The sequence below is a fragment of the Streptomyces sp. NPDC059828 genome (assembly GCF_042731955.1).
In the GTDB taxonomy this organism is placed as follows: Bacteria; Actinomycetota; Actinomycetes; order Streptomycetales; family Streptomycetaceae; genus Streptomyces.
Genome location: NZ_JBHWIW010000007.1, coordinates 124,859 through 181,036 on the forward strand (window position 1 = coordinate 124,859; position 56,178 = coordinate 181,036).

General features: G+C 69.4%; 47 protein-coding genes (1 of these 47 running past the window's edge). 32 read left to right on the forward strand and 15 right to left on the reverse strand.

The window, feature by feature from the left end; translation table 11 throughout:
- The 8 genes from ACFV6V_RS06760 to ACFV6V_RS06795 form a co-directional block, all read left to right on the forward strand.
- Nucleotides 1–90, forward strand: partial view of an aldehyde dehydrogenase family protein gene (locus ACFV6V_RS06760; RefSeq protein ID WP_385560072.1) — the final stretch only. 1,356 nt of this gene lie to the left of the window's left edge; only the last 90 of its 1,446 coding nucleotides appear in the window; its start codon lies off the left edge, out of view; the stop codon is at nt 88–90.
- A 287-nt stretch (nt 91–377) separates the two neighbouring features.
- Nucleotides 378–2,324, forward strand: a complete 1,947-nt coding sequence (locus ACFV6V_RS06765; protein ID WP_385560074.1) for an acyl-CoA dehydrogenase family protein — start codon at nt 378–380, stop codon at nt 2,322–2,324.
- Nucleotides 2,325–2,430: 106 nt separating this feature from the next.
- Nucleotides 2,431–3,729, forward strand: a complete 1,299-nt coding sequence (gene dxr, locus ACFV6V_RS06770) for a 1-deoxy-D-xylulose-5-phosphate reductoisomerase (protein ID WP_385560077.1) — start codon at nt 2,431–2,433, stop codon at nt 3,727–3,729.
- A complete protein-coding gene (locus ACFV6V_RS06775; protein WP_385560079.1) occupies nt 3,726–5,027 on the forward strand; it encodes a M50 family metallopeptidase in 1,302 nt (433 codons plus the stop codon). The genes dxr and ACFV6V_RS06775 overlap by 4 nt, the downstream gene beginning before the upstream one ends.
- Nucleotides 5,028–5,229: 202 nt before the next feature.
- Nucleotides 5,230–6,384 (forward strand): flavodoxin-dependent (E)-4-hydroxy-3-methylbut-2-enyl-diphosphate synthase, encoded by a 1,155-nt coding sequence (gene ispG / locus ACFV6V_RS06780; protein ID WP_385560082.1) that lies wholly within the window; start codon nt 5,230–5,232, stop codon nt 6,382–6,384.
- 222 nt (nt 6,385–6,606) lie between these two features.
- A complete protein-coding gene (locus ACFV6V_RS06785) occupies nt 6,607–7,455 on the forward strand; it encodes a GNAT family N-acetyltransferase (protein WP_385560085.1) in 849 nt (282 codons plus the stop codon).
- A gap of 39 nt (nt 7,456–7,494) precedes the next feature.
- Entirely contained in the window at nt 7,495–8,037 is a 543-nt protein-coding gene (locus ACFV6V_RS06790) for a GNAT family N-acetyltransferase (protein WP_385560088.1), read from the forward strand.
- A gap of 89 nt (nt 8,038–8,126) precedes the next feature.
- Nucleotides 8,127–9,824: a proline--tRNA ligase gene (locus ACFV6V_RS06795; RefSeq protein ID WP_385560091.1), complete on the forward strand. Its 1,698-nt coding sequence runs from the start codon at nt 8,127–8,129 to the stop codon at nt 9,822–9,824.
- 292 nt (nt 9,825–10,116) lie between these two features.
- Here the strand turns inward: ACFV6V_RS06795 and ACFV6V_RS06800 are convergent, their stop codons facing one another.
- Genes ACFV6V_RS06800 through ACFV6V_RS06810 form a run of 3 tightly spaced genes read right to left on the reverse strand, consistent with a single transcriptional unit; the run spans nt 10,117 to nt 11,956 of the window.
- On the reverse strand, nt 10,117–10,992 hold the full coding sequence (locus ACFV6V_RS06800) for an aminoglycoside phosphotransferase family protein (RefSeq protein ID WP_385560094.1): 876 nt from the start codon (nt 10,990–10,992) through the stop codon (nt 10,117–10,119).
- Nucleotides 10,993–11,009: 17 nt separating this feature from the next.
- Nucleotides 11,010–11,435: a ferritin-like domain-containing protein gene (locus ACFV6V_RS06805; RefSeq protein ID WP_385560096.1), complete on the reverse strand. Its 426-nt coding sequence runs from the start codon at nt 11,433–11,435 to the stop codon at nt 11,010–11,012.
- Nucleotides 11,435–11,956 (reverse strand): hypothetical protein, encoded by a 522-nt coding sequence (locus tag ACFV6V_RS06810; protein ID WP_385560099.1) that lies wholly within the window; start codon nt 11,954–11,956, stop codon nt 11,435–11,437. The genes ACFV6V_RS06805 and ACFV6V_RS06810 overlap by 1 nt, the downstream gene beginning before the upstream one ends.
- Before the next feature lie 175 nt (nt 11,957–12,131).
- Here ACFV6V_RS06810 and rimP point away from each other — a divergent pair, with 175 nt between their 5' ends.
- The 8 genes from rimP to ACFV6V_RS06850 all read left to right on the forward strand — a co-directional run bounded on the left by rimP (nt 12,132) and on the right by ACFV6V_RS06850 (nt 20,228).
- Nucleotides 12,132–12,656 (forward strand): ribosome maturation factor RimP, encoded by a 525-nt coding sequence (gene rimP / locus ACFV6V_RS06815; protein ID WP_385560102.1) that lies wholly within the window; start codon nt 12,132–12,134, stop codon nt 12,654–12,656.
- Between the two features lie 2 nt (nt 12,657–12,658).
- Nucleotides 12,659–13,663 (forward strand): transcription termination factor NusA, encoded by a 1,005-nt coding sequence (gene nusA, locus ACFV6V_RS06820; protein WP_361288851.1) that lies wholly within the window; start codon nt 12,659–12,661, stop codon nt 13,661–13,663.
- A gap of 125 nt (nt 13,664–13,788) precedes the next feature.
- Complete coding sequence (locus tag ACFV6V_RS06825) at nt 13,789–14,079, forward strand: YlxR family protein (RefSeq protein ID WP_385560105.1); 291 nt, start codon at nt 13,789–13,791, stop codon at nt 14,077–14,079.
- A gap of 148 nt (nt 14,080–14,227) precedes the next feature.
- The gene (infB, locus tag ACFV6V_RS06830) at nt 14,228–17,329 is read left to right on the forward strand and encodes a translation initiation factor IF-2 (RefSeq protein ID WP_385560108.1); all 3,102 of its coding nucleotides are present in this window, start codon (nt 14,228–14,230) and stop codon (nt 17,327–17,329) included.
- Nucleotides 17,330–17,484: 155 nt separating this feature from the next.
- Entirely contained in the window at nt 17,485–17,778 is a 294-nt protein-coding gene (locus ACFV6V_RS06835) for a DUF503 domain-containing protein (RefSeq protein WP_385560111.1), read from the forward strand.
- A gap of 27 nt (nt 17,779–17,805) precedes the next feature.
- The gene (gene rbfA, locus ACFV6V_RS06840) at nt 17,806–18,246 is read left to right on the forward strand and encodes a 30S ribosome-binding factor RbfA (protein ID WP_385560114.1); all 441 of its coding nucleotides are present in this window, start codon (nt 17,806–17,808) and stop codon (nt 18,244–18,246) included.
- Entirely contained in the window at nt 18,243–19,145 is a 903-nt protein-coding gene (gene truB / locus ACFV6V_RS06845; RefSeq protein ID WP_385560117.1) for a tRNA pseudouridine(55) synthase TruB, read from the forward strand. Before rbfA ends, truB begins: the two co-directional genes overlap by 4 nt.
- Nucleotides 19,146–19,283: 138 nt before the next feature.
- A complete protein-coding gene (locus ACFV6V_RS06850) occupies nt 19,284–20,228 on the forward strand; it encodes a bifunctional riboflavin kinase/FAD synthetase (RefSeq protein ID WP_385560120.1) in 945 nt (314 codons plus the stop codon).
- Between the two features lie 119 nt (nt 20,229–20,347).
- On the opposite strand, the gene ACFV6V_RS06855 is transcribed toward ACFV6V_RS06850, so the two are convergent.
- The 9 genes from ACFV6V_RS06855 to eccE all read right to left on the reverse strand — a co-directional run bounded on the left by ACFV6V_RS06855 (nt 20,348) and on the right by eccE (nt 32,108).
- On the reverse strand, nt 20,348–21,322 hold the full coding sequence (locus ACFV6V_RS06855) for an oligopeptide/dipeptide ABC transporter ATP-binding protein (protein ID WP_385560123.1): 975 nt from the start codon (nt 21,320–21,322) through the stop codon (nt 20,348–20,350).
- A complete protein-coding gene (locus ACFV6V_RS06860) occupies nt 21,319–22,344 on the reverse strand; it encodes an ABC transporter ATP-binding protein (RefSeq protein ID WP_385560126.1) in 1,026 nt (341 codons plus the stop codon). Before ACFV6V_RS06860 ends, ACFV6V_RS06855 begins: the two co-directional genes overlap by 4 nt.
- Complete coding sequence (locus ACFV6V_RS06865) at nt 22,341–23,228, reverse strand: ABC transporter permease (protein WP_385560128.1); 888 nt, start codon at nt 23,226–23,228, stop codon at nt 22,341–22,343. Before ACFV6V_RS06865 ends, ACFV6V_RS06860 begins: the two co-directional genes overlap by 4 nt.
- Nucleotides 23,225–24,295 (reverse strand): ABC transporter permease, encoded by a 1,071-nt coding sequence (locus tag ACFV6V_RS06870; protein ID WP_385560131.1) that lies wholly within the window; start codon nt 24,293–24,295, stop codon nt 23,225–23,227. Before ACFV6V_RS06870 ends, ACFV6V_RS06865 begins: the two co-directional genes overlap by 4 nt.
- Before the next feature lie 3 nt (nt 24,296–24,298).
- Entirely contained in the window at nt 24,299–26,161 is a 1,863-nt protein-coding gene (locus tag ACFV6V_RS06875; RefSeq protein WP_385560134.1) for an ABC transporter substrate-binding protein, read from the reverse strand.
- A gap of 209 nt (nt 26,162–26,370) precedes the next feature.
- A complete protein-coding gene (locus ACFV6V_RS06880) occupies nt 26,371–29,325 on the reverse strand; it encodes an SCO5717 family growth-regulating ATPase (RefSeq protein WP_385560135.1) in 2,955 nt (984 codons plus the stop codon).
- A gap of 227 nt (nt 29,326–29,552) precedes the next feature.
- Nucleotides 29,553–29,786, reverse strand: coding sequence for a DUF397 domain-containing protein (locus ACFV6V_RS06885; protein ID WP_385560138.1), 234 nt, complete (start codon nt 29,784–29,786; stop codon nt 29,553–29,555).
- A 223-nt stretch (nt 29,787–30,009) separates the two neighbouring features.
- Entirely contained in the window at nt 30,010–30,729 is a 720-nt protein-coding gene (locus tag ACFV6V_RS06890) for a hypothetical protein (protein WP_385560140.1), read from the reverse strand.
- Nucleotides 30,729–32,108 (reverse strand): type VII secretion protein EccE, encoded by a 1,380-nt coding sequence (gene eccE / locus ACFV6V_RS06895; RefSeq protein WP_385560143.1) that lies wholly within the window; start codon nt 32,106–32,108, stop codon nt 30,729–30,731. Before eccE ends, ACFV6V_RS06890 begins: the two co-directional genes overlap by 1 nt.
- A gap of 182 nt (nt 32,109–32,290) precedes the next feature.
- On the opposite strand from eccE, the gene eccB reads away from it, so the two are divergent.
- The 7 genes from eccB to ACFV6V_RS06930 all read left to right on the forward strand — a co-directional run bounded on the left by eccB (nt 32,291) and on the right by ACFV6V_RS06930 (nt 39,595).
- Nucleotides 32,291–33,808: a type VII secretion protein EccB gene (gene eccB, locus ACFV6V_RS06900; protein ID WP_385560146.1), complete on the forward strand. Its 1,518-nt coding sequence runs from the start codon at nt 32,291–32,293 to the stop codon at nt 33,806–33,808.
- Between the two features lie 14 nt (nt 33,809–33,822).
- Entirely contained in the window at nt 33,823–35,040 is a 1,218-nt protein-coding gene (gene mycP / locus ACFV6V_RS06905) for a type VII secretion-associated serine protease mycosin (RefSeq protein ID WP_385560149.1), read from the forward strand.
- A gap of 250 nt (nt 35,041–35,290) precedes the next feature.
- Nucleotides 35,291–35,764 (forward strand): hypothetical protein, encoded by a 474-nt coding sequence (locus ACFV6V_RS06910; protein WP_385560151.1) that lies wholly within the window; start codon nt 35,291–35,293, stop codon nt 35,762–35,764.
- A 6-nt stretch (nt 35,765–35,770) separates the two neighbouring features.
- Nucleotides 35,771–37,465, forward strand: coding sequence for a hypothetical protein (locus ACFV6V_RS06915; RefSeq protein WP_385560154.1), 1,695 nt, complete (start codon nt 35,771–35,773; stop codon nt 37,463–37,465).
- A 24-nt stretch (nt 37,466–37,489) separates the two neighbouring features.
- Complete coding sequence (locus ACFV6V_RS06920) at nt 37,490–38,734, forward strand: S8 family serine peptidase (protein WP_385560156.1); 1,245 nt, start codon at nt 37,490–37,492, stop codon at nt 38,732–38,734.
- A gap of 118 nt (nt 38,735–38,852) precedes the next feature.
- The gene (locus tag ACFV6V_RS06925) at nt 38,853–39,230 is read left to right on the forward strand and encodes a WXG100 family type VII secretion target (RefSeq protein WP_385560159.1); all 378 of its coding nucleotides are present in this window, start codon (nt 38,853–38,855) and stop codon (nt 39,228–39,230) included.
- Between the two features lie 59 nt (nt 39,231–39,289).
- On the forward strand, nt 39,290–39,595 hold the full coding sequence (locus ACFV6V_RS06930; RefSeq protein ID WP_361288785.1) for a WXG100 family type VII secretion target: 306 nt from the start codon (nt 39,290–39,292) through the stop codon (nt 39,593–39,595).
- 237 nt (nt 39,596–39,832) lie between these two features.
- On the opposite strand, the gene eccCa is transcribed toward ACFV6V_RS06930, so the two are convergent.
- Entirely contained in the window at nt 39,833–43,813 is a 3,981-nt protein-coding gene (gene eccCa, locus ACFV6V_RS06935; protein WP_385560162.1) for a type VII secretion protein EccCa, read from the reverse strand.
- Between the two features lie 254 nt (nt 43,814–44,067).
- On the opposite strand from eccCa, the gene eccD reads away from it, so the two are divergent.
- From eccD to ACFV6V_RS06965, 6 genes are all read left to right on the forward strand, one after another.
- A complete protein-coding gene (gene eccD / locus ACFV6V_RS06940; RefSeq protein WP_385560165.1) occupies nt 44,068–45,603 on the forward strand; it encodes a type VII secretion integral membrane protein EccD in 1,536 nt (511 codons plus the stop codon).
- Nucleotides 45,604–45,827: 224 nt separating this feature from the next.
- A complete protein-coding gene (gene rpsO / locus ACFV6V_RS06945; RefSeq protein WP_003958228.1) occupies nt 45,828–46,118 on the forward strand; it encodes a 30S ribosomal protein S15 in 291 nt (96 codons plus the stop codon).
- Nucleotides 46,119–46,432: 314 nt separating this feature from the next.
- The gene (locus ACFV6V_RS06950) at nt 46,433–48,667 is read left to right on the forward strand and encodes a polyribonucleotide nucleotidyltransferase (RefSeq protein WP_385560169.1); all 2,235 of its coding nucleotides are present in this window, start codon (nt 46,433–46,435) and stop codon (nt 48,665–48,667) included.
- Entirely contained in the window at nt 48,664–50,043 is a 1,380-nt protein-coding gene (locus tag ACFV6V_RS06955) for a M16 family metallopeptidase (RefSeq protein ID WP_385560172.1), read from the forward strand. Before ACFV6V_RS06950 ends, ACFV6V_RS06955 begins: the two co-directional genes overlap by 4 nt.
- Before the next feature lie 46 nt (nt 50,044–50,089).
- Nucleotides 50,090–50,869, forward strand: coding sequence for a 4-hydroxy-tetrahydrodipicolinate reductase (dapB, locus tag ACFV6V_RS06960; RefSeq protein WP_385560175.1), 780 nt, complete (start codon nt 50,090–50,092; stop codon nt 50,867–50,869).
- Between the two features lie 10 nt (nt 50,870–50,879).
- Nucleotides 50,880–51,332 carry a hypothetical protein gene (locus tag ACFV6V_RS06965; protein ID WP_385560178.1) on the forward strand — a complete coding sequence of 151 codons (453 nt, stop codon included), beginning with the start codon at nt 50,880–50,882 and terminating at the stop codon, nt 51,330–51,332.
- Nucleotides 51,333–51,390: 58 nt separating this feature from the next.
- Here the strand turns inward: ACFV6V_RS06965 and ACFV6V_RS06970 are convergent, their stop codons facing one another.
- A complete protein-coding gene (locus tag ACFV6V_RS06970) occupies nt 51,391–51,981 on the reverse strand; it encodes a hypothetical protein (RefSeq protein ID WP_385560181.1) in 591 nt (196 codons plus the stop codon).
- Nucleotides 51,982–52,191: 210 nt separating this feature from the next.
- Here ACFV6V_RS06970 and thyX point away from each other — a divergent pair, with 210 nt between their 5' ends.
- From thyX to ACFV6V_RS06985, 3 genes are all read left to right on the forward strand, one after another.
- The gene (thyX, locus tag ACFV6V_RS06975) at nt 52,192–52,929 is read left to right on the forward strand and encodes an FAD-dependent thymidylate synthase (protein WP_385560183.1); all 738 of its coding nucleotides are present in this window, start codon (nt 52,192–52,194) and stop codon (nt 52,927–52,929) included.
- A 190-nt stretch (nt 52,930–53,119) separates the two neighbouring features.
- A complete protein-coding gene (dapA, locus tag ACFV6V_RS06980) occupies nt 53,120–54,019 on the forward strand; it encodes a 4-hydroxy-tetrahydrodipicolinate synthase (RefSeq protein ID WP_385560186.1) in 900 nt (299 codons plus the stop codon).
- Nucleotides 54,020–54,146: 127 nt separating this feature from the next.
- A complete protein-coding gene (locus tag ACFV6V_RS06985) occupies nt 54,147–55,832 on the forward strand; it encodes a ribonuclease J (protein WP_385560188.1) in 1,686 nt (561 codons plus the stop codon).
- A 144-nt stretch (nt 55,833–55,976) separates the two neighbouring features.
- Here the strand turns inward: ACFV6V_RS06985 and ACFV6V_RS06990 are convergent.
- The coding region (locus ACFV6V_RS06990; protein ID WP_385560190.1) for a hypothetical protein at nt 55,977–56,178 on the reverse strand (202 nt) is incomplete at its 5' end.

Genomic DNA, 56,178 nt, shown 5'->3' on the forward strand with positions numbered 1-56,178 from the left:
CAGTCCGGCGTGGGCCGTGAGGGCCTCAGGTACGCGATGGACGACTACACCTATGAGCGGGTGCTCGTCCTCACCGGACTGGCCCTGTAGACCGCGGACCGGTCCTTAAGGTCAGGCCTTGAAGGACCGGCACACGTCCCCGGTCCCACAGGGCCGGGCCTGAACCGGACGGCCGGAGCCCATGTGCGGGGGCTCCGGCCGTCTTCGTTCGCCCGCCTGTACCCCGCCTCACGCCCGGATGGTCATGATTGCGTCTGATACACCCGGGTGCCCCGCAGGACTGGTGAGGTGCTCCCGGATCGGGTAGATACGGACGAGTAGCACCGTGTGGTAGCTCCGCACGGCCGCCCCCGACGAAGCGGCGAGGTGAGTCCCTCATGTCCGCCCCATCCACACCGAAAACCGCACCCAAGGTCTCCGAACGCGAAGCCCGGCAAGTCGCCGAGGCCGCACGCGAGCAGGGCTGGCGCAAACCCAGCTTCGCCAAGGAACTCTTCCTGGGCCGCTTCCGGCTCGATCTGATCCATCCCCACCCGATGCCCTCGCCCGAGGATGTCCAGCGCGGCGAGCAGTTCCTCGCCAAGTTGCGCGACTTCTGCGAGACGCGGATCGACAGCGCCCTGATCGAGCGTGAGGCGCGGATCCCCGACGAGGTCGTCGCCGGGCTCAAGGAACTCGGCGCACTCGGCATGAAGATCGACCCCAAGTACGGCGGTCTCGGGCTCACCCAGGTGTACTACAACAAAGCCCTCGCCCTGGTCGGCTCCGCCAGCCCCGCCGTCGGTGCGCTGCTCTCCGCGCACCAGTCCATCGGCGTACCGCAGCCGTTGAAACTCTTCGGCACACAGGAGCAGAGGGACGCCTTCCTGCCACGCTGCGCCCGCACGGACATCAGCGCCTTCCTGCTCACCGAGCCGGACGTGGGCTCCGATCCGGCGCGACTGGCGACCACGGCCGTACCCGAAGGCGACGAGTACGTTCTCGACGGCGTCAAGCTCTGGACCACCAACGGCGTGGTCGCCGACCTCCTCGTCGTGATGGCCCGGGTGCCGAAGTCCGAAGGCCACAAGGGCGGTATCACCGCCTTCGTCGTCGAGGCGACCTCTCCCGGCATCACGGTCGAGAACCGCAACGCCTTCATGGGTCTGCGCGGAATCGAGAACGGCGTCACCCGCTTCCACCAGGTCCGGGTGCCGGCCGCGAACCGTATCGGACCCGAGGGCTCTGGGCTCAAGATCGCGCTGACCACGCTCAACACCGGGCGTCTCTCACTGCCCGCGATGTGCGTGGGATCAGGCAAGTGGTGCCTGAAGATCGCCCGCGAATGGTCCTCCGTGCGCGAGCAGTGGGGCAAGCCACTCGCCAAGCACGAGGCCGTCGGCTCGAAGATCTCCTTCATCGCGGCCACCACGTTCGCCCTGGAGGCGATAGTGGACCTGTCGTCCCAGATGGCCGACGAGGACCGCAACGACATCCGGATCGAGGCCGCGCTCGCCAAGTTGTACGGCTCCGAGATGTCCTGGCTGATGGCGGACGAGCTGATCCAGATCCGCGGCGGACGCGGCTTCGAGACGGCGGAGTCCCTCGCCGCGCGCGGCGAAAGGGCGGTGCCTGCCGAGCAGATGCTGCGCGACCTGCGGATCAACCGGATCTTCGAAGGCTCGACCGAGATCATGCATCTGCTGATCGCCCGCGAGGCGGTCGACGCGCACCTCTCGGTGGCCGGGGACATCATCGACCCGGACAAGTCCCTTGGCGACAAGGCGAAGGCAGGCGCCCAGGCGACCGCCTTCTACGCCCGCTGGCTGCCCAAGCTCGTCGCCGGCCCGGGGCAACTCCCGGGTTCTTACGCCGAGTTCAAGCGCGCCGGTCACGCAGATCTGTCCGCCCATCTGCGCTATGTGGAGCGCTCGGCGCGCAAGCTCGCCCGCTCGACGTTCTACGGGATGTCCCGCTGGCAGGGCAGGATGGAGACCAAGCAGGGCTTCCTCGGGCGGGTCGTCGACATCGGAGCCGAGCTCTTCGCCATGAGCGCGGCCTGCGTGCGCGCCGAGAACCTGCGGCTGACCGGCTCGCACGGCCGGGAGGCGTACCAGCTGGCCGACGCGTTCTGCCGGCAGTCCCGGATCCGTGTCGAAGAGCTGTTCGGCAGGCTGTGGACCAACACGGACGACCTCGACCGGAAAATGGTCAACGGAGTGCTGGCCGGCAACTACACCTGGCTGGAGGAAGGGGTCATCGACCCGAGTGGCGACGGGCCGTGGATCGCCGATGCCAGCCCCGGCCCGGCGCGCCGGGAGAACGTCCACCGCCCGATCCGCTGACCGGACGCTCCGCGTGGTACCCGCGCCCGCCTCCCGCAGAGCGGAAGGCGGGCGCGGACCCTTGTGGAGGGCACCCTTGTCCTGGCCCGCGCCCGGTGCGGCCACAATGGGGGGCATGACCGACAGCCCATCCCCCCTCGCCGACCCGCATATCGTCTTCGACCCGGCCGCGGGCCGGCGGGACATCGTCGTACTCGGCTCCACCGGCTCCATCGGCACCCAGGCCATCGACCTGGTCCTGCGCAACCCCGACCGGTTCCGCGTCACGGCCCTCTCGGCAGCCGGCGGCCGGGTCGAGCTGCTGGCCGAGCAGGCACACCGGCTGCGGGTGCGTACGGTCGCTGTCGCACGCGAGGACGCCGTCCCGGCCCTCGAGGAGGTGCTGCGCGAGCGGTACGGGGCGGGCGCGCCGCTCCCCGAGATCGTCGCCGGACCCGGTGCGGCCACGGAGCTGGCCGCATCCGACTGCCACACCGTGCTCAACGGCATCACCGGCTCCATCGGCCTCGCACCCACCCTTGCCGCCCTGGAAGCGGGCCGTACCCTCGCCCTCGCCAACAAGGAGTCGCTGATCGTCGGCGGCCCCCTGGTGAGGGCGCTGGCCAAGCCCGGTCAGATCATCCCCGTGGACTCCGAGCACGCCGCGCTCTTCCAGGCGCTGGCCGCCGGCACCCGTGCCGACGTCAGCAAGCTCGTCGTCACCGCGTCCGGCGGCCCGTTCCGCGGCCGTACCAAGGCCGAGCTGGCGGACGTCACCCCGCAGGACGCCCTCGCGCACCCCACCTGGGCCATGGGCCCGGTGATCACGGTCAACAGCGCGACCCTCGTCAACAAGGGGCTCGAGGTCATCGAGGCACACCTGCTCTACGACATTCCGTTCGACCGCATTGAGGTGGTCGTGCACCCGCAGTCGTATGTCCATTCGATGGTGGAATTCACAGACGGCTCGACCCTGGCCCAAGCCACCCCTCCGGATATGCGCGGACCGATCGCGATCGGTCTCGGCTGGCCGGAGCGGGTGCCCGACGCCGCGCCCGCATTCGACTGGAGCAAGGCCTCCAGCTGGGAGTTCTTCCCGCTGGACACCGAGGCCTTCCCCTCCGTGGGGCTCGCCCGGCATGTCGGGGAACTGGGCGGCACGGCCCCGGCGGTGTTCAATGCCGCGAACGAGGAATGCGTGGACGCGTTTCTCGCGGGACGGCTGCCGTTCAACGGAATCATGGATACGGTCACGGCAGTCGTCAGCGAACACGGGACCCCGGCCGGGGGAACCTCGCTGACGGTGCCGGACGTCCTGGAAGCGGAGACCTGGGCGCGTGCCCGGGCCCGGGAACTGGCTGCGCAGGCCGGACAGACGACTAAGGCAGCGATGACAGCGAAGGCGACAGCGGAGGCTCGCGCATGACGATTCTGTTGACGGTCCTCGGGATAGCGCTGTTCGCGGTCGGGCTGCTCATCTCCATCGCCTGGCACGAGCTCGGCCATCTCTCGACCGCCAAGATGTTCGGCATCCGCGTGCCCCAGTACATGGTCGGCTTCGGCCCCACGATCTGGTCGCGGCACAAGGGCGAGACGGAGTACGGCATCAAGGCCATCCCGGCCGGCGGCTACATCCGCATGATCGGTATGTTCCCGCCGGGCCCGGACGGCCGTATCGAGGCCCGCTCCACCTCGCCCTGGCGCGGAATGATCGAGGACGCCCGCACCGCCGCCTTCGAGGAGCTGAAGCCAGGCGACGAGGACCGGCTCTTCTACACCCGCAAGCCGTGGAAGCGCGTCATCGTGATGTTCGCGGGCCCGTTCATGAACCTGGTGCTCGCCGTGGCGATCTTCCTGGGTGTCTCGATGTCGTTCGGCTTCCAGACCCAGACCACCACGGTCGCCGGGGTCCAGCAGTGCGTCATCCCGCAGAGCGAGGACCGTGACGCCTGCAAGAAGACCGACCCGCAGTCGCCCGGTGCCGCGGCCGGTCTGCTGAAGGGCGACCAGATCACGGCCTTCAACGGCACCCCGGTGAAGGACTGGGCCGACCTGTCCAACCGCATCCGCAACACCATCGGTCCCGCCACCATCACCGTGGACCGCGGCGGTCAGGAGAAGGTCCTCAAGGCCACCCTGCGCGAGAACCTGGTGGCGAAGAAGGACGCCGAGGGCCAGGTCGTGCCGGACGAGTACGTCCGCGCCGGATATCTGGGCTTCGCCGCGAAGACCGAGATCACGCCGCAGACCTTCGGGCAGTCCGTGGACCGGATGGGCGACATGATGGAGAACGGCTTCGAGTCGATCCTCTCGCTCCCCACCAAGGTCCCGGATCTGTGGAACGCGGCCTTCGGTGACGGCGAGCGCAAGGACGACTCGCCGGTCGGAGTGGTCGGCGCGGCCCGCATCAGCGGCGAGGTGCTGAACCTGGACGCACCCACGCCGAACATCATCGCCACGTTCCTGATGCTGCTCGCGGGCTTCAACCTGTCGCTGTTCCTGTTCAACATGCTGCCGCTGCTTCCGCTGGACGGCGGCCATATCGCGGGCGCCCTGTGGGAGTCCGTACGACGGCAGATCGCACGACTCTTCCGACGTCCGGACCCCGGTCCCTTCGATGTCGCGAAACTCATGCCGGTCGCCTATGTGGTGGCAGGGATCTTCATCTGTTTCACCTTGCTCGTGCTGGTCGCCGACATCGTCAACCCGGTGAAGATCTCTTAGCAGAGCCGACCGTTCAGGGCCTGTTCGGAGCGGCTCAGGGCCGTTGGGAGCGGCCGGGCATACCGCATGCCCGGCCGCTCACTCGTGGGAAGCCATGCGCGGCGCGATGTGCCTGGCCCGAGGGCCGTGGCGTAACCTCAAAGGCCGGAGCCCGCTGACACCGACTCGGGACCTCGATCCACACCTTGGGGTTGCACAGCAGATGACCGCGATTTCTCTCGGAATGCCGTCCGTTCCGACCAAGCTCGCCGACCGGAGGGTCAGCCGCAAGATCCAGGTCGGCTCAGTGGCCGTCGGCGGAGACGCTCCCGTCTCCGTGCAGTCGATGACGACCACGCGGACCTCCGACATCGGTGCCACGCTCCAGCAGATCGCCGAGCTCACCGCCTCCGGGTGCCAGATCGTGCGAGTCGCCTGCCCCACCCAGGACGACGCCGACGCACTCGCGACCATCGCCAAGAAGTCGCAGATCCCCGTGATCGCCGACATCCACTTCCAGCCGAAGTACGTCTTCGCGGCCATCGACGCCGGCTGCGCGGCGGTCCGGGTCAACCCGGGCAACATCAAGCAGTTCGACGACAAGGTCAAGGAGATCGCCACGGCGGCCAAGGACGCCGGCACTCCGATCCGTATCGGTGTGAACGCGGGCTCCCTGGACCGCCGGCTGCTCCAGAAGTACGGCAAGGCCACCCCCGAGGCGCTCGTCGAGTCGGCGCTGTGGGAGGCGTCGCTCTTCCAGGAGCACGACTTCCACGACATCAAGATCTCGGTCAAGCACAACGACCCGGTCGTCATGGTCAACGCCTACCGGCAGCTGGCCGCCCAGTGCGACTTCCCGCTGCACCTCGGCGTCACCGAGGCCGGTCCCGCCTTCCAGGGCACCATCAAGTCGGCCGTCGCCTTCGGCGCCCTGCTCAGCGAGGGCATCGGCGACACCATCCGGGTCTCGCTCTCGGCCCCTCCGGCCGAGGAGGTCAAGGTCGGCATCCAGATCCTGGAATCGCTGAACCTGCGCCAGCGCCGGCTCGAGATCGTGTCCTGCCCGTCCTGCGGCCGCGCCCAGGTCGACGTCTACAAGCTCGCCGACGAGGTGTCCGCCGGGCTCGAAGGCATGGAGGTGCCGCTTCGCGTCGCCGTCATGGGCTGTGTCGTCAACGGCCCCGGCGAGGCCCGCGAGGCCGACCTCGGCGTCGCGTCCGGCAACGGCAAGGGCCAGATCTTCGTGAAGGGCGAGGTCATCAAGACCGTGCCCGAGTCGAAGATCGTCGAGACCCTCATCGAAGAGGCCCTGAAGATCGCCGAGCAGATGGAGAAGGACGGCGTCCTCTCGGGCGAGCCCGAGGTCTCGGTGAGCTGACCCACCGACGCACTCTGAGTGGGACCGGGCCCCGAGCAGGGGCCCGGTCCTTTCGTATACGGTCCCGGACCTGCGTGGGGCCTGCTCCCATGGGGTGCCGTACAGCAACTCCAGGTACAGTGCGGAGACCGGCTGACCAGGCCGTTAACCTGTGCCCGAACCGGCACGCGGCGATGCGGGCAGGATGAAACGTTGCCCCGAAGGAGTGTTGGAGCGGCCCTCGTGTTGACGCAGACCACCACCCGGGTGCTCGAACCCGACGATCTCGGCGCCGCGCTCTCCGTACTGGAGAGCGAGCCCGTCCACAACGCCTTCGTCACCTCCCGCGTCCAGGTCGCGGGCCTCGACCCCTGGCGCCTCGGCGGCGAGATGTGGGGCTGGTACGAGGAGGGGCGGCTGCGCTCGCTCTGCTACTCCGGCGCCAACCTCGTGCCCATCTGCGCCACCCCGGAAGCCGTGCGCGCCTTCGCCGAGCGGGCCCGCAGGGCGGGGCGCCGCTGCTCCTCCATCGTCGGCCCCGCCGAGGCCACCGCCCATCTCTGGCAGCTACTCGAACCCAGCTGGGGCCCGGCCCGTGAGGTCCGCTCCCACCAGCCGCTGATGATCACCGAGTCCATGCCGGACGGCATCGCCCCCGACCCGTACGTCCGCCGCATCCGCAAGGACGAGATGGAGGTGATCATGCCGGCCTGCGTGGCCATGTTCACCGAGGAGGTCGGGGTCTCCCCACTCGCGGGGGACGGCGGACTGATCTACCAGGCACGGGTGGCCGAGCTCGTCGGCTCGGGGCGTTCCTTCGCCCGGATCGACAGTGCCGGCAAGGTCGTCTTCAAGGCCGAGATCGGCGCCGCGACCCCCCAGGCCTGCCAGATCCAGGGCGTCTGGGTCGCCCCCGAATACCGCGGCCGCAAGCTCTCCGAGACCGGTATGGCGGCGGTTCTGCGCTTCGCCCTCCAGGACGTCGCCCCGGTCGTCAGCCTGTATGTCAACGACTTCAACACCGCCGCCCGGGCGACCTATCGCCGCGTCGGCTTCCGCGAGGTGGGCGCCTTCATGAGCGTGCTGTTCTGAACTGTTCCGGGCAGATCGCGGACAAGTAGGGTGCCCGGCATGGAACACGATGCCGTCGTCGGCCCCCTCGATCTCGCTGCCCGAGTGGACGACGCGCTCGCCGTGCAGGCCCTTGCCTTCGGGCTCAGCGAGGACGAGATCGCCATCCGCCGCCACATCGTGATGCGGCATCTGCTCTACCCCGGCGCGCGGGCCTTCGGCGCCACCACCCCCGACGGACGGCTGGTCGGCTTCGTCTACGGCATGCCCAACGACCGCACGCACTGGTGGTCCACGGTCGTCGAGCCGTATCTGCGCAGGGGCGGCCACGACCAGTGGCTCGACGACTCGTTCGTGATCACCGAACTCCATGTGCACCCCGCCCACCAGGGGCGGGGTATCGGCCGCACCCTGATCACCACCATCACGGACACCGCCACACAGCCCCGTTCGATCCTCTCCGCGATCGACACCGAGAGCCCGGCGCGCATGCTGTACCGGACCCTGGGCTACCAGGACCTGGCACGCCAGGTGCTCTTCCCCAGCGCGCCCAAGCCGTACGCCGTGATGGGGGCTCCGCTGCCGCTCAAGCGCGGAAGGTGACGTCCCGGGCGGGAACTGATTTCCGCCGTCCGGGACCACCCGGCTAACCTCCTGCACACCACCCTTTCTTGTACGCAGGAGATAAACCCATGGCAGCCCAGGTCCAGCGCATGTCCCGTCTGATGGTCAAGACACTGCGCGACGACCCGGCCGACGCGGAGACCCTCAGCCACAAACTCCTCGTCCGCGCGGGCTACGTCCGCCGCAACGCCGCCGGCATCTGGAGCTGGCTGCCGCTGGGCATGCGTGTGCTGGAGAACGTCGCCCGCGTGGTGCGCGAGGAGATGGACGCGATCGGCGCGCAGGAGGTGCTGCTGCCCGCGCTGCTGCCCAAGGAGCCCTACCAGGCGACCGGACGCTGGGACGAGTACGGCGCCGAGCTCTTCCGCCTCCAGGACCGCAAGGGCGCGGACTATCTGCTCGGTCCCACGCACGAGGAGATCTTCACTCAGCTGGTGAAGGACCAGTGCACCTCGTACAAGGACCTTCCGGTCATCCTGTACCAGATCCAGACGAAGTACCGCGACGAGGCCCGTCCGCGTTCGGGCATCCTGCGCGGCCGTGAGTTCCAGATGAAGGACTCGTACTCCTTCGACACCACCGACGAGGGTCTGGCGGAGTCCTACCGGCTGCACCGCGAGGCCTACATCAAGATCTTCCAGCGCCTCGGTCTGGAGCACCGCATCGTCTCCGCCGTCTCGGGAGCGATGGGCGGCTCGGCGTCCGAGGAGTTCCTGGCCCCGGCGGCCGCGGGCGAGGACACCTTCGTGTACTGCCCCTCCTGCGACTACGCGGCCAACACCGAGGCCGTCACCTTCAAGGCCCCGGTCGTCGAGGCGGCCGAGCACGGACCGGTCGAGGAACTCGACACCCCCGACACCCCGACCATCGAGACCCTCGCCGAGCACCTCGGCGTCCCGGCCTCCGCCACGCTGAAGAACCTCCTGGTCAAGGTGGACGGCGAGATCGTCGCCGTCGGCGTGCCCGGCGACCGCGAGGTCGACCTCGGCAAGCTCGGCGACCACCTCGCCCCGGCCGAGGTCGAGCTGGTCACCGCCGAGGACTTCGAGGGCCGGCCCGACCTGGTGCGCGGCTATGTAGGACCCCAGGGCCTGGACAAGGTCCGCTACATCGCCGACCCGCGCATCGCCTCCGGCACCGCGTGGATCACCGGTGCGAACAAGCCCGACACGCATGCCAGGAACGTCGTCTGCGGCCGGGACTTCGAGGTCGACGACTACCTCGACGTCGTCGTGGTCGAGGACGGCGACCCCTGCCCCTCCTGCGGTACCGGCCTCAAGCTCGACCGCGCGATCGAGATCGGCCACATCTTCCAGCTCGGCCGCAAGTACGCGGACGCCTTCCAGCTCGACGTGCTGGGCCAGAACGGCAAGCCGGTCCGCGTGACCATGGGCTCGTACGGCATCGGCGTGTCCCGCGCGGTCGCGGCCCTGGCCGAGCAGCACGCCGACGAGCAGGGCCTGTGCTGGCCGCGCGAGATCGCCCCGGCGGACGTGCACGTCGTGGCCGCGGGCAAGGCGCTCCAGACCGAGCTGGCACTCGACATCGCCGAGAAGCTGGGCGCGGCAGGCGCGCGGGTCCTCGTGGACGACCGTGCCGGGGTGTCCCCGGGCGTGAAGTTCACCGACGCGGAGCTGATCGGCGTGCCGACGATCCTGGTGGCGGGGCGCAGGTCCGCGGAAGGCGTCGTCGAGCTGAAGGACCGCCGCACGGGCGAGCGCGAGGAGCTCCCGGTGGACGAGGCGATCGCGCGCGTGCTCGGCTAGGCCGTGTTGGAGAACTGGCGAGCCCCGCCCGAAGGGGCGGGGCTCGCGGCGTCCGGTGCGTGCCATCGCAAGGCGGTGGGGGTTCCCCCGCCGGAGGCAGGGGGAGGTCGTCCTCGTACCGCGTACTTGGACGGTTCGACAACGCAGCGAGTGCGCGTGCCAGGCGTCGCGAGCCAGGCGGGAGTTCTCACACACGGCCTTAGGCGCTGCGCGGGCGGTGCGGGGCGGGCCCCCTGGGCATGCCCCGCACCATGAGGGCGGGCAGGCTCGCGAGGCGCCCGGACAGGGCCTGCTAGAGCCACCCCGCGAATTCCAGGGACACCTCCGCCTCGCCTGCCCGGCCCGCCACCAGCGCTCGGGTCCCCGACTCCACCGCGCGGAACAACGTCCAGCCGCGCAGCCGGTCGGGGTCCACGTCCAGGGAGTCCGCGAGCCGGTTGACGCGGCGACGGGCCGCGGAGGGGCCCGAGGAGGAGGCTACGAGGTCCTCCACACGGTCACGGACCAGCCGTGCCAGGTCGTAGGCGGGTTCGCCGACGACCGGCTCGGGGCCGACCGCAAGCCATGGTGACCGGTCACCGCCGAGCACCTTGCTCTGCCGGAAGTTGCCGTGCAGCAGCCGCACTTCGGGGGAGGCGCTCGCGACCAGTTCCTCCCGGGCACCCAGCGCCGCGGCCATCAGCGCGGGCGGCGCCGTGGCGACGCGTTCCGACAGCGCCGCCGCCTGCCGGGCCGTACGCTCCGTCACCGTCTCGAAGGCATGGCCTTCCGGCGGCGCCGTCCACAGCCGACGCACCGTACCCGCCGCTTCCAGCAGGGCCTTGGCCCCGGGGAGCGAGCGCACCGAAAGCTCCGGGTGCAGCCGCTCGAGCACCAGCGCCCCCTCGGACGCCTCCAGCAGCCGAACCGCCCCGAAGCCGTTCCAGTGCTCCAGGGCCGCGCGCTCGTGTGCGTATCCGGCCGAGGGCGGGACCAGCTTCAGCGCGGCCGGTGAGCCGTCCTGGCGCCGCACGAGGGCCACCAGGCTGCTCCGCCCGCCGGGTACCGCCACCCTCTCGATGTCCAGTCGGTGGCGGGAGACCGCCTCCTCGAGGAGCTTCGGCAGCTCTCGCAGCCACTCGCTGTCGCCGAGCGCCCGCACCAGACGCTGGGGCGGTTCGAAACCCATGCGTGCGTTGTTCTCCTTCACTGCCTCGTCGCCCGCTCGGCGAGCCCAGGAAAGGCTACGCCGGTACCGCGCCAGCGGACCGCCCGCACTGCCGCCTCACGCAGCGCGCCCGCCGCTTCCTGGCGCAGCGCTCCCTCCGCCGCCCTGACCAGATCCGAGTAGACGCCCGCGATCCGGTCCTCCAGCACCGCGGCGAGACGTACGGCCGCAGCCGCGTCCGGCACCGGGAACGGCAGCGCGTAGGCGGCGTCCGCCACGACGGGCTTCGCACCCAAGTCCCGTACGGTCCGCTCCATGGCGTCGCGCCGGGCCCGGTGGGCGGAATACGCCTCCGTCGCTTCGGCCTGCCGGTCCTTGCCCACCCGGCCGCCGACGACCCCGTACCCGTACACGGCGGCGTGCTCGGCGGCGAGCGCCGCCTGCACCGCGTCGAGGGTGCTCATCAGCGGGCTCCCTTGGTCAGCAGATAGGCGTGCACCGCTCCGGCCGCGGCGACGGAGGCCAGCAGCCGTGCGTACTCGGGGGAAGCGCCGGCCAGCGCGGCGGTGTGCGCGTCGGCGGTGCTCCGTTCGACGGCGGCCAGCTCCCGCAGCGCGGCGTCCGGATCCGAACCGGCCTGCGACGGTGCCGGTGAGGGGCCTCCACGACCCGTCGTACGGGGCGAAGGCGCCGCTGGGTCGGGTGCCGGTGCCAGCGCTTTCGCATGCAGGGCCACTGCCGCCCGTAGCGGTGCGAGCCGTGCCGCGAGCTCCGGATGGGCGATCAGCGCCGCGTCGTACCGCCCCAGCAGCGCACCGCTGCGTGCCGCGCTGCGCTGCCGCAGGACGGTCTCGGCCGGGACGCCGTCCGGTGCGGTACGAGGCCGTGCCCCAACGGCCGCCGACGTGCAGCCCGTCAGCGCGGCAGCCGTCGCCGCACCCGTGGCCATGAGCGCCTGTCTGCGCGTCGTACCGGTGCGCTCCACGCGTCTCTCCTCGGGGCCCGGGCCCGTACCAGCCGGGCCCTTGATGTGATCACCGCAGGCGAGCGTACCTGCGGGTCAGTCGCGGGTGGACGGCAACACCCCTCGCGACCGGATACCCTTTGTGCTGACACACGACGAAACCCACAACAGCACACGCGGCCGAGGAGTCACCCGGATGAGCACCACCCAGAGCGAGAGGCTGCGCGGACTGCTCGAACCGCTCGTCAGCGCCGCGGATCTGGATCTGGAAGAGATCGAAGTGTCCCGGGCCGGCCGCCGCCGTGTGCTTCGGGTCGTCGTGGATTCCGAGGACGGCGTCGATCTCGACGCCTGCGCCGAGCTGAGTCGTGTGATCTCCGAGCAGCTCGACGAGACCGATGCCATGGGTGACGGCGAGTACCAGCTCGAGGTGACCTCGCCCGGTGCCGAGCGTCCGCTGAGGGAGCACCGCCACTATGTGCGCGCCAAGGGCAGGCTTGCCCGGTTCCAGCTGACCGCCCCGGACGGCAGTCCCGCGGGTGAACTGGTCGCGCGCATCCTCGACGTGGACGACGAGGGCCTCGATCTGGAGGTGCCGGGTGTGAAGGGCCGTAAGCCCACCGCGCGCCGGATCGCCTTCGCCGAGATCGCCAAGGCCCGGGTGGAGATCGAATTCAGCCGCAAGGACAGCAACGGCATTCAGAAAGAGGAGGAGGCGTAGCCGTGGACATCGACGTGAAGCTCCTGAAGGGCTTGGCACAGGAGAAGGAGATCGCGTTCGACCTGCTGGTCGAGGCGATCGAGTCCGCCCTCCTCATCGCCTATCACCGCACCCCGGACAGCCGCCGCCACGCCCGCGTCGTGCTCAACCGTGACAACGGGCATGTGACCGTGTGGGCGAAGGAGGACCCGTCCGAGCTCGACGAGGGCCAGGAGCCCCGCGAGTTCGACGACACCCCGCACGACTTCGGCCGGATCGCCGCCTCGACGGCCCGTCAGGTCATCCAGCAGCGGCTGCGGGACGCGGAGAACGACGTGACCTTCGGCGAGTACGCCCGCCGTGAGGGCGATGTCGTCGCCGGCCAGGTGCAGCAGGGCAAGGACCCCAAGAACGTGCTCGTCCGGCTGGACGACAAGCTGGAGGCCATCCTGCCGGTGCAGGAGCAGGTCCCGGGCGAGGAGTACACCCACGGCCTGCGTCTGCGCACGTACGTCGTGCGGGTGGCCAAGGGCGTGCGCGGTCCGTCCGTCACCCTCTCGAGGACCCACCCCAATCTGGTGAAGAAGCTCTTCGCCCTGGAGGTGCCCGAGATCGCCGACGGTTCGGTCGAGATCGCCGCCATCGCCCGCGAGGCGGGGCACCGCACCAAGATCGCCGTACGGTCCACCCGTAGCGGGCTCAACGCCAAGGGCGCCTGCATCGGTCCGATGGGTGGCCGCGTGCGCAACGTCATGGCCGAGCTGCACGGCGAGAAGATCGATATCGTTGACTGGTCGGACGATCCCGGCGAGATGGTGGCCAACGCACTGTCTCCGGCCCGGGTCTCCAAGGTCGAGATCGTGGACCTCGGCGCCCGCTCCGCACGGGTGACGGTGCCCGATTACCAGCTGTCACTGGCGATCGGCAAGGAGGGCCAGAACGCCCGCCTCGCCGCGCGTCTCACCGGTTGGCGTATCGACATCCGTCCGGATACGGAGCAGCCGTCGCCCGAGCCTGAGCAGAGCTGATCCAAGCGGAATATCTCACGGTGCGTAGTCGTTGACGCACGGTGAAGCGCAGCGAGTTTTGAGCCATCAACTGTTCGACTCTTACCTCAAAGGGGTGAGGTCGGTACGGGGAGGTAGACTTAGACGTGTCTGGCCGGACGCAAGCCCGAGCATGCCCTGAGCGCACCTGTGTGGGGTGCCGGGAGCGAGCGGCCAAGAGCGATCTGCTGCGCATCGTGGCGGTCGAGGGTGCTTGCGTCCCCGATCATCGCGGTACGCTGCCCGGCCGGGGTGCGTATGTGCACCCCGCCTCGGTCTGTCTCGACCTGGCGGTCCGCCGCCGGGCGTTCCCGAGGGCCCTCAAAGCCCAGGGGCCGCTCGAAACCTCGGACGTACGCCAGGCTGTCGAGAGGACAGCGGCACAGGCAGCACCGTAAGAAGAAGTACCGCACGGATCCCCATGCGGTCAGGTACCTCGCGAGTTGGAAGTAGGTCGAGATTGCGATGAGCACTCGATGAGTACGCGATGAGTACGCCCATGAAGTAGCAACGGTCCGGCGGTAACCCGGACCTAAAAGGAGCGAAGTGGCTAAGGTCCGGGTATACGAACTCGCCAAGGAGTTCGGCGTAGAGAGCAAGGTCGTCATGGCCAAGCTCCAAGAACTCGGTGAATTCGTCCGTTCGGCGTCCTCGACGATCGAGGCACCGGTTGTACGTAAATTGACTGACGCTTTCCAGCAGGGCTCCGGGGCTTCCCCCGCGAAGCGCGCTGCCGGAAAGCCCGCAGCACCGCGCAAGGCGACCCCTGCGAAGCCCGCCCCCGAGGCGGAAGGCCGCGCAGGCGGCGCCCCCGCGCCGACCCCGGCGCAGGCGGCGCGTCCCGCTGCCCCCAAGCCCGGCGCCCCGGCCCCCAAGCCGGTCGCCGCCGAGGCTTCCAAGAGCGTTCCCGCCGCCGCCCCGGCGCCGGGCCCGCGGCCGACCCCCGGCCCCAAGCCCCCGGCCGCGCCGAAGCCGGCTCCGGCCGCCCCGGCCACGCCTGAGTTCACCGCGCCTCCGGCCGCTCCGGCTGCCGGTCCCCGGCCCGGTGCCGCTCCCGGCCCGCGTCCGGGCAGCCGTCCGGGTCAGGGTGCCCAGGGCGGTGCCCGTCCCGGTGCTCCGCGCCCCGGTGGCGAGCGTCAGGCCCCGCGTCCCGGTGCCCGCCCCGCGGGCCCGCGTCCGGGTAACAACCCCTTCACCTCTGGTGGCTCCACCGGTATGGCGCGCCCGCAGGCGCCCCGTCCGGGCGGCGCCCCGCGTCCCGGTGCTCAGGGTGGCCCCGGTGGCCCGCGTCCGCAGGCTTCCGGCCAGGGCGGTCCCCGTCCGCAGGCGGGTCCCGGCGGCGCCCGACCCACTCCGGGCGGTATGCCCCGTCCCCAGGCGCCGCGTCCCGCGGGTCCTGGTGGCCCCGGTGGTAACCGCCCGAACCCGGGCATGATGCCGCAGCGTCCCGCTGCCGGCCCGCGCCCCGGTCCCGGTGGTGGCGGCGGCGGTCGTGGTCCCGGCGGCGGCGGTGGTCGTCCCGGCGGCGCCGGTCGTCCCGGTGGCGGCGGTTTCGCCGGCCGTCCGGCCGGTCCCGGTGGCGGCGGTCGTCCCGGTGGCGGCGGCGGTGGCGGCTTCGGCGGCCCGCGTCCCGGCGGTGGCGGCGGTGGCGGCTTCGGCGGTGGCGGCGGTGGCCGTCCCGGCTTCGGTGGACGTCCGGGTGGTCCGGGCGGGCGTGGTGGCACGCAGGGCGCCTTCGGCCGTCCTGGCGGTCCGGCACGTCGTGGCCGTAAGTCGAAGCGGCAGAGGCGTCAGGAGTACGAGGCCATGCAGGCCCCGTCGGTCGGCGGCGTGATGCTGCCCCGTGGCGGCGGCGAGACTGTCCGTCTGTCGCGCGGTGCCTCCCTCACCGACTTCGCGGAGAAGATCAACGCCAACCCGGCGTCGCTCGTCGCCGTGATGATGAACCTCGGCGAGATGGTCACGGCGACGCAGTCCGTCTCCGACGAGACGCTGCACCTCCTTGCCGGCGAGATGAACTACACGGTTCAGATCGTCAGCCCGGAGGAGGAGGACCGCGAGCTTCTCGAGTCCTTCGACATCGAGTTCGGCGAGGACGAGGGCGGCGAGGAGTTCCTGGTCGCGCGTCCGCCGGTGGTGACCGTCATGGGTCACGTCGACCACGGTAAGACCAGGCTGCTGGACGCGATCCGCAAGACCAACGTCGTCGCGGGCGAGGCCGGCGGTATCACCCAGCACATCGGTGCGTACCAGGTCTCCACCGAGGTCAACGACGAAGAGCGTCGCATCACCTTCATCGACACCCCGGGTCACGAGGCGTTCACCGCCATGCGTGCCCGTGGTGCCAAGTCCACCGACATCGCGATCCTCGTGGTCGCGGCCAACGACGGTGTCATGCCGCAGACGGTCGAGGCGCTCAACCACGCCAAGGCCGCGGATGTCCCGATCGTCGTCGCGGTCAACAAGATCGACGTCGAGGGCGCGGACCCGACGAAGGTGCGCGGTCAGCTGACCGAGTACGGCCTGGTGGCCGAGGAGTACGGCGGCGACACCATGTTCGTCGACATCTCCGCCAAGCAGGGTCTGAACATCGAGAACCTGCTGGAGGCCGTGGTCCTGACGGCGGACGCCGCCCTGGACCTCCGCGCCAACCCGGAGCAGGACGCGCAGGGCATCGCGATCGAGTCCCACCTCGACCGCGGCCGCGGTGCCGTCTCGACCGTCCTCGTCCAGCGAGGCACCCTGCGCATCGGCGACACCATGGTCGTCGGCGACGCGTACGGTCGTGTCCGCGCGATGCTCGACGACAAGGGCAACAACGTCGAGGAGGCCACTCCGTCGACTCCGGTCCTGGTCCTGGGTCTCACCAACGTCCCGGGCGCCGGCGACAACTTCCTGGTTGTCGACGAGGACCGTACGGCCCGCCAGATCGCCGAGAAGCGTGCCGCCCGTGAGCGCAACGCCGCGTTCGCCAAGCGCACCCGCCGGGTGTCCCTCGAGGACCTCGACAAGGTGCTCAAGGCGGGCGAGGTCCAGCAGCTCAACCTCATCATCAAGGGCGACGCGTCCGGTTCGGTCGAGGCCCTCGAGTCCTCGCTGCTCCAGCTGGACGTCGGCGAAGAGGTCGACATCCGCGTGCTGCACCGCGGTGTCGGTGCGGTCACCGAGTCGGACATCGACCTGGCGACCGGCTCCGACGCCATCGTGATCGGCTTCAACGTGCGCGCCGCCGGGCGTGCCACGCAGATGGCCGAGCGCGAGGGTGTGGACGTCCGCTACTACTCGGTCATCTACCAGGCGATCGAGGAGATCGAGGCGGCCCTCAAGGGCATGCTCAAGCCGGAGTACGAAGAGGTCGAGCTGGGTACGGCGGAGATCCGCGAGGTCTTCCGCTCGTCCAAGCTGGGCAACATCGCGGGTGTCCTCATCCGTTCCGGCGAGGTCAAGCGCAACACCAAGGCGCGCCTCGTCCGCGATGGCAAGGTCATCGCGGAGAACCTCAACATCGAGGGTCTGCGTCGCTTCAAGGACGACGTCACCGAGATCCGCGAAGGCTACGAGGGTGGTATCAACCTCGGAAACTTCAACGACATCAAGGTCGACGACGTCATCGCGACGTACGAGATGCGCGAGAAGCCTCGCGGCTGACAGCGCGGCTGACGCAGGACAGCCGGTTCGGGGCCGGTCGGCGGGACATAATCCCGTCGATCGGCCCCGGCCGTTGCGTGTACGGTTCTTGATGTCCCTGCCAAGAGCGGGCAGGGCACTTTCCGAACCCGTACCGGCGGGACATCCGGACATGCATGTACGTGGGGACGCTGTCCTTCGATCTGCTCCTCGGCGACGTTCGTTCGTTGAAGGAGAAACGCTCCGTCGTCCGCCCGATCGTGGCCGAACTCCAGCGCAAATACGCGGTGAGTGCGGCTGAGGTGGGTGGGCAGAACCTCCATCGCAGGGCCGAGATCGGCCTCGCGGTGGTCTCGGGCGACCCGGGGCACATCAGCGACGTACTGGACCGGTGCGAGCGACTGGTCGCCGCCCGGCCCGAGGTCGAGCTGCTGTCGGTACGACGACGGCTGCACGGCGACGATGATTGAAAGCAAGCAGGAAGAGGAGAAGGACCGGTGGCCGACAACGCGCGGGCCCGCAAGCTGGCCGATCGCATCCAGGTCGTGGTCGCGGAGACCCTGGACCGGCGAATCAAGGATCCGCGGCTGGGCTTTGTCACGATCACGGACGCCCGGGTCACCGGCGACCTGCGGGAGGCCACGGTCTTCTACACGGTCTACGGGGACGACGAGGAGCGAGCCGCGTCCGCCGCGGCGCTGGAGTCCGCCAAGGGCGTCCTCCGCTCGGAGGTCGGCAAGCAGACCGGGGTCCGCTACACGCCGAGCCTGACCTTCGTGCCGGACGCCCTCCCCGACACCGCGCGCACGATCGACGATCTGCTCGACCGGGCGCGCGCCATGGACGCGGAGGTCCGCGAGGCCTCCACGGGCAAGAACTACGCAGGCGACGCGGACCCGTACCGCAAGCCGGAGGACGAGGACGAAGCCTCCGAATGAGCCGGCACAGCACCGCGCCCGACGGACTTGTCATCGTCGACAAGCCGTCGGGCTTCACTTCGCACGACGTCGTCGCCAAGATGCGCGGCATCGCCCGCACCCGCCGGGTCGGGCACGCCGGCACCCTCGACCCGATGGCCACCGGGGTGCTTGTCCTCGGTGTCGAGAAGGCCACCAAGCTCCTGGGACACCTCGCACTGACCGAGAAGGAGTACCTCGGCACCATCCGGCTGGGCCAGACCACCGTCACGGACGACGCCGAAGGCGAGATCACCGCGTCCACGGACGCCTCCCAGGTGACCCGGGAGGGCATCGACGCAGGCGTCGCCGCACTGAGCGGCGACATCATGCAGGTCCCGTCCAAGGTCAGCGCCATCAAGATCGACGGCAAGCGGTCCTACGCACGGGTACGCGGCGGCGAGGAGTTCGACATCCCGGCCCGTCCGGTGACCGTCTCCCAGTTCACGGTGTACGACGTCCGCGAGGCCGTGGCCGACGACGGGACCCCCGTCGTCGACCTGGTCGTCTCCGTCGTCTGCTCCTCCGGTACGTACATCCGGGCTCTCGCCCGTGACCTGGGCGCCGGGCTCGGCGTGGGCGGCCATCTGACGGCGCTGCGCCGCACCCGCGTCGGCCCGTACAAGCTGGACGCGGCGAAGACCCTGGACCAGCTCCAGGAGGAACTGACGGTCATGCCGATCAGCCAGGCAGCGGCGGCGGCGTTCCCCCGCTGGGACGTGGACGAGAAGCGGGCCCGGCTGCTGGTCAACGGCGTTCGGCTGGAGATGCCGGACTACGACACGACGGGTCCGGTGGCGGTCTTCGGCCCTGAGGACCGGTTCCTCGCCCTGGTCGAGCAGCAGCAGGGCAAGGCGAAGAGCCTCGCGGTCTTCGGCTGAGGCGCCGTGGGGCGGGCAGGTCCGCCCCACGACGGCCTTCAGCCAGGTGCCGATGCCGACCCGCGACCGCGGGCATGGCAGTCTTAGAGCTGCGCAATCGGCAAACACGTACACAAGTTCGGGCGAGGAGCGGTCACAGTGCAGCGCTGGCGTGGCTTGGAGGACATCCCCCAGGACTGGGGACGCAGCGTCGTCACCATCGGCTCCTACGACGGGGTACACCGCGGTCACCAGCTGATCATCGGGCGGGCCGTGCAGCGTGCCCGTGAGCTCGGCGTGCGAACGGTCGTCGTGACCTTCGACCCCCACCCGAGCGAGGTCGTCCGCCCGGGCAGCCACCCGCCCCTGCTCGCCCCGCACCACCGGCGCGCGGAGCTGATGGCGGAACTCGGGGTCGACGCGGTCCTCATCCTCCCCTTCACCGCCGAGTTCTCCCAGCTCTCGCCCGCCGACTTCATCGTGAAGGTCCTCGTCGACAAGCTGCACGCGCGCGCCGTGATCGAGGGCCCCAACTTCCGCTTCGGCCACAAGGCGGCCGGTAACGTCGCCTTCCTGTCCGAGCTGGGGACCACCTACGACTACGAGGTCGAGGTGGTCGACCTGTTCGTGAGCGGAGCGGCGGGCGGCGGCGAGCCCTTCTCCTCCACCCTCACCCGGCGACTGGTCGCCGAAGGCGACGTCCAGGGCGCCGCGGAGATCCTGGGCCGCCCGCACCGCGTCGAGGGAATCGTCGTCCGCGGCGCCCAGCGCGGCCGGGAACTCGGCTACCCGACGGCGAACGTCGAGACCCTTCCGCACACCGCCATCCCCGCGGACGGCGTCTACGCGGGCTGGCTCACCGCGAACGGCGAGCGCATGCCGGCGGCGATCTCCGTCGGCACGAACCCCCAGTTCGACGGCACCGAGCGGACCGTCGAGGCATACGCGATCGACCGCGTCGGCCTCGATCTGTACGGGCTGCACGTGGCGGTGGACTTCCTCGCCTATGTGCGGGGCCAGGAGAGGTTCGCGTCGATCGAGGCGCTGCTGGACGCGATCGCGGCGGACGTCAAGCGTTCACGGGAGCTGACGGCTGCGGCCTAGTGCGGTGACCGGACGGCGACTTCACGGTGCCGGGCAAGCCCGCGGAGCATGAGCCGTCCGGCGTGTGAGGCCGAACCCTCCGGCTCACCGCACCGGCTGCCGGGGGACCCGCCCGGAACCTACTCCGCGCCGCTGTGCGCGAAATGACAGGCCACGCCCGCGCCCCGTAGCACCGCCAGGTCCTCCGTGTGGCAGCGGGTGGCGACGCCCGACGCCTCCGCCTCGCCGGAGGCCAGCACCGGGCAGCGGGCGTGGAAGCGGCAGCCCGGAGGGATGCGGGCCGGGTCGGGGGGCTCGCCGGTCAGGACGACCGGAGGGTCCGCGGACTCGGGGAGGACCGAGAGCAGAGCCTGTGTGTACGGATGGCGGGGTGCCGTCAGTACGTCCTCGACCGGGCCCGCCTCCACGATCCGGCCCAGGTACATCACGGCGACCCGGTCGGCGATGTTCCAGGCCAGGCCCAGATCGTGGGTCACCACCAGTGCCGAAAGGCCCAGCTCGTCCCGTAGCCGCAGCAGCAGCGCGAGGATCTCTCCGCGCACGGAGGCGTCCAGCGAGGCCACGGGCTCGTCCGCCACGATCAGCTCCGGACGCAGTACGAGCGCGCCGGCGATCACGACGCGCTGGCGCTGGCCGCCCGACAGCTCGTGCGGGTAGCGCAGGAAGAAGCGCTCAGGCGGTCTGAGGCCCGCCCGCGCGAGGGCCTCGGCCACGGCCTCCCGCTCGTCGCCCGGAACGCGATGGATCCTCAGCCCCTCGGCCACCGCCTCGTACACGGTGTGCCGCGGGTTCAGGGAGCCGCTCGGGTCCTGGAGCACCAGCTGGACCCGCTTGCGGTACGCCTTCAGCGACCGGGCGCCGTAATGCAGCGGCGCCCCCTCGAACATCACCCGCCCGGCCGTCGGCTCGACGAGGCCCAGCAGTGCGCGCGCCAGCGAGGTCTTTCCGCAGCCGGACTCGCCGACGAGCGCGACGATCTCCCCGGTGCCGATGTCCAGGTCCACCCCGTCGACCGCCCGTACGGAGGCTGTTCCGTGGCGTGCCGGGAACGCCACCCCCAGTCCGGCGGCCGACACCAGGGGATTCGTGTTCATGCGCCCGCCTCCGTCCCGGCCCGTACGCACGCGACTCGCCGCCCCGACCCCGTGTCCCGCAGCACCATGTCCTCGTGCGCGCACACCTCCAGGGCCACCGGGCAGCGCGGATGGAACGCGCAGCCGCCAGGTAGCGCCGACGGATCCGGGGGATCGCCGGGCAGCCCTTTCGGCGCCCGACGGGAGGCCGCGTCACCGATGCGGGGGAACGCCGACGCCAGCGCCCGCCCGTAAGGGTGATGGGCGGCGTCATACACATCCCGCGCCGGCCCCTCCTCCACCACCCGCCCCGCGTACATCACCGCGAGCCGGTCACAGGTGTCCGCCAGCACCGCCAAGTCGTGGCTGATCATCAGCAGTCCGATGTCCTGCGAGGCGACCAGTTCCTCGATCAGACGCAGGATCTGGGCCTGGATCATGACGTCCAGCGCCGTGGTCGGTTCGTCGGCGACGATCAGCCGAGGCTCGCAGGCGAGCGCCATCGCGATCATCACCCGCTGCCGCTGGCCGCCCGAGAGCTCGTGCGGATACGCCTGCGCGCGGGACGCCGGCAGCCCCACCTGCTCCAGCAGGGCGCCGGCCTGATTCCGCGCCGCACCCGTGGTGGACCTCCCGTGCACCAGCAGTGGCTCCGCGATCTGCTCGCCGATCCGGTGCACCGCGTTGAGCGAGTGCATCGCGCCCTGGAAGACGATCGAAGCGCCCGCCCAGCGCACCGCGCGCAGCCGCCCCCACCGCATCGTGAGCACGTCCTCGCCGTCCAGCAGGATCTCGCCCGACACCCGGGCCGAGGCCGGGAGCAGCCGCAGCAGGGCAAGCGCCAGCGTCGACTTGCCGCAGCCGGACTCGCCCGCGACACCGAGCTTGCCGCCCGCGGGGACGGCCAGATCCACACCCCGTACGGCTGGGACGGCTGACGCCCCGGAGCCGTACGTCACATGGAGGCCCCTGACCTCCAGAAGGCTCCGCGAGGGCTGCTCCGGCTGCTCCGGCAGCGCCGACGGCATCGGCTGTGTGGTCATCGGGCCACCCCCAGCTTCGGGTTGAGCACGGACTCGACGGCCCGCCCGCACAGCGTGAACGCCAACGCGACCAGGGCGATCGCGAGCCCGGGCGGCGCCAGGTACCACCAGTGCCCGGACGACACCGCGCCCGCTTCCCGCGCGTCCTGGAGCATGCCGCCCCAGGACACCACCGCCGGATCGCCCAGCCCCAGGAAGGCGAGTGTCGCCTCGGTCAGGATCGCGCTGGAGATACCGAGCGTCGTCTGCGCCAGCACCAGCGGCATCACGTTCGGAATCACATGGCGGGCCATGATGTGCCCGTGGCCGCCGCCGAGCGCGGTCGCCCGCTCGATGTACGGGCGTGACTCCACCGCGATCGTCTGCGCCCGCACCAGCCGCGCCGTGGTGGGCCAGGAGGTGACGCCGATCGCCAGGACCACGGTCCAGACGCTGCGCGACAGCACCGTCGCGAGCACGATGGCCAGCACCAGCGTCGGCATCACCAGGAACCAGTCGGTGATCCGCATGACGACCGTGGACAGCCAGCCGCCGTAGTGCCCGGCAACCACCCCGACGAGCGTACCGATGGCCACCGACAGCGCGGCGGCCAGCAGCCCGACCGTGAGCGAGATGCGCGCCCCCCAGACCAGCAGCCCCAGCAGCGAGCGTCCGAACTGGTCGGTGCCGAGGGGGAAAGCGGCGCTCGGCGACTCCAGCGCGCTGCCGGGCGCGTCCGTCACGTTCTGCACTCCGTCGCCGACGAGCAGCGGCGCGGCCAGCGCGACCGCGACGAGGAGTGCGAGCCCGGCCAGGCCCGCCACCCCTGCCCGGTGCACGCGGTACTGACGCCAGAAGCGGGCCACCGATTCCCTGCGGCGCGTCCATACGAGTGACCCGCTCATCGGCCCACCCTCGGATCGAGCAGCGGATACACCAGATCGGCGAGCAGATTCATCAGGATCATCGCCCCTGCGAACACCATGAACAGCCCCTGGACGAGCGGTAGGTCGGGCACGCTCAGCGCCTGGTAGAACAGCCCGCCGAGCCCCGGCCACGAGAACACCGTCTCCACCAGGATCGAACCGGCGGCCACATGCCCGAGGTTGATGAACACCATGGTCACGGTCGGCAGCAGGGCGTTCGGCACGGCGTGCCGGCGCCGTACGTCGTCGTCCCGCAACCCCTTCGCACGGGCCGTCGTCAGATAGTCGCCGCCCATCTCGTCGAGCAGCGAGGAACGCATCACCAGCAGCGTCTGCGCGTATCCCACCGCCACCAGCGTCAGCACCGGCAGCACCATGTGATGGGCCACGTCGAGGGCATGGGCGAGGCCGGTCTCGCCGCCGGACTCCATACCGCCGGTCGGGAACAGCCCCGGCACCGGACCGGCCCCCACGGCGAACACGATGATCAGCAGCAGTCCCAGCCAGAACGACGGCACCGACCACAGGGCCAGTGCCACCCCCGTGTGGACCCGGTCCCCGAGCCCGCCGTGCCGCCAGGCCGCGCGGGTGCCCAGCCACAGCCCGAGTGCCGAGTAGACGACCACCGCGACACCCGTGAGCAGCAGCGTCGCCGGGAGCTTCTGCGCGATCAGCTCGCTCACGGGCGCGTGGAACTGGTACGACGTGCCGAGATCACCGGTCAGCGCCCCAGCGCAGTAGTCGGTGAACTGCCGCCACAGGGGAAGGTCGAGCCCGAACTGCCGACGCAGGGTCGCCAGCTGCTCCGCCGTCGTCGGCATCCCGTGGGTCATCGCCTTGACCGGGTCGCCGGGGATGATCCGGAAGAGGAAGAAGCCGGTGACAAGCACGGCGAACAGCGACACCGCCGCACCGCCCAGCCTGCCCGCCACGTACCGCACATAGGAACCCGCGTCTGTGACCCGCACGGCACGGGAGCGCGGCGGCTTGGACGCGCCCGCCGCGGGGGCGGCACTCGTGGCCGTGGTGCCTGCGACGCCGCTCATCGGCTATTCACGGTCGTCCGCGGTGGCTCGCCGCCGCCAGGCGGTGAGCACGGCGACGGCGATGACCACGACGGCGGCCATGGCGATGCCGATGGTGAGCGGCGTCCGGGACGCAGCGGCCCCGGAACCGCCGTGTGCCGCGGCCGCGGCCGGCTTGGCGGACCACCAGCTCCAGTAGCCGTCCTGGCCGTAGATGTTGCCGCCGTTCTCCGGCATGGTCGTGATGGACTTGATCTGGTCGGTGCGATACGCCTCGACGGCGTTCGGATACGCCATGACATTCATGTACCCGATGTCGTACAGCCGGGCCTGCATTTGCCTGACCAGCTCGGCGCGCCTGGCGGGGTCGTACTCCGCGGCCTGCTGCTCGTAGAGCTCGTCGTACGTCTTGTCGCAGATGAAGTTGTCCGTGGCACCCGTGTCCTTCGGCGTGGCGGGCAGCGCGGAGCAGGTGTGGATGGAGAGCACGAAGTCCGGGTCCGGGTTCACCGACCACCCGTCGAACGCCAGATCGTAGTCACCTTTGACCCAGGGGTCGGAGACGTTGTCGAGGCAGTCCACCTTCAGGGTGATGCCGAGTTCGCCCCACCACTCCTGGAGGTATTTGCCGATCGCCTTGTCGTTCGGGTCCGTGGCGTGGCACAGGAGCCGGAAGTCGAGCGCCCTGCCGTCCTCGCCGACGCGCTTGCCGCTGCTGTTCCTGCGGTAGCCGGCCCGGTCGAGCAGCCGTGCCGCCTCGGCGGGGTCGTAGTCGATCCGCCGGCCGGGGGAGGGTTTCCAGAAGTACGAGGTGAAGCGGGGCGGGATGTAGCCCTCACCCTCCACCGCATGGCCCTGGAAGACCTTGTCGACGATGGTCTTGCGGTCGACGGCGTGGAAGAGGGCCTTGCGCACGGCCGGATCGAGCAGCGCGGGATGGCCGCTGCCGAATCTGCCGCCGTCCTGGGACCGCGCCCCGGGGTTGGTCGCCAGGGCGAAGAAGCGCCGGCCGGGAGCGTCATTGACCTTGATGTTCCCGGCGGAGCCCAGCGAGGCTGCCTGAGCAGGCGTCAGCCCGGAGACGAACGACACCTCGCCCTTGCGCAGCGCGGCGACGGCGGCGTCCCCGTCCTTGTAGTACTTGAACACCAGCTCGTCGAACACCGGTACGCCGCGCCAGAAGCCCGGGTTGGGCTTCAGCTTGACGTACTGGTCCACCTTGAAGTCGGTCAGGATGTACGGGCCGTTGCCCACGACCGGGAACTGCTTGTCGTTGTTGAACTTCGAGAAGTCCCCGACCTTCTCCCAGATGTGCTTGGGCACGATCGGGACGTCGAGCGCCGCCATGGTGGCCTGCGGCTTCTTCAGCTCTATGACCAGCGTCTCCGGATCCGGGGCCGTGACCTTCTTGAAGTTGGCGGTGAAGCTGCCGTTCGCGGTGGCCGCGTTCTCGTCCGACAGCATCCTGTTGAACGTCCACGCGGCGTCCATGGCAGTGGCGGGTCTGCCGTCGGACCACACGGAGTTCTTGCGGATCTTGTACGTCCACGTGAGCTTGTCCGGGGATGCCGTCCACTCCGTGGCGAATCCGGGGATCGGGCGAGCGTCCTTGACGTCGTAGTTCGTCAGATACTCGTACATCAGCCGGTGCAGGCTGGTGGAGATGAGCCGCTGAGCCAGGAACGGGCTGAGCGAGTCCACGCTCTGCGAAACGGCGACGGTGAGGACGTACTTTCCGCCGTTTCGCCCATCGTCCCCGCTGCCGTCGGCGGCCTGTACGGGTGGTGGCGCGGCGACCGCGGCGGACGCGGCGACGAGGGCGGAGGCGAGGAGCACACGGACGAACGGCTGTCGGTGTGCGCTGGGTACGGGGGCGTTGGTGACCATGAGACGTTGACCTCGCGATCGTTGCTCGCTCGGAGAAGGCGCGTGGATCTTGTGGACACCCACTGGTGAAGCGAGATCTATCAGCGCGGTCTGGACGTGTCAACGATGCCCGACGGGGCGTCAAACCCCTTGTGGGCTGCGGGAATGCCAACGGGCCCGCACCGAGGGTGATCGGTGCGGGCCCGTTATTGGTCTGAACCCCTGTCGCCTTACTGCTGAGAGGGTGGCGGCGCCTGCGGAGGCTGCTGCGGGTGCTGCTGTGGGTAGCCGTAACCGGGCGGCGGCACGGGGCCGTGGGGGCCGGACTGATCCGGCCGGCCCGGCTGATTCGGGTATCCCGGCTGTCCGGGGTACGCCGTCTGCCCCGGTTGGCCTGGCTGCTGCGACTGCCCTGGAGGGGGGCAGGCCGGACCGGGCACGGACTGCGCCGGGGACGGCGACGACTGTTGCCAGGGCTGCTGCGCACCCGGCTGCGGAGCGTACGGCTGCTGTACGCCGTACGGGGGCTGCGCGCCGTAGGGCGGCTGAGGCTGCTGCGGGGTCGGGGCGTAGGGCTGACCGGGCATCGGCTGGCCCTGCGCGGGCTGACCGGCCATCGGCTGGCCGGGCATGTGCTGACCCGGCATGGGCGGCGCCATGTGCGGCGGCTGCTGGCCCTGGCCGTCCGCGGTCCACAGCCCCTGCACCTGCTGTGCCCGTACGAAGTCCTCCGCGACCATCGCCGACAGGTTGAAGTACGCCTCGCGGGTCTTCGGACGCATCATGTCCAGATCGACCTCGGCGCCCGCCGCGAGATGCTCGTCGAACGGAACGACCACAACACCGCGGCAGCGCGTCTCGAAGTGCTGCACGATGTCCTCGACCTTGATGGTCTTTCCGGTCTCCCGGACCCCCGAGATCACCGTGATCGAGCGCTGGACCAGGTCCGCGTAGCCGTGCGCCGAGAGCCAGTCGAGGGTGGTGCTCGCACTGCTCGCCCCGTCGACGGACGGGGTGGAGATGATGATCAGCTGGTCGGCCAGATCCAGTACCCCGCGCATGGCGCTGTAGAGCAGACCGGTGCCCGAGTCGGTGAGGATGATCGGATACTGCCTGCCCAGCACATCGATCGCGCGCCGGTAGTCCTCGTCGTTGAACGCCGTCGAGACGGCCGGGTCCACGTCATTGGCGACGATCTCCAGCCCGGAGGACGCCTGAGAGGTGAAGCGGCGGATGTCCATGTAGGAGTTGAGATACGGGATCGCCTGGACCAGGTCCCGGATGGTCGCGCCGGTCTCCCGGCGCACCCGGCGGCCGAGCGTGCCCGCGTCCGGGTTGGCGTCGATCGCCAGGATCTTGTCCTGGCGCTCGGAGGCCAGGGTGGAGCCGAGCGCGGTGGTGGTCGTGGTCTTTCCCACGCCACCCTTGAGGCTGATCACCGCGATCCGATAGCAGGAGAGCACCGGCGTGCGGATCAGCTCCAGTTTGCGCTGGCGCTCAGCCTCCTCCCGCTTGCCACCGAGCTTGAAACGGGACGCCGCACCGGGATTCCGGCTCGACTTGGCCTTCTGCTTGGTGTTGCGCAGCAGCCGGTCGGACGAAAGCTCCACGGCCGCGGTGTACCCCAGCGGGGCACCTGGCACGGAACGCTCCCGCTGGTCGTGCGCCACGGGCGTGGGCCACCCGGTGCCCGTCCGGGGATCGACGGGCCCGGCGGGCTGCTGATGTCCCGGCCCCTGCTGCGCGGGAACACCGGGGTACGGATGCTGCGGATTCGTCCCGGGCGCGGCGGACGGCATTGGAGAGCCCGGCTGTGCGGTGTAAGGCGGCTGGGGTACGTGTGCGCCCTGCGGCGACTGTGCCTGAGATGCGTGCGGCGCCTGAGGCGACTGGGGTGCCTGAGCCGGTGGAGCCTGCGGCTGCGGAGCCGCCGAGGGAGCCGGCTGGCCCGGAGCGGCGTGCGGCTGCGCCTGCGGGCCGGGCGGCGGAAAGCCGTATCCGCTCTGCTGAGGGGGGACGCCGGGAGCGACGGGCGCGGCCGCCGGTCCGGGAGCGCCGGGCTGGGGGAAGCCGTATCCGCCGTGCTGCGAGGGGAAGCCCGGGGCGGCGTGCGCCGGGGGAGCGGGATGGCCCTGCTGCGGGAAGCCGTAACCCTGCTGCTGCGCGGGCGGCTGGGAACTGTCGGCGCTCTGAGGCGCGGAGCCGGTGTGCCCGGCGGGCCACGGCGACGCGGCCCCAGGGGCGGCGGGCTGGAACGCGGGCGGCAGGGGCGGCAGCCCGGTCGTCTGCGGGACCGGCGGGGGAGTCCAGGGCTGGGCCGCTGCCGGGGCAGGCGTGGCGTCCTGTGGGGTGCTGCCTTGCGCGGCGGGATCCCGCGGGGCCGGCGCCTGTGGAGCCGCGTCCTGCGGGACGGCGTCCGAAGGGGCGTTCGCGGGCGCGGAGTCGTCGGCGGGCTCGGCTGCCGTGTCGGCGTGCGCGGCTCCGGAGGCGGGCTCCGCCCTCACGTCCTCCGTCGTGGCAGGCGTCCCGTCGGCCGGGGCGGGTTCGGCCTCCTCGCGCTGCACGGTGCTCTGCCCGACGGAAGGCTCGTCCACGGACACGCCCCCGGCCGCGGCGCCGACGGAGTCTTCCGCCGCGGCCACGTCATCACCCGAGTCACCCGGCGTCCGGGCCCCGGCGTCCCCGGCCTCCCTGGGAGCCTGCCTGACCTCGGCGTCGGCCGCGGCGCCGGGAGCGGGGGCGGGCTCTCCCGATTCGGCCGGCTTCGCGGCGTCCCGCTCGGCGATCTCCCGCCTCAGGGCGGCCGGCGAGAACCGCATCGTGGCCCCGCTCTCCAGGTCCCCGCCGCCGAACTGCTGCGCGGCCGGAGCCGCCGCCGGGGGCGGGACGGGCGTGGGGGACGGGGGCTGCGCGGGCGTCCAGCTGGGTTCGAAGCCGCTGCCCTGGGGCAGCCCGGGCACTGCCCCCGGTGCTCCGGACGGCGGCGGCGTCACCTGCTGCCCGTCCGCTCCCGTACCGGCGGCTGCGCCCGTAGCGCCCGGAGCCGCGGGGTCGTTCTGCGTGTACCAGGCGGGAGGGGTGTAGTCGATGGTGAACTCACCCGTCACGTCTGCGGGCTCCGCGTCGGACTGATCGTCGGCGGGTGTGTTCCAGCCCCCGTGGATCTCGTCCCGATCGCCGTTCACTTTGCCTCCTGTGGTCGAGCACCCTTGTGCCGTGGTGGGTGGGGGCGGCCGCAACCGTCGTTCGTTCCGCCGCTCGCTCTCCCCGTACTGACGCCGCGCACCGTCCGCAGGTTCTGACCGCGTCACTCCCACCACCCTAGCCACCGGTGCCGACAGCCGGATCGAGGGGGAGGCTCCGGTTGCGAGCCCGCCCCTCCGCGACGATCAGCGGCGATCCGGTACGACCGTCACCGGAGGTCGAACTCCCCGTCCCGGGCACCGAGTACGAACGCCCGCCACTCCGCCTCGGTGTACCGGAGCACCGTGTCAGGGTCGACCGATGACCGCATCGCCACAGCACCGCCAGGAAGATGGGCGATCTCCACCCGCTCCTCATCCGGGCTGGTACCCGGCGCACCGTGCCACTCGACCCCGGAGATGTCGAGGGCGTACAGCTCATCCTTCTCTTGTGCGCTCCCCATGAGCCGCACTTCCTTTCGGTGAAGCCGAGTCGGACGTGCCCGGGCAGGCCGGCTGTGACTCATCCTCGAGGGGTACATCGCAGTGGGATGTTGCCCGGATCACACCGGGCATTGTATCCAGCGGCGTTGACGGCCACCGGCGCTTCGGGACGCGGGCAACGGCGCTGTGAACGCTGCTCCGTCCGGCCGTACGGCCGTCCCGTGCCAGTGCCCCGGCAGGACCTCAGTCCATCCGGCGAGGCATACCGAGCAGCCCGGTCTCCGCGTCCGTCGCGCCGGTCATCACCCAGTGCCGCTCACGCCCCGAGACCCAGAGCGTCACACCGTCGGGAAGCGTCGGAAGCGCGTCGCTCTCGGGCCGGGACAACCCGAGGATCCGGCCGATCTGCTCGGCTTCCTGCGGCGAGACACGCTGCACCCCCACCAGCGTCGCATCGCGCAGCAGCCGCGGCGCGACCGGACTCAGATAGGGCAGCAGTGTCAGCACCGACTGCCAGGGTGAGGACACCACACGCCCCCGCGGCGGCCGCATGCCGCAGTCCCGGACCACGACCACCGGGCTGCCGACTGTGGCGCCCATCGGCGGCACCCGCCCCACATCGTGAAGCGTGATGCACTCCAGACCCGCCCCCGCCGCTTGCGCCAGCGTGGTCCAGGCCTGGGCGCGTCCGGTCTCCACCGCCACCCGGGCGCCCGTGCCCGCAGCGCGCAGCGCCAGCACCTGTGCGGTCCAGAGCCCGCCGATCAGCAGCACGTCGTACGGTGTCGAGCGGTGAAAGCCCACCATCTGAGGACGGCCCTCCGCGTCGTCGCCGATGACGACGCCGTCGTCCCCGACCGGCAGGGAGAGCGTCCCCAGGGTGTGCGCCGGCACGGTGTGTCCGGCGTGGCGCGGACCGAACAGGCCTCGCAGGCCTCGCGGCGAACCAGTCATCAGACCCATCAGCGGGTACCTCCCAGAGGCATCGTCGCCAGCGCACCGGGCAGTTGTTCGCGGTCCAGCCGTCGCAACCCGACCTTCGCCGACCTGGCGGCCTGCTCCAATGCCCTTCGCACACCCACCAGTTCGGTGTCCGAGCCGCCGGTGATCCGGACATGGCCGCCCACCGTCGTCGCTCCCTTCTGCGCACCCCGCCGCAGGGTGATGCTGAAGGTGGTCGCGTACGCCGGGCTCGAGGTGAGGGTCGACACCAGCATGGGCAGGGGCTGCGCCCCGCGCCCCAACGCGGGCCAGCGGTCCACGGCATAGGTCGTGTGCCAGCGGTCGTCGCAACGCCAGACCCGCGAGGTCTCGGCCGTGCGCCGCTGGGGCGCCGCCCCGGGCCGTCCGGCGAGCGCGGCTGCGCTCGGGCTCGCGCAGGACGCGGTGGCCATCGCGGAGTTGAGCTCCTCCTGGTCCAGGACCGTGGCCCGGAAGCCGGCCCCGGTCAGACGGCTCGCGACATGGTCCGCGACGCGGACGAGACAGCGCTGAGCGCCCTCCATCCCGCCGCCGCGGGCCTCGACCGCCTCGCGGCAGAGCTCCGGATCCAGTTTCACCGCCACCCAGGTGAGCCTCAACGCGGGTGCGCCGGTGCGCTCCTGGAGCGGCGCGTACGAGAGCCGTGCCACCGCCTGCTGCGGCAGATGGTGCGCAGGAGCCGAACGCACCTGCTGCACCAGCTGGACCGACTCCACCGCGATGTCGTCGACCTGGAGCGCCCCGCCCAGGAGCGACAGCGGCAACGCCCGTGCACCAAGCGCGGGACGCAGCCCGGAGCCGCTCGCCTCGACCCGTACGACCGCCGTGAGGAACGAACCGTCGCCGAGCATCCCGACGGTGCGCCGGTCGCGGTCCACATAAGTGAAGGGCCTGATGCGGGGGATCGCCTCGGCGACAGGTGCCAGTGAGATGTCGAGATCGCCTGGCGCAGGCATGGCTGCCCGTCGGCGTGCACGCAGGCCCAGCACCGTGGTGAGCCAGTCCTGTACGGCGTGACCGCGGCGGCGCAGCACCGCGAGGAGCACCAGCAGCGCGGCAATGACCACGGCGGGTACCAGCCAGAGGCCGTCGAGCGCCACGCCCACCACGACCAGCGCGAGCGCCAGTTCGACGAGCACCAGCTGCCAGAGTGTGAACGGACCGACCCGGGTGGTGCGTGACAGGGGCCGCAGGGTGGTCGAGGCAGGCGTTGCCTGGGACCGGCCGTTCGCCGGTGCGCCGCCTGATGGTGTGCCGCCCGACGGCTGGCTGCCCGAGCGTGCGTTGCTGCGTTGCCGTGGGGAATTTTCGGAAGTGCGTCCGGAAGTCCGCCCTCCGCGCGAGCGTGTCGCCGTACCCATCGCCGCGTTGTCCCCCTCGTGTCCGTATGCGCCGTATTACCACGGGCGTTGACCGGTCGATCACCCTACCGGAGCAGTGAGCACTAGGCGCCACCCGGCATAGTAGGGGGCGGCACGGCGGTCGGCCCCATGACCTGGGTCAGGGAGAACCGGCCGCCCAGCGGGGAGAGGGCAGCGGACAGATGGCATCACGTCGGGACGAACTCAACGCATACACCTTCGCGAAGCGGAGACTGATCGCGCAGTTCGTGCAGCCGAACACAACCGGCTCGGAAGAGGGGGCACCCCGGCCGCTTCGCGCGGTGGTTCCGGGAGCCATCGTCGCCGTCGTGGTCCTCGCTGTCTTCGGCGCGTGGGGCATGTTCAAGCCCGTGGCACCACGGGACTGGGACCGGCCCGGTGAGAACGTCATCATCGCCAGCAAGTCGACCACCCGCTATGTCGTGCTGAAGACCGGCAACAAGACGCAGCTCCACCCGGTGCTCAACATGTCGTCGGCGAAACTGCTCCTCAACGCCGACAAGGGCAAGGTCCTCAACGTCGACGAGTCGGTGCTCGACAACGGCAAGATCCCGCACGGTGCCACCCTCGGCATCCCCTACGCCCCCGACCGGCTCCCCGACGAGAAGGACGCCGGGGTCGCCAAGCGCTGGGCCGTCTGCGAACGTCCTGGCGCGGGAGGCAGGGCAATCCAGAAGGCCACCTTCGTCCTCGCCGAGCGTGAGGAGAAGAAGACCGAGGGAGCGAACCGGCTGCGTGGCGGTGAGCTGATGTACGTGGAGGCGGAGGGGATCCGCTACGTGGTCGATGACGAAGGCACCGCGTATCCCGTCGAGAAGGACGAGTTGCTGCTGCGCCAGATCGTGGGCCGTGGCCAGGTGGCCCAGCGCGTGTCCCGCGCGTGGCTGGACACCCTTCACAAGGGCGACACGATCTCGTTCCCCAAGATCCCCAACCCGGGCAGGGCCGCAGGCGTGCCCGGAAAGCTGCCGGATGACGTGAACAAGGTGGGCATGGTCCTCACGGCCACCGACGGCACCAGGAACCAGCACTACGTCGTCCTGCCCGGCCGGGTCGCCCCCGTCACCGACTTCACCGCGAAGCTGCTGCTCAACAGCCTGGATCTGGTCGACCTGGACCAGGACGGGCGAGCGCAGGCAGTCAGCGCCGCCACCTTCGAGCCGGGCGAGCCGTTCGGCCAGGACAAGGACTGGCCGGAGCGCGCCCCCGTGACGGTCAACTCTGCGAGCACCGACGAGGGAAGCCGCAACACCGTGTGCAACGTCCTGCGCGAGGTGGACGACGACGGCTCCACCACCCTCAGCACCTGGGCCGGCACCGACTTCCCCGCGACCCTGCCCACCGGGTCGAGCAGCGGCTATGTCACTCCGGGGTCCGGGCAGTTGTTCCGCCAGTTCAAGGGGTCCAGGACCGATACGGGCTTCCTCTTCCTGGTCACCGACACCGGACTGCGCTACGCCATGCAGTCCAACGGCGACAGCGCGACGGACGAATCCGGCATCGGCTCCTCCGGTTCGAAGAAGGAGAAGCAGGCCCGGATGCAGGAGGCCCAGCAGGCCCAGAACAGGCTCGGGTACAAGGGCGTCGACCCCGTACCGGTGCCCGCGGTCTGGTCGACCCTCCTGCCCACGGGCCCCCGTCTGTCCACCAGCGCGGCGACCCAGCCGCAGGGCTCGTGAGGACCGGGCCTGACATGACCTCCATGCACCGCCGCATACCGGCTGCCGCAGCGGCCCTCACACTCGTCTTCCTCAGTGTGCCGGCCGCCCCCGCGGTGGCGGATTCCACAGAGTGCACCTTCCCCAGCAAGAAGTACGAGGGCCGCCCCTGGGCGCTGCAACGCGTGCTGCTGGACGAGTTGTGGAAGCAGTCCACTGGCAAGAAGGTCCGGGTTGCCGTCATCGACACGGGCGTGGACATCAAGAATCCGCAGCTCACCCGTGCCGTGGACGTCAAGAGCGGCAAGAACTTCCTGCCCAAGAAGGACAAGAAGGGCCAGAAGATCGAGCGCGGCAACGAGAGCGGTACCTCGGACACCGTCGGCCACGGCACCAAGATCGCGGGCATCATCGCCGCTCGGTCCGCCGAGGGCACCGGATTCGTGGGCCTCGCACCCGATGCCACGATCATCCCGATCAAGCAGAACGACGCCGAGGGCCACGGCACGGCCGAGACCCTGGTCGATGCCATCAACCACGCGGTGGCCGAGAAGGCCGATGTCATCAACATCTCTCAGGACACGGCCAATGCCGTAAGCCCCACTCCCCGGTTGCAGGCGGCCGTCGACAACGCCCTCTCCAAGGAGATCGTCGTCGTAGCCTCCGCGGGCAACGACGGCCTGGGCGGCAACGTCAAGAAGACCTTCCCGGCCTCGTACCCAGGCGTCCTGGCCGTTGCCGCGTCCGACCGCAACAACGAACGCGCGGCGTTCTCCCAGTCCGGCGACTTCGTCGGCATCGCGGCTCCAGGCGTGGACATGATCTCCACCGTCCCCGGTGGCGGTCACTGCGCCGACAACGGCACCAGCTTCTCCGCCCCCTATGTGGCGGCTGTCGCAGCACTCATCAAGAGCAAGCACGGCAACTGGACCCAGGAACAGATCGTCGCCCAGATCCAGCAGACCGCGGAACGCTCCATCGCGGGCCAAGACCGGCTCGTGGGCTGGGGAGTCGTCGACCCGGTGCGGGCTCTGACCGAAGACGACAAACCCATCGAGAAGCCCGTCGCCCATGAGGGCGTGACCCGCGCAGAAGCCCCCACCCCGGCCACGTTCCACCTCGGCGAAACCGCCGAGGAACGCAACGCCCGCCTCGCGACCTACGCCGTGATCGGCGGCGCGGTCCTGGTCGCCGCGATCGTCGGCGGCGCGGTGACGGTACGCGACGCACGACGGCGGGCGCGGAACCCCTGAGCGAGGAGCGAAAGTTGAGTACGCGTACGGATACGGTCGCGGGTGGGAACCGCATAGGTTCCATAGATCGTCGACCAGTTGTGCCACCGGGTGTCAGGCCTGAAGTCGGGTGACCGTTAAGACACTTGGGACTGTCAGACTCTGTGGCTACAGTGTCTGTAGAGCACAAGTGAATGACCGGTCACCACAATCCACGATCGCAACGTTGTGAATTTTCTGTGATGACTGTAAACGGGGAGGATCAGTCGTAATGCTGCCAGCGGAGGACGGCGGCTGGAGTGGCAGCTCCAGTGGCACGGGCGACCTTGTACGCGGTGTCGGCGCATTGAGGACATTCCAGAAGCGTGTGAACGAACTTCTCAGCGATCTCGAGGGCGGCGCCGGCGGCAGCAAGTCGGTCGCCCAGCAGCAGATCTCGCGCGCGTCCTTCAGTGGCGCCAACATGAACTTCGCGGAGGCGGACGGTCTTTTCGGCCAGTACAACCGGGTCCACACCACGCTCGTCAATCTCTCGAAGTCGCTCGGTGACCAGATCGAGCTGCTGAGTATTGCGGTGCATGCGACGGATGTCGGCTTCGACAACGTCGAAGAGGACATGCGGTACCGCTTCCACCAGATCCAGACGCGTCTGGAAGAAGAGCGCCAGGCGCGGGAGAAGGCGCACGGCGCAAAGCCCGCGGGCGAGACGCACGACAACAAGCACGGCCAGAAGGATCTGGGGTGATCTCGGATGACTGACAGCAAAAAGCCGGAGTTGACCCCGCAACAGCAGTCGGCTGCGGCGGCCAAGCAGCAAACCACTGACTCGGCGCAGATCGAGACGGCGTATTCCGCCACCGACTTCTTTGTGCGCGGCCCGGGGGCACTGGGCATGCTCGGCTTCGGCTCGGGCGTCAGTCTGGGCAAGACGAGCTTTGAGGGCGTCCGACTCAACGACATGCTCGATCTTCTCGACAACTCCAATCCGTCGGACCTGGAGAACGCGGGCACCGCCCTCGTCGGCGCGAAGACCGCGCTCAACAAGGCGGCCGAGGAGCTCGCCCAGTACATCCAGGACACGGAGTGGAAGGGCGAATCGGGCACTGAGTTCACTCGGTACGGCAAAGAGCTCGTCTCGTACACGTTCGGCCTTGGCACCTTCGCCAACGCCGTCGGCGAACAGATGAAGGTCGCCAGCGAGGGCCTCACCTCCGTACGCAACTCGAAGCCCCCGCGCGACGGCCGGTTGGTCCAGAAGCAGGTGGAGGACTTCGCACTGCCGGAGCGCCGGGACGACAACCCCGAGTACGCCCAGGCGGTGAAGGCGGAGGGTCACCGCCAAGAGGCGATCAACCAGATGAACCGGCTGGCTTCGTTCTACACGGTGTCGGAGCACTACCTGGCTGGGCAGGAGCCGCCGAGGTTTCCGAAGGCGCTGGAAGCGGATGTGCCGAGGCCGACATCGCGACTCGAGGACCCCTCTGAGGGCGAGTCGGGCTCTGGTGTGGTGACCCCCCAAGCTGGGGAAGCAACTGTTTCGCAGCCGAGGCACCACGTCGATTCGGGTGATGCGAGCGACACGTCCCGTGTGGAAGCACTTCCCTCGGCCCCTCCCGTTCCGGGCCGTGACACGGCAGTGGAGATCGACAGTGTCAAGGCGCCGCCTGCGCCTCCCACAGCGCCCACACCTGTACCGACAGCCCCGCTGGCCCCTGGTCCCTCCGGCCCCACGCCCCCCTCGGTTCCGCCAGTGACGGTTCTTTCGAACCCCGTGCGCAAAGAATCGCCATGGTCACCGGGTGCCAAGGGCGTTCCCAGGACCACCAGCGGCCCAACGATGACTGGACGCGCCACCGGAGCGGGGCGCTCTTCAGGCGACCACGCTGCGACCGGCAGACAGGGCCCGGTAGGTCGGCCGTCGGGCCCCACGACGGGGAGAGTTGGAAGCCCGACCACTCAGGGACCTGCGGTTGGTCGGCCGGGCGGGCCAGGGCAGTCGGCTGCCGGACGCATGCCTCCGAATGCGACGAGTGGTCCGCGTGCAGGACGTGCGGACGGCATCGTCGGAGGTACTCCACAGCGTCCCACGACAGGCTCCGCTGGTTCGCGCATCCCGCGCGGAACCGTGATCGGTGCCGAGGGGCGCGCTCCGGGACGCGCGTCTGCGGCGAGTCCCAGTCGATCAGGAGTCGTCGGCGCGAACACGGGGAGCACCTCTCAACGTTCTGTTGGGAAGGGCACGCCGAGCGTCAACGGGGTGGTCGGTAACCCTCGCAGCGGATCTCAGGCTGCGACGCGGCCCACTTCCGGGGGCAGCGGTGGCCAGCGGAAATCCCGCAAGCAAAAGCAGGAGCGTGACGGTTCCACGCGTCCCGACTACCTGACAGAGGACGAGCAGACGTGGACGGCGCAACGGCGTGGTGCTGTACCGCCAGTGATCGACTAGGCAGACGGAAGGTCGGAAGTCGGAATGACAGCGGGAACAAGCCAGTTGTGGAGGCGGACCGCTCGGTGGGGTCTCGCATACGCGCTGGCCTGGACGCTTGCCGTGCCCATCGGAGTCGCAGTTGCTCCAGAGGCTGTCGCGGCGGACGTACGGTCCAAGCAGTGGTACCTGGACGCCATGCACGCCGAGGAGATCTGGAAGAAGACCACCGGCGAGGGCATCAAGGTGGCGGTGATCGACTCCGGTGTCAATCCGTCTACACAGTCACTCAAGGGGCAAATCCTCAAGGGATTTGACGCCTCGGGAATGGCGGGGGACGAGACTGACGACTATGAGGGACATGGGACAACCATGGCGGAACTGATTGCGGGGACTGGAAAGGGAGGCGGTCTGCGCGGTCTAGCACCCGGCGTTAAGATCATCCCAATGCGTATCTCTGATACGGAGCGTCAGAACAAAGGCCCGGTGAATGCATCCGACGCCCCGGATGCCATCCGTGCTGCGGCGGACAGCGATGCGCAGATTATTAGCATGTCGTTCGGTAGTGAGTTCTCCAGTCCGAAGGAGCGGCAAGCAGTCAAGTATGCTCAAAGCAAAGGAAAACTGTTCTTTGCTGCCGCTGGCAACTCGGGCCACAAGGATAATAAGCCAAACTATCCCGCAAACTATGATGAGGTCGTAGCTGTTTCCTCGACCGACAGCTCAGGGACAGTTAGCGATCACTCCCAGCACGGCGACAACGTGGATATCGCCGCCCCCGGCAGTGACATCCCATCCTGGTGCGACACCAGCTTCACCCGCTATTGCGATAGTGGAGGTACCAGCGCCGCTACCGCCCTCGCCTCCGCCTCTGCCGCGCTGATCTGGTCCCTTCACCCCGACTGGACAGCCAACCAAGTGCTCCGCGTCATGTTCGAGAGCGCAGCCCGAGACGATAACTGGAAGCCCGGCACGGTCAGCACCTACCTGGGCCATGGAATCGTCCGTCCCAATGCCCACATCAGTCGTGGCATCGGCAAGCCCGGCGCAGCCGATATCAGTCCTCTGACCAACAAGACGACAAACGGTAGCGGCCCGTCCGGTTCACCTGCCCCATCCGCATCAGCGGCGCCGCAAGCTCCCAAGCCCGGCTCCGACGCAGTCGCGGCAGGCTCAAGCGGTAAGACCGAGGACGACGGTCAACTGCTCATGGTGCTCGGCGGAGCCGCAGCCGTCGTGGTCCTCGCCGGTGTCGTGTTCGCCGTGCTCCGCCGGCGACGGAGCGCCTGACGGCCCTCACGCTCTACCAGCACCCCGCCAAGCCACATCAGAAGACCATCACTGCGTGCGCGCGTGCAGCACAGGCACGAGCGTGACCGAGTGAGAACTGAAGAAACGGAGAGGGAAGATGTCAGGAATCCAGAAGGTCGGCGATCAGAGTCTCAAGGGTTTCCAAGACGAAATCAGCATGCAGTTCGAGGGCATCAAGGGGCAGCTGAAGAACCTCCAGGGAGTCATCGACAGCCTCGAAGGCCACTGGAAGGGCATCGGTGCAGGTGCCTTCAACAAGAAGCAGGACGAGATCAACCAGGCCATGGTGCGCATCGCGAAGCTGCTCCTGAACTTCCAGGAAGCGATTCAGCTCACGCGTACGACCGCCACCGCCACTGACCACGACATCGAGCAGGCACTTACGGGTGTGGATGTCACCGCCGGATTCAGCGGGGATGCGGGCGCGACCGCAAGGGCGACCAATCTCAACCCTTCCAACATCGCCTCCCTCTGAACACCGTCGAAGTTCAGTAGTTCCCCAGCATCCATACAGCAACGCTCCTTGGAGGACCTGTGTCACAGCACCCCAACGACCGCATGGTCGTCACGTACCACTCCCTGGATCAGGCAGCCGCAGCCATTGACAAGCAGGCGGGTGACCTGAACACGGCTCTGGAGGCCCTCCAGACGAAGCTCAAGGGCATCTCCGACGACTTCGAGGGTGAGGCCAAGACCGCGGCGGACGGTGCTCACAAGAAGTGGGACACCGAGGCCAAGAGCATTCACGAGTCCCTGAAGGGAATCGCCAGGGCGGTTCGCGACGCGGCTCCGGCGTACCAGGCCGGCGACCACAAGGCGCGCAGCTACTACGACTTCTAGAAGCTGAGCGATACGACGCCATAAGGGTGGGCACGCGCGGGAGGTGCCCACCCTTTGGCGTGTGGTCAGGGCAACGGAGATCGCGGCTACTGAGCCCGGGCCGCTGCGCGCACGCCGGCGGGAGTGCACAAGAGGCACGGCCCTTCTGAGAAGGGCCGTGCCTCTTGCTGTGGCCGGACTGCTCTCAGCCGGCACCGCTCGGTGCGGAGTGGACGTCCGAGACCCCGCCAGGGGCGGTCACCCGTCCCCGTGCAGCTCCGGCATCAGCCCCGTCTGGACGAGAGGGTTCCCCCGCTGCCGTGACACGAAAATGCCCCGGCCCGCAGGCATCGGGCGCATGCGGACGCCGCCGAGGACGTCGCCTTCCTGCGGGTCGCCGGAGAGCAGCACACCTTGGGCGCCGAGTTCCATCATGCGCTGCATGAAGGATTCGTAGGTCGCCCGGCTCGCACCGGCCGCGCTGCGGGCGATGATGAAACGGACGCCCACGTCACGGGAGAAGGGAAGCAGTTCCGTCAGCTTGGACAGCGGGTTGCCGCTTGACGTGGACACCAGGTCGTAGTCGTCGACCACGACGTACACCGTGGGTCCGCTCCACCAGCTGCGGTCGCGCAGCTGCTGAGACGTGACGTCGGCGGACGGCGTACGGCGCTGCATGAGCTCGTGGAGCGCGTCCACGTGGTGGTCCATGTTGTTGGACATCGGGACGTACTCGGCCAGGTGCGAGGCGGGAGTGACGTCCATCAGGGCGCGACGGTTGTCGATGACGAAGAACTTGCAGTCGTTCGCGTCGTAGCGCTCCGTCAGCTGCTTGATGAGTAGCCGCAGAAGGTTCGACTTGCCGGACTCACTGTCGCCGAACACCAGGAAGAACGGGTCGCGCTCGAAGTTGACGAACACCGGTTCCAGGTTGTTCTCGTCGATGGCGAAGGCGATGCCCCTGTTCGGTTCCGCGTACCCCGTGGGGAGGTTGCCGGCCGGAAGCTCGCGCGGGAGCAGCCGTACCTGTGGTGCGCCCGGAGCCGTCCAGTGGCGGGCGACCTCCTGGGCCATCGCGGCGGTCGCCTCCGACAGGTCGCTGTCGGAGTTGATGCCGTCGATCCGCGGCACCGCGGCCATGAAGTGCAGCTTCTCCTGAGTGAGACCGCGGCCGGGCACACCGGTCGGGACATTCACGGCGGCCTTGCGGTCGAGCTCCGAGTCCATGGTGTCGCCGAGCCGCAGCTCCAGGCGGTTCATCAGATGGTCCTTGAGGTTGGCCCGGACCTCCATCGAACGCGACGCGGTGAGGACCACATGGATGCCGAAGCCGAGCCCGCGGGCCGCGATGTCGACCACGGCCGGCTCCAGGCCCTCGTAGTCGGTGCGGAAGTTGCCCCAGCCGTCGATGATCAGGAACACATCACCCCACGGCTGGTCCGTCACGGAGATGTCGCCGCGGGCGCGCAGGCGCCGGTACGTACCGATGGAGTCGATTCCGGCACTGCGGAAGTACTCCTCGCGCCGCGTCATGATCCCGTACACCTCGGCGACCGTGCGCCGCACCTTCTCGGGGTCCAGACGCGAGGCGACCCCGCCGACGTGCGGCAGCCCGGCGACCGACGACAGACCGCCACCACCGAAGTCGAGGCCGTAGAACTGCACCTCGTGCGGGGTGTGGGTGAGCGCGAAGCCGGTGATGAGGGACCGCAGCAGCGTCGACTTCCCGGACTGCGGGCCACCGACGATCTGCATATGGCCCGCTGCTCCGGAGAAGTCCCGGTAGAGGGTGTCACGGCGCTGCTCGTACGGCTTGTCGACCACGCCCAGCGGTACGACGAGCTGTCCCGCGCCGTCGAAGCCGGGCTGTGTCAGCCCGCGGCCCTGTACGGCTGTGAGCCCTGGCAGCAGTTCGTCCAGCGTCGGCGGGTTGTCCAGCGGGGGCAGCCACACCTGGTGGGCCTCCACGCCGCGGCCCTCGAGCCTCCGCACGATCACATCGAGCACCGAGTCGGCGAGAGCGTCGTCCTCCGCTGTCCGCGCCTCCGGTACGGAAGCGCGGACGGACGGCGCGAGGTAGCGGACCGGCACCGGCAGGGCCGTGAACTGCACGGGCTGGCGGTCCACGGGCAGCGGACCACCGGGTACCGCGGCCTGGCTGCCGTTCGCGTGGTACACCCCGGAGACGTACGCGGCCTTGAACCGCACCATCTCGTCCGTGCCGAACTTCAGATAGCCGGAGCCGGGCACGTTGGGCAGATGGTAGGCGTCGGGAACGCCGATCGCGGCGCGCGACTCCGCCGCGGAGAACGTACGCAGACCGACCCGGTACGACAGATACGTCTCCAGGCCGCGCAGCCGGCCCTCCTCAAGGCGCTGTGAGGCCAGCAGCAGATGCACGCCGAGCGACCGTCCGATACGGCCGATCTGGACGAACATCTCGATGAAGTCGGGTTTGGCGGTGAGAAGTTCACTGAACTCGTCGATGACGAGCACAAGCGACGGAATGGGACGCAGCGGCGCGCCGGCCGCGCGTGCCTTCTCGTAGTCGTGGATGTTGGCGTAGTTGCCCGCGTCGCGCAGCAGTTCCTGCCTGCGGTTCAGCTCACCACGGATCGAGTCGCCCATGCGGTCGACCAGCGTCAGATCGTCCGCCAGGTTGGTGATCACCGCGGCGACATGCGGCATCTGGGACATGCCCGCGAAGGTGGCGCCACCCTTGAAGTCCGCGAGGACGAAGTTGAGCGTCTCCGACGAATGTGTCACGGCGAGACCGAGCACGAGCGTACGGAGCAGCTCGGACTTGCCCGAACCGGTCGCGCCCACGCACAGGCCGTGCGGGCCCATGCCCTCCTGCGCCGCCTCCTTGAGGTCCAGCATGACCGGAGTGCCGTCCTCGCCCACGCCGATCGGCACCCGCAGCCGCTCCGCCTGCGCGCGAGGCCGCCAGGTGCGGCTCACGTCGACGGAGGCGGCGTCGCCGAGATTCAGCAGATCGGTGAAGTCGAGGTTCGCGAGCAGCGGTTCGTCGTCGTCACCGCCGCTGGCCATCCGCAGCGGGGCGAGCTGCCGGGCGAGCGCCTCGGCGGCCGGGAGGCCGAGCGAGTCCGGCGCACCGTCGTAGACCACGCCGTGTCCCGACTCCAGGCGCAGGGAGTCCGGGTGCACGACGATGGAGAGTCCGCCGCGCGGGGCTGCCAGGTCGCCGGGCACGACCTCGATGAGTGTCACCCCCTGAAGGCCTTCGGCTGCTGCCAGAGCCGACATCGGGGGCACGGACCGGCCGTCGAGCACGACGACGATGTGCGGCTGGTCGAGCAGCGGCTGGCCGCCACCCTGGAACCGGGGGCGGCCTTCCAGCCGGGAAGCGAGCAGGTCCTGTAGTTCCCCTGCGTCCGTGGCGATGAGGCGCCGGCTGCCCGCGCCGTCGCCGGCACCCGGTGCCTGGACGTGCGGCAGCCACTTCGCCCACTCCCAGTGCGGGGCCGACTCGGTGCCTGCGGCGATCGCGATGACCAGGTCCTCGGGGGAGTGCAGGGCGGCAAGCGAGCCGACCATCGCGCGCACGGCGGAGCGCACGGACTCCGGCTCTCCGCTCACGGACAGGTGGTAGAAGGCCCGCAGGGACACCGCCATCGGCAGTCCGTCGAGTACACCGTGGGTGCTGAGGAACTTCTGCACCGCACCTGCCGTGAGCGGCTCCAGCTCCTCGACGGGGCCCGTGTCGGGCGCCACGAGCGGTGTGGCCAGCTGCTGGCTGCCCAGACCGATGCGCACCTGGGCGAAGTCGTCGTCACCGATTCGGCGCTCCCACACCCGGCTGCCCTCGGCGACCAGGGCCCACAACTGCTCGGGGGACGGATACAGATAGAACTGCGCATCGCGCTGCAAGCGTGCCGTCTTCAGCACGGAACGCCTGGTCTGCGTCAGGTACTTGAGGTAGTCCCGGCGCATGTCGGCGAGTTCGCCCTGGGTACCGCGCCGGTATCGCACCAGCATGGCGATGGCCATGGCGACCGTCGACGCGATCATCACCATACCCATGATCCGCATGATGGGGCTCGGCGTCATGAAGAAGAAGACGACCGAACCGCCCATGCCGAGCATCGGCAGCAGCTGCATCATGGCGCCCTCCTGCTGACCCCTCGGCAGCTCGGGCGGTGATTGCAGTTGCACCTGCTCGCCGGGCACTTCGGGTGGCAGGCCCCGTGGTGGGCGTTTGACGACGATTTGACTCACAGCTCACCAATTCCCTTGCCGGATGGCGGAGTTCCTATCAGCGCCCCCGTGGCGACGGAATCCATCCGCGGGGAGGGATCCTACTTGTGCGGGGGTGACGGGGTGGGGGGTAGGGTTGCGCAACGTGTTTGCGCACGCATGAAATACCGCTCAAATACCGTTCAGATAACGCGGAAACCGAGTCAACCGAGTCATTCGGAACGCATAACCGACCGAGGTCCATGCGATTCACGAGGGGGAAGCAGCAAGTGAGTATGACGGCCCCAGCGGCGGCTACCGGAAGCGGTCACCAGGGTCCCGCTCCTTCATCAGGTTCCTCGGGCCCTTCCGGTCCCTCCGCTTCATCCGGTGGCGGCACCGGCTTCTGCCGGGTCACGGTCGTCGCACCGGACGGTCGCGTCGATGTCGCGCTGCCCGAGGACATCGCCATCGCCGACCTCTACCCGGAGATCCTCCGGCTGTCCGGGCAGAGCCCCGCGGCGGGCGCACCGGTCGGCTACCACCTCGTCCGCCGCGACGGCAGTGTGCTCGACAGCGCGCGTTCCCTCATGGCCCAGCGCATCCTCGACGGCGAACTGCTGTCGATGCGGCCGTTCGCCGAGTCGCTGCCGCCGGCGGTGTTCGACGACGTCTCGGAGGCCGTCGCCTCGGCGGTCGCCCGCGACCGCACGCTGTGGACCGACGGCCTGATGCGCGGGGCCGGGCTCTTCGGCGGCTCGGTGCTGCTGGTGCTGCTCGGGTTCGTCCTGTGGACGGCGGACCCGCGCCACGACATGCACGGCCTGCCGGGCATCCTGGCGGCCATCGCGGGCGTCCTGCTGCTCGCGCTCGCCTGCGTACGGGCACGGGTGTACGACGACCGCGGCTCGGCCGTGGCCCTGGGCCTCGGCGCGATGGCGAATGCCGCGGTGGCCGGTGCGGGACTCCTGCCGGTGGCCGCGGGCCAGGGCATCGGACGCCTGCAGTTCCTGCTGGCCTGCGCCGCCGTGCTGGTCGTCGCGGTGATCCTGATGATGGTCGCCCCCGGCGGTGACGGCCCGTTCGTCGCGTTCGCCTTCGCCGCAGCCATCGGTGTGCTCGTCACGTTCGCGGCGATCCTGACCGGGATGGAGCCGTCCGAGACCGCCGCGGTGTGCTCGCCGCTCGCCGTCGGAGCACTGGCCTTCCTGCCCGGCCTCTCCACACGCTTCGCCAGGCTTCCTGTCGGATTCGAGCCGCCGCGCAGTGCGGCCGGAGGCTACGGGGCGGAGCCCGCCCCGCAGGGCCCGGTCGACGCGGAGCGGATCGCCGCCCAGGCGCGCCGCGGCCATGAGCTGCTCGTGGGGCTGGTCGGCGGCTGCGCGCTGCTGGCCGTCGGGTCGGCCGCGGTGCTCGGGTTCTCCGACAACCTGTGGGGCCAGTTGCTGGCTCTTGCCACCGGTATCGCCATGCTGATGCGCGCCCACCTCTTCCGCTACACCGCCCAGGTCGGCTGCGCCCTCGCGGCGGGCCTCGGCGCTCTGGCCCTACTCGGCATCGGGCTGTGCCTGAATCCGCCCGGCGAACTGATCCACGCCGCTCTGAAGGGGGACGGCGCCGGACTGGACATCCGTACGATCTGGCTGTCCGCCGCGGTCGCCGCCGTAGCCGCGCTGATCACCGCCATCGGGCTGATCGTCCCGAGCAAGGGTGTCACCCCGTTCTGGGGGCGCTTCCTGGAGATCGCGGAGACGTTCGTCCTGCTGACGCTGGTGCCCCTGTGCCTCGCGGTGTTCGACGTCTATCACTCGATCCGGGCGCTGACCTCCTGAGGGACCCGGGCGGACGTCGACGGACCAGCGGGAGGCCTTTCCGCTGACCGGGTGCCCCGAGCTGGTACCCTGTGTGACGGCCGTTTGTGTACGCGCCCTCAGCCTCGGTTTCACGCAGCTGGGAGCAGCGCCCATCGTGCCTTCGCCTCCGAGTCACGGAAGCTCCCCTGAGAACAAGACCAGGGGCACTCGCAGGCGCGCGAACACCAAAAGAGGAGTACCGAGTGTCTCTCGACGCCGCTACCAAGAAGCAGATCATGGCCGAGTTCGGCACCAAGGAGGGCGACACCGGCTCCCCCGAGGTCCAGGTCGCGATGCTGTCCCGCCGTATCTCGGACCTGACCGAGCACCTCAAGACCCACAAGCACGACCACCACTCCCGCCGTGGTCTGCTGATCCTGGTCGGCCAGCGCCGCCGCCTGCTGCAGTACCTGGCCAAGAAGGACATCCAGCGCTTCCGTGCGCTGGTCGACCGCCTCGGCATCCGCCGCGGTGCGGCCGGCGGCGCGAAGTAAGACGCCGTGAAGGGAGCGGTTCCCACATTCAGGGGGCCGCTCCTTTTGCTGTACATGCGGTCCTGCGGTTCACCTCAGTAACCTGGTGACAGCGCAGTACCGAAAAGCGGCACACAGCCGCACGCACCACGCACCACAGACAACGCAATACCGAACGAGGAGGAGTGCCCCTCCGCCGCCGGTCCTCGGTAGTGGCCCCCGGAACCATTGCCCGGGTGCTTCGATCGAAGACCGGCCCGCATACAAGGCGCGCTTCTCCGACCACCGTCCCCATGCCGCACGGGCAGGGGGACGCAGACGAGGAGATATCGCTAGTGGAGAACGAGACCCACTACGCCGAAGCCGTGATCGACAACGGTTCCTTCGGCACCCGCACCATCCGCTTCGAGACGGGCCGCCTGGCCAAGCAGGCCGCCGGTTCCGCCGTGGCGTACCTGGACGACGACACCATGGTGCTGTCGGCCACCACCGCGTCCAAGAACCCCAAGGACCAGCTCGACTTCTTCCCCCTGACGGTCGACGTCGAGGAGCGGATGTACGCCGCGGGCAAGATCCCCGGTTCGTTCTTCCGCCGGGAAGGCCGCCCGTCCGAGGACGCGGTCCTGACCTGCCGCCTGATCGACCGGCCGCTGCGCCCCTCCTTCAAGAAGGGCCTGCGCAACGAGATCCAGATCGTCGAGACGATCATGGCGCTCAACCCCGACCACCTGTACGACGTGGTCGCGATCAACGCCGCCTCCTGCTCCACGCAGCTGGCCGGCCTGCCCTTCTCCGGCCCGATCGGCGGCACCCGTGTCGCGCTGATCAACGGCCAGTGGGTGGCGTTCCCGACCCACACCGAGCTCGAGGACGCCGTCTTCGACATGGTGGTCGCGGGCCGCGTCCTGGAGGACGGCGACGTCGCGATCATGATGGTCGAGGCCGAGGCCACCACGAAGACCATCGAGCTGGTCAAGGGCGGTGCCGAGGCGCCGACCGAGGAGGTCGTCGCCGCCGGTCTCGAGGCCGCGAAGCCCTTCATCAAGGTGCTCTGCAAGGCCCAGTCGGACCTCGCCGCGAAGGCTGCCAAGCCGACCGGTGAGTTCCCCGTCTTCCTCGAGTACCAGGACGACGTCCTCGAGGCCCTCTCGGCCGCCGTCAAGGGTGAGCTCAGCCAGGCGCTGACCATCCCCGGCAAGCAGGAGCGCGAGGCCGAGCTGGACCGCGTCAAGGGTCTGGCCGCCGAGAAGCTGCTCCCGCAGTTCGAGGGCCGTGAGAAGGAGATCTCCGCCGCGTACCGCTCGCTCACCAAGAGCCTGGTCCGCGAGCGTGTGATCAAGGAGAAGAAGCGCATCGACGGCCGTGGCGTCACGGACATCCGTACGCTCGCCGCCGAGGTCGAGGCCATCCCGCGCGTGCACGGCTCGGCCCTGTTCGAGCGTGGCGAGACCCAGATCCTGGGCGTCACCACCCTCAACATGCTGCGCATGGAGCAGCAGCTGGACACCCTTTCCCCGGTGACCCGCAAGCGCTACATGCACAACTACAACTTCCCGCCGTACTCCGTCGGTGAGACCGGCCGTGTCGGTTCGCCGAAGCGCCGCGAGATCGGCCACGGCGCCCTGGCAGAGCGCGCCATCGTGCCGGTGCTGCCGACGCGCGAGGACTTCCCGTACGCGATCCGCCAGGTGTCCGAGGCCCTCGGCTCCAACGGCTCGACGTCCATGGGCTCCGTCTGCGCCTCCACCATGTCGCTGCTGAACGCCGGTGTGCCCCTGCGGGCCCCCGTCGCCGGTATCGCCATGGGACTGATCTCCCAGGAGATCGACGGCCAGACCCACTACGTCACCCTCACCGACATCCTCGGTGCGGAGGACGCCTTCGGTGACATGGACTTCAAGGTCGCCGGTACGAAGGAGTTCGTCACCGCCCTCCAGCTCGACACCAAGCTGGACGGCATCCCGGCCTCCGTCCTGGCCGCGGCCCTCAAGCAGGCCCGCGACGCCCGCCTCCACATCCTCGACGTGATGATGGAAGCGATCGACACCCCGGACGAGATGTCCCCGAACGCCCCGCGGATCATCACCGTCAAGATCCCCGTGGACAAGATCGGCGAGGTCATCGGCCCCAAGGGCAAGATGATCAACCAGATCCAGGAGGACACCGGCGCCGAGATCACGATCGAGGACGACGGCACCATCTACATCGGTGCCGCCGACGGCCCGGCGGCCGAGGCCGCCCGTGCCACGATCAACGGCATCGCCAACCCGACCATGCCGGAGGTCGGTGAGCGCTACCTGGGCACCGTCGTGAAGACCACCACCTTCGGTGCGTTCGTCTCCCTGCTCCCGGGCAAGGACGGCCTGCTGCACATCTCGCAGATCCGCAAGCTCGCCGGTGGCAAGCGCGTGGAGAACGTCGAAGACGTGGTCGCGGTCGGCCAGAAGATCCAGGTCGAGATCGCCGAGATCGACCAGCGCGGCAAGCTCTCCCTGATCCCCGTGGTCGAGGGCGAGGCCGAGTCCGACAGCGACTCCGCCGAGGGCGAGAAGGACGACGCCGCCAAGTGACGTCACCTAGTTCCAGGACGACGGCCCGCACCTCTTCGGAGGCGCGGGCCGTCGCCCGTACCCAAACGCTTCTCAAGGGCGAGCACGGCATCGGCACCGTCCGCCGGACCGTGCTGCCCGGTGGGCTGCGCATCGTCACCGAGACGCTCCCTTCCGTGCGCTCCGCCACCTTCGGGATCTGGGCGCACGTCGGCTCCCGCGACGAGACCCCGTCGCTGGGCGGCGCCACCCACTACCTGGAGCACCTCCTCTTCAAGGGCACCGCGCGCCGGTCCGCCCTCGACATCTCCGCCGCGATCGACGCGGTCGGCGGTGAGATGAACGCCTTCACGGCGAAGGAGTACACCTGCTACTACGCGCGGGTGCTCGACACCGACCTGCCGCTGGCGATCGACGTCGTCTGCGACATGCTCACCGGCTCCCTGATCCTCGAAGAGGACGTCGACGCCGAGCGCGGTGTCATCCTCGAGGAGATCGCGATGACCGAGGACGACCCGGGTGACGTCGTCCACGACCTCTTCGCGCGCACCATGTTCGGCGACAGCCCGCTGGGGCGCCCGGTCCTGGGCACGGTCGACACGATCAACGCACTCAACCGGTCGCAGATCGCCCGCTTCTACAAGAAGCACTACGACCCCACGCACCTGGTCGTCGCCGCCGCCGGCAACGTCGACCACGGCACGGTCGTCCGGCAAGTCCGCAAGGCCTTCGACCGCGCCGGGGCGCTGGCCAGGACGGACGCCCAGCCGATCACCCCGCGCGACGGCCACCGCACGCTCAGGACCGCGGGCCGGATAGATGTGCTCGGGCGCAAGACCGAGCAGGCTCACGTCGTCCTCGGTATGCCGGGCCTCGCCCGCACCGACGACCGCCGATGGGCCCTCGGCGTACTGAACACGGCACTCGGCGGCGGCATGTCCTCGCGCCTCTTCCAGGAGGTACGGGAGAAGCGGGGCCTCGCCTACAGCGTGTACTCGTACACCTCGGGCTTCGCCGACTGCGGACTCTTCGGCGTGTACGCGGGCTGCCGGCCCAGCCAGGTCCACGACGTGCTGAAGATCTGCCGTGACGAGCTCGACCGGGTCGCCGCCGAAGGACTGTCCGACGACGAGATCACCCGGGCCATCGGCCAGCTCTCCGGCTCCACGGTGCTCGGGCTCGAGGACACCGGTGCGCTGATGAACCGCATCGGCAAGAGCGAGCTGTGCTGGGGCACTCAGATGTCGGTCGACGACATGCTGGCGAACATAGCCGCGGTCACACCCGACGATGTCCGGGCGGTCGCGCGCGATCTTCTCGGGCAGCGTCCCTCGCTGGCGGTGATCGGTCCGCTGAAGGACAAGCAGGCGGATCGCCTGCACGAATCCGTCGCATGACGCCCGCAGAGCCCACAGAGTCCGACTCGTAGAGAGAGCACAAGCAATGAGCAAGCTGCGCGTGGCCGTCCTCGGAGCCCAGGGCCGTATCGGCTCCGAGGCGGTTCGGGCGGTCGAAGCCGCCGACGACATGGAACTCGTCGCCGCGCTCGGCCGGGACGACAAGCTGGAGACCCTCGTCGAGAACGGCGCACAGGTCGCGGTCGAACTGACCACCCCCGCATCGGTGATGGGCAACCTCGACTTCTGTGTGCGCCACGGCATCCACGCCGTCGTCGGCACCACCGGCTGGACCGACGAGCGCCTCGCGCATCTGCGTACCTCGCTGGAGGCTTCCCCCACCTCCGGTGGGGAGACGCCCACCCCGTCGACGGGTGTGCTCATCGCGCCCAACTTCTCGATCGGCGCCGTACTCACCATGAAGTTCGCCGCCCAGGCCGCGCGCTACTTCGAATCGGTCGAGGTGGTCGAGCTGCACCACCCGAACAAAGCGGACGCCCCTTCCGGCACTGCCACTCGCACGGCCCAGCTGATCGCCGCGGCCCGGGCCGACGCGGGCCGCGGCGATCAGCCCGACGCGACCGTCACCGCGCTGGACGGCGCGCGCGGTGCGGATGTCGACGGGGTGCCGGTGCACGCCGTACGGCTGCGGGGACTGCTCGCCCATCAGGAGGTGCTGCTCGGCGGGGAGGGCGAGACCCTCACCATCCGGCACGACTCCCTGCACCACAGCAGCTTCATGCCGGGCATCCTGCTCGGTGTGCGCCGTGTGGTGGGCACACCCGGGCTCACCTTCGGCCTTGAGAACTTCCTCGACCTGGACTGAGACCCCACCCATGCGCGCGAAGATCACCTACGTCATCACGGCTGCCGTCCTGGTCGTCTACTTCGTCCTGGTCGGCAGCCGGGGCGTGCTGCTGCTCCGGCACGGCACGGTGCTGACCGTCACCTTTGGTGTGGCGGTGCTGATCCTGCCGGTGATCGGGCTCTGGTTCCTCTGGAAGAACACCCGCTTCGTCCAGAAGGCCAACGCGCTCGCGGCCGAGCTGGACGCGGAGGGCGGGCTGCCGGTCGACGAGCTGGTGCGTACCGCGGGCGGTCGTATCGACCGGGACTCGGCGGACGCGGTCTTCGCCAAGCGCCGGGCCGAGACGGAGGACTCGCCGGATGACTGGCGATGCTGGTTCCGGCTGGCCGTGGCGTATCACGACGCCCGGGACACTCCGCGCGCCCGTAAGGCGATGCAGCGCGCGATCGCCCTGCATGACGGCAAGCCCGTCAGCGTCTGACGGCACACGGGCCCGGGCTTCCCCAGCAGGGCCCGACCCGGACGGAATGCCCTTGCGCCTACTGGCCGGGGGCGGCCACGGGCTGCGCCGCGGGACCGTACTGGGCGCCCCAGGCCTCAACCGCGTCCGCAGCCCTGTCGAACGCCTCGACCCGCGAGAGGAAGTCCGCGTTGTGGTCGGTGAGCAGCGGCAGCGGCTCATCGCCTCCCCGGATCAGCGTCAGAGCCTGCCCCTGGACGGTGCGCGGCAGGCCCAGCCAGCGCACCGGCTGCTGCACGGTCCGCAGCGCCGTGACCTGTCGCCATTCGACGGTGGATGTCGAGAAGAATCCGGTACGGCGCACACCGTGCCTGCTCACCCAGGTGCCCATGCGCAGCAGCCGCAGCGCCGCGGCGATCACCAGCAGTGCGAGGCCGAAGCACAGCCCCGCGCCGGGCAGGGCACCGGTGAAGGCGACGATCAACGATGCCATGAGCACGAACGACGCGAGCAGCAGGAGCACCGCCGCGGCTGCCACGCGCCAGGGGCCCGGGCGGTACGGCCGCCGCCACTCGTCATGGTCATCGAACGGCAGTGCGACATCGCCGTCGGTCGTCGAGGTGTCAGAGGTGTCAAAGGCTCGGTCGGCCGTCAGGAAGGGCAGGGGCACGGCTGATCCTCACTCGTCACGCACAACAGGCTGTGACGGGTGAGGCTACAGAGGCGGTCAGCCACGGGCCACCCCAGGGGTCCGAAAGGGGCCGGCACCCCTCGGAAGGGGCGCGGTCGGACCTGCCGCGACGGTCGGACGATCGCTGTGAGTGCCGAGCCGTAGAGTGGGACGCCGCCCGAGTTGAAGCAACTGGAAGGACACCCGCCGGTGACCGACACCCCCGCCGACATCAAGCCCAGCTTCCGCAGCGATGTGTCCGTCGAGCTGGTGAAGCACACCGCCGGCGACTCCGACGTGCTGTGGGCGGCCCGGGTCTCCACCGCGGGCGAGCAGTCCCTGGACGAGCTCTCCAAGGATCCGGAGCGCTCAAAGGGGTTGATCAATTATCTGATGCGGGACCGCCACGGCAGCCCCTTCGAGCACAACTCGATGACCTTCTTCATCAGCGCCCCGATCTTCGTCTTCCGTGAGTTCATGCGTCACCGCGTCGGCTGGTCGTACAACGAGGAGTCCGGGCGCTACCGGGAGCTTCAGCCGGTCTTCTACGTCCCGGACGAGGCCCGCAAGCTGGTCCAGGAGGGCCGCCCCGGGAAGTACGTCTTCGTCGAGGGCACCCAGGCCCAGCAGGACCTCACGGGCCGTGTGATGGAGGACTCCTACCGCCAGGCGTACGAGGCGTACCAGGAGATGCTCGCGGCCGGGGTCGCCCGTGAGGTGGCCCGCTCGGTGCTGCCCGTGGGTCTCTACTCCTCGATGTACGCGACGTGCAATGCCCGCTCGCTGATGCACTTCCTCGGTCTGCGCACCCAGCACGAACTCGCCAAGGTGCCTTCCTTCCCGCAGCGGGAGATCGAGATGGTGGGCGAGAAGATGGAGGAGCACTGGGCCAAGCTCATGCCGCTCACCTATGCCGCGTTCAACGCGAATGGACGTATCGCCCCATAAGGGACAGATGTACGGTTCAGCCTGACTCGGTGTCCGTATTGCGGCGTTTCGAGAAGTTCATCTAGGCTGATCAAACGGACCCGGCACTGCCTGAACCCCCGAGCAGGCAGTGCCGGGCTCCACAGGTCACGGCATACGTCACGTCCCCCGAGGGGGACCTACCCGCTGAGCAGCGAGTAGCGTGTTACCCATGGCTCCGATCTCCACTCCGCAGACCCCCTTCGGACGGGTCCTCACCGCCATGGTCACGCCGTTCACGGCGGATGGCGCACTCGACATCGACGGCGCGCAGCGGCTCGCCGCCCACCTGGTGGACGCAGGCAATGACGGCCTGATTGTCAACGGCACCACCGGCGAGTCCCCGACCACGAGCGATGCGGAGAAAGACCAGCTCGTCCGGGCTGTCCTGGAAGCGGTCGGAGACCGGGCCCACGTGGTCGCCGGAATCGGCACCAACGACACCCGCCACAGCATCGAGCTCGCCCGCGCCGCCGAGCGCGCGGGAGCACACGGCCTGCTCGCCGTCACGCCGTACTACAACAAGCCCCCCCAGGAGGGCCTGTACCGGCACTTCTCGGCCATCGCCGACAGCGCCGGGCTCCCCGTGATGCTGTACGACATCCCCGGCCGCAGCGGGGTGCCGATCGACACCGAAACGATCGTGCGCCTCGCCCAGCACCCGCGTATCGTCGCGAACAAGGACGCCAAGGGCGACCTCGGCCGCGCGAGCTGGGCCATCGCCCAGAGCGGTCTCGCCTGGTACTCCGGCGACGACATGCTCAACCTTCCGCTGCTGTCGGTCGGCGCCATCGGCTTCGTGTCCGTGGTCGGCCATGTCGTCACCCCCGAGCTACGCGCTCTCGTCGACGCGTACACCGCCGGAGACGTACAGAAGGCCATCGAGATCCACCAGAAGCTGCTCCCGGTCTTCACCGGAATGTTCCGGACCCAGGGCGTCATCACGACCAAGGCGGCACTCGCTCTCCAGGGGCTGCCCGCGGGACCGCTGCGTCTGCCGTTGGTCGAGCTCACCGAGGCCGAGACCGCGCAGCTCAGGCTCGATCTCGCCGCCGGCGGGGTACAGCTGTAACCACAGACTTCACAACTGAATATGAACCAACTGAACAAGCATCACATCAATGACAACAGCAAGCGCATGAATGTCACGCGCGCCACGTGCCCATGCGGTACGTGGCGCGCGTGGTGAGGAGAGTCTTTTGAGTCATCCGCATCCCGAACTCGGCGCTCCGCCGAAGCTCCCCCAGGGCGGTCTCCGCGTCACCCCGCTCGGCGGTCTCGGTGAGATCGGCCGAAACATGACGGTCTTCGAGTACGACGGCCGGCTCCTGATCGTCGACTGCGGCGTCCTCTTCCCGGAAGAGGAGCAGCCCGGTGTCGACCTGATCCTTCCGGACTTCAACGCGATCAAGGACCGGCTCGACGACGTCGAGGGCATCGTGCTCACGCACGGCCACGAGGACCACATCGGCGGCGTTCCGTTCCTGCTCAGACTGAAGCCGGACATTCCACTGATCGGCTCCAAGCTCACCCTCGCCCTCATCGAGGCCAAGCTCCAGGAACACCGCATCCGTCCGTACACCCTCGAGGTGACCGAAGGCGACCGGGAGCGCATCGGCCCCTTCGACTGTGAGTTCATCGCGGTCAACCACTCCATCCCGGACGCCCTGGCCGTCGCCATTCGCACCCCCGCCGGCATGGTCGTGCACACCGGCGACTTCAAGATGGACCAGCTCCCGCTGGACGGCCGCCTCACGGACCTGCACGCCTTCGCCCGGCTGAGCGAAGAGGGCATCGACCTGCTGCTCTCCGACTCCACGAACGCCGAGGTCCCCGGATTCGTCCCAGCCGAACGCGATATCTCCAATGTGCTGCGTGGCGTCTTCGCCGGTGCCGACAAGCGCATCATCGTGGCCAGCTTCGCCAGCCATGTGCACCGCATCCAGCAGATCCTCGACGCCGCGCACGAATACGGCCGCAGGGTCGCGTTCGTCGGCCGTTCGATGGTGCGCAACATGGGCATCGCCCGCGACCTCGGCTACCTGAAGGTCCCAGCCGGTCTCGTCGTGGACGTCAAGACGCTGGACGACCTGCCGGACCACGAGGTCGTGCTCGTCTGCACGGGTTCCCAGGGCGAGCCGATGGCCGCGCTCTCCCGGATGGCCAACCGCGATCACCAGATCCGCATCGTCCCGGGTGACACGGTCATCCTGGCTTCGTCGCTCATCCCCGGTAACGAGAACGCGGTGTACCGCGTCATCAACGGCCTGACCCGCTGGGGTGCGAACGTCGTCCACAAGGGCAACGCCCGCGTCCATGTCTCGGGCCACGCCTCGGCAGGCGAGCTGCTGTACTTCTACAACATCTGCCGCCCGAAGAACCTCATGCCGGTCCACGGCGAGTGGCGCCATCTGCGCGCCAACGCGGAGCTCGGAGCCATGACGGGCGTCCCCAAGGACCGCATCGTGATCGCCGAGGACGGCGTGGTCGTCGACCTCGTCGACGGCAAGGCCAGGATCTCCGGCAAGGTCCAGGCCGGTTACGTGTACGTCGACGGCCTGTCGGTCGGAGATGTCACCGAAAGCTCCCTCAAGGACCGCCGCATCCTCGGAGACGAGGGCATCATCTCCGTCTTCGTCGTGGTCGACTCGACCACGGGCAAGATCGTCGGTGGCCCGAACATCCATGCGCGCGGCTCCGGTATCGAGGACAACGCGTTCGACGCGGTGATCCCGAAGGTCCAGGAAGCCCTCAGCAAGTCCGCGGCGGACGGCGTCGCCGAGCCCCACCAGCTGCAACAGCTCATCCGGCGGACCATCGGCAAGTGGGTCTCCGACACCTACCGTCGACGCCCGATGATCCTGCCTGTGGTCGTGGAGGTCTGACACACCGTTGGGTGATCCTGGAGCGGAGCGGCCCTCGATTTGCATCGGCTGCTCCGCTCCAGTACGTTTACGGCTCCGCCTGAGCGAAACCCCGGACACACTCGTGTGCACGGAGGACGTCGCGAAGAGGGTGGAAATTCCGACTCAGAAGTTCTGATAAAGTCGGATCAGCCGAAAGGCAAAGGCCCTCCAACGGCCACTGGAAACAGAATCCGAACCGGGAACGGAACGGAAAATGAATCTGGTAAGGTTGGAAACACGAAGGGAAGCGCCCGGAGGAAAGCCCGAGAGGGTGAGTACGAAGGAAGCGTCCGTTCCTTGAGAACTCAACAGCGTGCCAAAAATC

Excerpts from the sequence above, each read along its gene's own strand:
- ACFV6V_RS06915 (WP_385560154.1), top strand. The coding sequence starts at position 35,771 with ATGACTGACAGCAAAAAGCCGGAGTTGACCCCGCAACAGCAGTCGGCT.
- ACFV6V_RS06870 (WP_385560131.1), bottom strand. The coding sequence starts at position 24,295 with ATGAGCGGCGTCGCAGGCACCACGGCCACGAGTGCCGCCCCCGCGGCG.
- ACFV6V_RS06765 (WP_385560074.1), top strand. The coding sequence starts at position 378 with ATGTCCGCCCCATCCACACCGAAAACCGCACCCAAGGTCTCCGAACGC.
- ispG (WP_385560082.1), top strand. The coding sequence starts at position 5,230 with ATGACCGCGATTTCTCTCGGAATGCCGTCCGTTCCGACCAAGCTCGCC.
- ACFV6V_RS06920 (WP_385560156.1), top strand. The coding sequence starts at position 37,490 with ATGACAGCGGGAACAAGCCAGTTGTGGAGGCGGACCGCTCGGTGGGGT.
- ACFV6V_RS06965 (WP_385560178.1), top strand. The coding sequence starts at position 50,880 with ATGCGCGCGAAGATCACCTACGTCATCACGGCTGCCGTCCTGGTCGTC.
- ACFV6V_RS06835 (WP_385560111.1), top strand. The coding sequence starts at position 17,485 with ATGTACGTGGGGACGCTGTCCTTCGATCTGCTCCTCGGCGACGTTCGT.
- eccD (WP_385560165.1), top strand. The coding sequence starts at position 44,068 with ATGACGGCCCCAGCGGCGGCTACCGGAAGCGGTCACCAGGGTCCCGCT.
- ACFV6V_RS06860 (WP_385560126.1), bottom strand. The coding sequence starts at position 22,344 with ATGACCACACAGCCGATGCCGTCGGCGCTGCCGGAGCAGCCGGAGCAG.
- ACFV6V_RS06925 (WP_385560159.1), top strand. The coding sequence starts at position 38,853 with ATGTCAGGAATCCAGAAGGTCGGCGATCAGAGTCTCAAGGGTTTCCAA.
- dapA (WP_385560186.1), top strand. The coding sequence starts at position 53,120 with ATGGCTCCGATCTCCACTCCGCAGACCCCCTTCGGACGGGTCCTCACC.
- eccE (WP_385560143.1), bottom strand. The coding sequence starts at position 32,108 with ATGGGTACGGCGACACGCTCGCGCGGAGGGCGGACTTCCGGACGCACT.
- dapB (WP_385560175.1), top strand. The coding sequence starts at position 50,090 with ATGAGCAAGCTGCGCGTGGCCGTCCTCGGAGCCCAGGGCCGTATCGGC.
- ACFV6V_RS06795 (WP_385560091.1), top strand. The coding sequence starts at position 8,127 with ATGGCAGCCCAGGTCCAGCGCATGTCCCGTCTGATGGTCAAGACACTG.
- ACFV6V_RS06855 (WP_385560123.1), bottom strand. The coding sequence starts at position 21,322 with ATGAACACGAATCCCCTGGTGTCGGCCGCCGGACTGGGGGTGGCGTTC.
- ACFV6V_RS06800 (WP_385560094.1), bottom strand. The coding sequence starts at position 10,992 with ATGGGTTTCGAACCGCCCCAGCGTCTGGTGCGGGCGCTCGGCGACAGC.
- ACFV6V_RS06885 (WP_385560138.1), bottom strand. The coding sequence starts at position 29,786 with ATGGGGAGCGCACAAGAGAAGGATGAGCTGTACGCCCTCGACATCTCC.
- eccB (WP_385560146.1), top strand. The coding sequence starts at position 32,291 with ATGGCATCACGTCGGGACGAACTCAACGCATACACCTTCGCGAAGCGG.
- ACFV6V_RS06865 (WP_385560128.1), bottom strand. The coding sequence starts at position 23,228 with ATGAGCGGGTCACTCGTATGGACGCGCCGCAGGGAATCGGTGGCCCGC.
- ACFV6V_RS06875 (WP_385560134.1), bottom strand. The coding sequence starts at position 26,161 with ATGGTCACCAACGCCCCCGTACCCAGCGCACACCGACAGCCGTTCGTC.
- ACFV6V_RS06910 (WP_385560151.1), top strand. The coding sequence starts at position 35,291 with ATGCTGCCAGCGGAGGACGGCGGCTGGAGTGGCAGCTCCAGTGGCACG.
- ACFV6V_RS06790 (WP_385560088.1), top strand. The coding sequence starts at position 7,495 with ATGGAACACGATGCCGTCGTCGGCCCCCTCGATCTCGCTGCCCGAGTG.
- rimP (WP_385560102.1), top strand. The coding sequence starts at position 12,132 with ATGAGCACCACCCAGAGCGAGAGGCTGCGCGGACTGCTCGAACCGCTC.
- truB (WP_385560117.1), top strand. The coding sequence starts at position 18,243 with ATGAGCCGGCACAGCACCGCGCCCGACGGACTTGTCATCGTCGACAAG.
- mycP (WP_385560149.1), top strand. The coding sequence starts at position 33,823 with ATGACCTCCATGCACCGCCGCATACCGGCTGCCGCAGCGGCCCTCACA.
- ACFV6V_RS06805 (WP_385560096.1), bottom strand. The coding sequence starts at position 11,435 with ATGAGCACCCTCGACGCGGTGCAGGCGGCGCTCGCCGCCGAGCACGCC.
- dxr (WP_385560077.1), top strand. The coding sequence starts at position 2,431 with ATGGGGGGCATGACCGACAGCCCATCCCCCCTCGCCGACCCGCATATC.
- ACFV6V_RS06775 (WP_385560079.1), top strand. The coding sequence starts at position 3,726 with ATGACGATTCTGTTGACGGTCCTCGGGATAGCGCTGTTCGCGGTCGGG.
- ACFV6V_RS06890 (WP_385560140.1), bottom strand. The coding sequence starts at position 30,729 with ATGGGTCTGATGACTGGTTCGCCGCGAGGCCTGCGAGGCCTGTTCGGT.